The sequence below is a fragment of the Corynebacterium lactis RW2-5 genome (assembly GCF_001274895.1).
GTDB lineage: Bacteria > Actinomycetota > Actinomycetes > Mycobacteriales > Mycobacteriaceae > Corynebacterium > Corynebacterium lactis.
Window position 1 is genome coordinate 691,039 of the sequence record NZ_CP006841.1, and the last position, 57,671, is coordinate 748,709.

Annotated in this window: 46 protein-coding genes and 2 tRNA genes (2 of these 48 only partly in view); 36 read left to right on the forward strand and 12 right to left on the reverse strand. The window is 61.2% G+C overall.

Features of this window, described 5'->3' with window-relative positions:
• From CLAC_RS02905 to CLAC_RS02920, 4 genes are all read left to right on the forward strand, one after another.
• A protein-coding gene (locus CLAC_RS02905; protein WP_245621949.1) for an ATP-dependent DNA helicase crosses the window boundary here: on the forward strand, positions 1-1,638 show its final stretch. 1,683 nt of this gene lie to the left of the window's left edge; the window shows 1,638 of its 3,321 coding nt (coding positions 1,684-3,321); its start codon lies beyond the left edge, outside the window; it ends in the stop codon at positions 1,636-1,638.
• 2 nt (positions 1,639-1,640) lie between these two features.
• A complete protein-coding gene (locus tag CLAC_RS02910; RefSeq protein WP_053411617.1) occupies positions 1,641-5,153 on the forward strand; it encodes an ATP-dependent helicase in 3,513 nt (1,170 codons plus the stop codon).
• Positions 5,154-5,192: 39 nt separating this feature from the next.
• Positions 5,193-6,260, forward strand: a complete 1,068-nt coding sequence (locus tag CLAC_RS02915) for a potassium channel family protein (protein ID WP_053411618.1) — start codon at positions 5,193-5,195, stop codon at positions 6,258-6,260.
• A gap of 87 nt (positions 6,261-6,347) precedes the next feature.
• Entirely contained in the window at positions 6,348-8,459 is a 2,112-nt protein-coding gene (locus CLAC_RS02920; protein WP_053411619.1) for an ATP-dependent DNA helicase UvrD2, read from the forward strand.
• On the opposite strand, the gene CLAC_RS02925 is transcribed toward CLAC_RS02920, so the two are convergent.
• Positions 8,437-9,351, reverse strand: coding sequence for a TOMM precursor leader peptide-binding protein (locus CLAC_RS02925; protein WP_245621950.1), 915 nt, complete (start codon positions 9,349-9,351; stop codon positions 8,437-8,439). The genes CLAC_RS02920 and CLAC_RS02925 overlap by 23 nt on opposite strands.
• A gap of 113 nt (positions 9,352-9,464) precedes the next feature.
• Between CLAC_RS02925 and CLAC_RS02930 the strand changes: the two genes are divergently transcribed.
• Positions 9,465-9,995: a YgjP-like metallopeptidase domain-containing protein gene (locus CLAC_RS02930; RefSeq protein ID WP_053411620.1), complete on the forward strand. Its 531-nt coding sequence runs from the start codon at positions 9,465-9,467 to the stop codon at positions 9,993-9,995.
• Positions 9,996-10,004: 9 nt separating this feature from the next.
• On the opposite strand, the gene CLAC_RS02935 is transcribed toward CLAC_RS02930, so the two are convergent.
• A complete protein-coding gene (locus CLAC_RS02935) occupies positions 10,005-11,534 on the reverse strand; it encodes a zinc-dependent metalloprotease (RefSeq protein ID WP_053413232.1) in 1,530 nt (509 codons plus the stop codon).
• A gap of 141 nt (positions 11,535-11,675) precedes the next feature.
• Here CLAC_RS02935 and CLAC_RS02940 point away from each other — a divergent pair, with 141 nt between their 5' ends.
• Positions 11,676-12,710, forward strand: a complete 1,035-nt coding sequence (locus CLAC_RS02940) for a YlbL family protein (protein ID WP_053411621.1) — start codon at positions 11,676-11,678, stop codon at positions 12,708-12,710.
• An 11-nt stretch (positions 12,711-12,721) separates the two neighbouring features.
• Here CLAC_RS02940 and CLAC_RS02945 read toward each other — a convergent pair whose 3' ends face one another.
• The 3 genes from CLAC_RS02945 to CLAC_RS02955 form a co-directional block, all read right to left on the reverse strand.
• The gene (locus tag CLAC_RS02945) at positions 12,722-14,152 is read right to left on the reverse strand and encodes an alanine/glycine:cation symporter family protein (protein ID WP_053411622.1); all 1,431 of its coding nucleotides are present in this window, start codon (positions 14,150-14,152) and stop codon (positions 12,722-12,724) included.
• Positions 14,153-14,220: 68 nt separating this feature from the next.
• Complete coding sequence (locus CLAC_RS02950) at positions 14,221-14,628, reverse strand: fluoride efflux transporter FluC (RefSeq protein WP_053411623.1); 408 nt, start codon at positions 14,626-14,628, stop codon at positions 14,221-14,223.
• Positions 14,625-15,143: a fluoride efflux transporter FluC gene (locus CLAC_RS02955; RefSeq protein ID WP_342669465.1), complete on the reverse strand. Its 519-nt coding sequence runs from the start codon at positions 15,141-15,143 to the stop codon at positions 14,625-14,627. Before CLAC_RS02955 ends, CLAC_RS02950 begins: the two co-directional genes overlap by 4 nt.
• A 179-nt stretch (positions 15,144-15,322) precedes the next feature.
• On the opposite strand from CLAC_RS02955, the gene pgm reads away from it, so the two are divergent.
• The 6 genes from pgm (at position 15,323) to CLAC_RS02985 (ending at position 19,926) form a co-directional block, all read left to right on the forward strand.
• On the forward strand, positions 15,323-16,978 hold the full coding sequence (pgm, locus tag CLAC_RS02960) for a phosphoglucomutase (alpha-D-glucose-1,6-bisphosphate-dependent) (protein ID WP_053411625.1): 1,656 nt from the start codon (positions 15,323-15,325) through the stop codon (positions 16,976-16,978).
• Positions 16,979-16,989: 11 nt separating this feature from the next.
• Entirely contained in the window at positions 16,990-17,430 is a 441-nt protein-coding gene (locus tag CLAC_RS02965; RefSeq protein ID WP_053411626.1) for a MauE/DoxX family redox-associated membrane protein, read from the forward strand.
• A 158-nt stretch (positions 17,431-17,588) separates the two neighbouring features.
• A complete protein-coding gene (locus CLAC_RS02970; RefSeq protein ID WP_053413233.1) occupies positions 17,589-18,320 on the forward strand; it encodes a DsbA family protein in 732 nt (243 codons plus the stop codon).
• 177 nt (positions 18,321-18,497) lie between these two features.
• Positions 18,498-18,573: transfer RNA gene (locus tag CLAC_RS02975), tRNA-Ala, on the forward strand.
• A gap of 166 nt (positions 18,574-18,739) precedes the next feature.
• Complete coding sequence (locus tag CLAC_RS02980) at positions 18,740-19,168, forward strand: pyridoxamine 5'-phosphate oxidase family protein (RefSeq protein WP_053411627.1); 429 nt, start codon at positions 18,740-18,742, stop codon at positions 19,166-19,168.
• A 143-nt stretch (positions 19,169-19,311) separates the two neighbouring features.
• A complete protein-coding gene (locus CLAC_RS02985) occupies positions 19,312-19,926 on the forward strand; it encodes a TetR/AcrR family transcriptional regulator (RefSeq protein WP_245621951.1) in 615 nt (204 codons plus the stop codon).
• On the opposite strand, the gene nadE is transcribed toward CLAC_RS02985, so the two are convergent.
• Positions 19,923-20,798: an ammonia-dependent NAD(+) synthetase gene (gene nadE, locus CLAC_RS02990; RefSeq protein ID WP_053411629.1), complete on the reverse strand. Its 876-nt coding sequence runs from the start codon at positions 20,796-20,798 to the stop codon at positions 19,923-19,925. The genes CLAC_RS02985 and nadE overlap by 4 nt on opposite strands.
• A 115-nt stretch (positions 20,799-20,913) precedes the next feature.
• On the opposite strand from nadE, the gene CLAC_RS02995 reads away from it, so the two are divergent.
• From CLAC_RS02995 to CLAC_RS03045, 11 genes are all read left to right on the forward strand, one after another.
• Positions 20,914-22,305, forward strand: coding sequence for a sugar porter family MFS transporter (locus CLAC_RS02995; RefSeq protein ID WP_245621952.1), 1,392 nt, complete (start codon positions 20,914-20,916; stop codon positions 22,303-22,305).
• A gap of 169 nt (positions 22,306-22,474) precedes the next feature.
• A complete protein-coding gene (ykgO, locus tag CLAC_RS03000) occupies positions 22,475-22,597 on the forward strand; it encodes a type B 50S ribosomal protein L36 (protein WP_005511141.1) in 123 nt (40 codons plus the stop codon).
• A 499-nt stretch (positions 22,598-23,096) separates the two neighbouring features.
• Positions 23,097-23,321 carry a glutaredoxin-like protein NrdH gene (nrdH, locus tag CLAC_RS03005; RefSeq protein ID WP_053411630.1) on the forward strand — a complete coding sequence of 75 codons (225 nt, stop codon included), beginning with the start codon at positions 23,097-23,099 and terminating at the stop codon, positions 23,319-23,321.
• 79 nt (positions 23,322-23,400) lie between these two features.
• Positions 23,401-23,829 (forward strand): class Ib ribonucleoside-diphosphate reductase assembly flavoprotein NrdI, encoded by a 429-nt coding sequence (nrdI, locus tag CLAC_RS03010; protein WP_053411631.1) that lies wholly within the window; start codon positions 23,401-23,403, stop codon positions 23,827-23,829.
• A gap of 155 nt (positions 23,830-23,984) precedes the next feature.
• Positions 23,985-26,138 carry a class 1b ribonucleoside-diphosphate reductase subunit alpha gene (nrdE, locus tag CLAC_RS03015; RefSeq protein ID WP_053411632.1) on the forward strand — a complete coding sequence of 718 codons (2,154 nt, stop codon included), beginning with the start codon at positions 23,985-23,987 and terminating at the stop codon, positions 26,136-26,138.
• A 313-nt stretch (positions 26,139-26,451) separates the two neighbouring features.
• A complete protein-coding gene (gene deoD, locus CLAC_RS03020; protein ID WP_053411633.1) occupies positions 26,452-27,171 on the forward strand; it encodes a purine-nucleoside phosphorylase in 720 nt (239 codons plus the stop codon).
• A 12-nt stretch (positions 27,172-27,183) separates the two neighbouring features.
• On the forward strand, positions 27,184-28,602 hold the full coding sequence (locus CLAC_RS03025) for an MFS transporter (protein WP_053411634.1): 1,419 nt from the start codon (positions 27,184-27,186) through the stop codon (positions 28,600-28,602).
• Between the two features lie 387 nt (positions 28,603-28,989).
• Entirely contained in the window at positions 28,990-30,006 is a 1,017-nt protein-coding gene (gene nrdF / locus CLAC_RS03030; RefSeq protein ID WP_053413235.1) for a class 1b ribonucleoside-diphosphate reductase subunit beta, read from the forward strand.
• Between the two features lie 317 nt (positions 30,007-30,323).
• Entirely contained in the window at positions 30,324-32,024 is a 1,701-nt protein-coding gene (gene ctaD, locus CLAC_RS03035) for an aa3-type cytochrome oxidase subunit I (protein ID WP_053411635.1), read from the forward strand.
• A gap of 267 nt (positions 32,025-32,291) precedes the next feature.
• The gene (gene serB / locus CLAC_RS03040; protein WP_053411636.1) at positions 32,292-33,584 is read left to right on the forward strand and encodes a phosphoserine phosphatase SerB; all 1,293 of its coding nucleotides are present in this window, start codon (positions 32,292-32,294) and stop codon (positions 33,582-33,584) included.
• Positions 33,585-33,598: 14 nt separating this feature from the next.
• On the forward strand, positions 33,599-34,384 hold the full coding sequence (locus tag CLAC_RS03045; protein ID WP_245621953.1) for a peptidyl-tRNA hydrolase: 786 nt from the start codon (positions 33,599-33,601) through the stop codon (positions 34,382-34,384).
• Here CLAC_RS03045 and CLAC_RS03050 read toward each other — a convergent pair.
• The 3 genes from CLAC_RS03050 to CLAC_RS03060 all read right to left on the reverse strand — a co-directional run bounded on the left by CLAC_RS03050 (position 34,381) and on the right by CLAC_RS03060 (position 39,503).
• On the reverse strand, positions 34,381-35,961 hold the full coding sequence (locus CLAC_RS03050) for an AMP-binding protein (protein WP_053411637.1): 1,581 nt from the start codon (positions 35,959-35,961) through the stop codon (positions 34,381-34,383). The genes CLAC_RS03045 and CLAC_RS03050 overlap by 4 nt on opposite strands.
• A gap of 139 nt (positions 35,962-36,100) precedes the next feature.
• Entirely contained in the window at positions 36,101-38,131 is a 2,031-nt protein-coding gene (locus tag CLAC_RS03055; protein ID WP_245622004.1) for an ATP-dependent DNA helicase, read from the reverse strand.
• A 61-nt stretch (positions 38,132-38,192) separates the two neighbouring features.
• Positions 38,193-39,503, reverse strand: coding sequence for a nicotinate phosphoribosyltransferase (locus CLAC_RS03060; protein WP_053411638.1), 1,311 nt, complete (start codon positions 39,501-39,503; stop codon positions 38,193-38,195).
• A gap of 59 nt (positions 39,504-39,562) precedes the next feature.
• Between CLAC_RS03060 and clpS the strand changes: the two genes are divergently transcribed.
• The 8 genes from clpS to CLAC_RS03100 all read left to right on the forward strand — a co-directional run bounded on the left by clpS (position 39,563) and on the right by CLAC_RS03100 (position 45,502).
• Entirely contained in the window at positions 39,563-39,856 is a 294-nt protein-coding gene (clpS, locus tag CLAC_RS03065; protein ID WP_053411639.1) for an ATP-dependent Clp protease adapter ClpS, read from the forward strand.
• A gap of 25 nt (positions 39,857-39,881) precedes the next feature.
• The gene (locus tag CLAC_RS03070; protein ID WP_053411640.1) at positions 39,882-40,433 is read left to right on the forward strand and encodes a DUF2017 domain-containing protein; all 552 of its coding nucleotides are present in this window, start codon (positions 39,882-39,884) and stop codon (positions 40,431-40,433) included.
• Positions 40,434-40,442: 9 nt separating this feature from the next.
• Positions 40,443-41,540 carry a P1 family peptidase gene (locus CLAC_RS03075; protein WP_082313065.1) on the forward strand — a complete coding sequence of 366 codons (1,098 nt, stop codon included), beginning with the start codon at positions 40,443-40,445 and terminating at the stop codon, positions 41,538-41,540.
• A 46-nt stretch (positions 41,541-41,586) separates the two neighbouring features.
• Positions 41,587-42,276: a rhomboid family intramembrane serine protease gene (locus CLAC_RS03080; RefSeq protein ID WP_245621954.1), complete on the forward strand. Its 690-nt coding sequence runs from the start codon at positions 41,587-41,589 to the stop codon at positions 42,274-42,276.
• A gap of 24 nt (positions 42,277-42,300) precedes the next feature.
• Complete coding sequence (murI, locus tag CLAC_RS03085; protein ID WP_053411641.1) at positions 42,301-43,134, forward strand: glutamate racemase; 834 nt, start codon at positions 42,301-42,303, stop codon at positions 43,132-43,134.
• Between the two features lie 73 nt (positions 43,135-43,207).
• A complete protein-coding gene (locus tag CLAC_RS03090; protein WP_053411642.1) occupies positions 43,208-43,993 on the forward strand; it encodes an MBL fold metallo-hydrolase in 786 nt (261 codons plus the stop codon).
• Positions 43,994-44,042: 49 nt separating this feature from the next.
• Positions 44,043-44,804, forward strand: coding sequence for a ribonuclease PH (rph, locus tag CLAC_RS03095; RefSeq protein WP_053411643.1), 762 nt, complete (start codon positions 44,043-44,045; stop codon positions 44,802-44,804).
• Positions 44,801-45,502 carry a non-canonical purine NTP pyrophosphatase gene (locus CLAC_RS03100; protein ID WP_053411644.1) on the forward strand — a complete coding sequence of 234 codons (702 nt, stop codon included), beginning with the start codon at positions 44,801-44,803 and terminating at the stop codon, positions 45,500-45,502. The genes rph and CLAC_RS03100 overlap by 4 nt, the downstream gene beginning before the upstream one ends.
• Before the next feature lie 39 nt (positions 45,503-45,541).
• Here the strand turns inward: CLAC_RS03100 and CLAC_RS03105 are convergent, their stop codons facing one another.
• A complete protein-coding gene (locus CLAC_RS03105) occupies positions 45,542-45,907 on the reverse strand; it encodes a DUF3817 domain-containing protein (RefSeq protein WP_053411645.1) in 366 nt (121 codons plus the stop codon).
• A 72-nt stretch (positions 45,908-45,979) separates the two neighbouring features.
• Positions 45,980-46,345, reverse strand: a complete 366-nt coding sequence (locus CLAC_RS03110) for a hypothetical protein (protein ID WP_053411646.1) — start codon at positions 46,343-46,345, stop codon at positions 45,980-45,982.
• A 150-nt stretch (positions 46,346-46,495) separates the two neighbouring features.
• Here CLAC_RS03110 and CLAC_RS03115 point away from each other — a divergent pair.
• The 5 genes from CLAC_RS03115 (at position 46,496) to acpS (ending at position 57,594) form a co-directional block, all read left to right on the forward strand.
• Positions 46,496-46,580: transfer RNA gene (locus CLAC_RS03115), tRNA-Leu, on the forward strand.
• A gap of 482 nt (positions 46,581-47,062) precedes the next feature.
• Complete coding sequence (locus tag CLAC_RS03120; RefSeq protein ID WP_053411647.1) at positions 47,063-47,323, forward strand: hypothetical protein; 261 nt, start codon at positions 47,063-47,065, stop codon at positions 47,321-47,323.
• A 79-nt stretch (positions 47,324-47,402) separates the two neighbouring features.
• Positions 47,403-47,636, forward strand: a complete 234-nt coding sequence (locus CLAC_RS03125) for a rhodanese-like domain-containing protein (protein ID WP_053411648.1) — start codon at positions 47,403-47,405, stop codon at positions 47,634-47,636.
• A gap of 406 nt (positions 47,637-48,042) precedes the next feature.
• Complete coding sequence (locus tag CLAC_RS03130; RefSeq protein WP_053411649.1) at positions 48,043-57,177, forward strand: type I polyketide synthase; 9,135 nt, start codon at positions 48,043-48,045, stop codon at positions 57,175-57,177.
• Between the two features lie 12 nt (positions 57,178-57,189).
• On the forward strand, positions 57,190-57,594 hold the full coding sequence (acpS, locus tag CLAC_RS03135) for a holo-ACP synthase AcpS (protein WP_053411650.1): 405 nt from the start codon (positions 57,190-57,192) through the stop codon (positions 57,592-57,594).
• 16 nt (positions 57,595-57,610) lie between these two features.
• On the opposite strand, the gene CLAC_RS03140 is transcribed toward acpS, so the two are convergent.
• A protein-coding gene (locus CLAC_RS03140; RefSeq protein ID WP_053411651.1) for a neocarzinostatin apoprotein domain-containing protein crosses the window boundary here: on the reverse strand, positions 57,611-57,671 show its final stretch. It continues 1,907 nt past the right edge of the window; only the last 61 of its 1,968 coding nucleotides appear in the window; its start codon lies beyond the right edge, outside the window; the stop codon is at positions 57,611-57,613.

Genomic DNA, 57,671 nt, shown 5'->3' on the forward strand with positions numbered 1-57,671 from the left:
GAATCGACACTGTGGGCGCTGTGGAGCGCAACCGGGCTCGCGGAGCACCTCACTGCGGCGTCGCTGCGAGGTGGAGCCGCTGGGGCATCGGCCGATAGGGACCTGGACGCGGTAATGGCGCTATTCGATTTCGCAGGCGACAGTGTGGAGCTGAACCCTAAGCTTTCATTGAGCGGCTTCATCACCTCGGTGGAAGAGCAGGAGCTACCAATCGGGACGCGGGATCGCAGCGGAATCGAGCGGGATGCGGTCCGAATCTTATCGGCTCACGCTGCGCTGGGGAGGCAATGGTCCGTAGTAGTCGTGGCAGGTGTCCAGGAAGGCGTGTGGCCGAATTTCGGGGTCACGGGCTCTGTTATGAAACAGGACCAGTTCATTGGCCTGATGGACCACGGAATCGCCCCCAGCGAGTATGTTGTGGCGATGGCGGATCAGCTCGCGGAAGAACGTCGCCTGATGCACGTCGCGGTATCCCGTGCATCCGACGAGCTGCTCATAACTGCGGTGAATTCTCCGGACGAGGTCGGTGTCCCCAGCCCATTCGTCAACGAGTTGGCAGAGGCCTTCCCCGAAGCGATCGTGAATGTCGAAACCGTCGTGAATACCGCGGTGGGCCAGAACGATGGCGATGCCGAAAGTGACGGTAAGAGCACGGACACGCTATCGGGAAATTCCCATGAGCAGACTCTCCGCGTCCTATCGTTGGAATCCCTGTTGGCCGAGTTGCGAGCGGCGGCAGTGTCTCCTGAAGAAACCGAGACTCGCCGTCGGCAAGCGGCTCGGCAGCTGGCTCGGTTGGCGAAAGAGGAAGTCCCGGGGGCTCACCCGAATTCTTGGTGGGGCTTGCGACCTCCGTCTACAGATGTTGCACTGATTGAGGGCAAGCCGATTGTGGTTAATCCTTCGAAAATTGAAAGTGCGCTCAAGTGCCCGCTGAAGGCGATGATGGACAAATCTTCACCGAGCGAGGCAATGCATCTGGGCTCGGTCTTCCACCTGGCGGCCGAAGCAATTTCCAAGGGCGTATCGGTGCCGGAGGCGACAGAGGAAATTCGCCGAGTGTTTGCAGATTTGTCTGGGGACCCTGAATGGAGACGAAACCAGGAGATAGAGCGCTGGGTGGAAGCCTTGCACGCATGGGATCACTGGATCTCGGCGAAGAACGATATGGGGTCTGAGGTAAAGGTCAAGGTGGCGTTGAATCAAGACGTCACGATTGTTGGCCGGATCGATAGGCTGATTGCAGATTCTGATGGTGCTCTGCAAATCGTCGACATTAAGACGGCGAAGAACCCTGCTTCGAAGGAAGAGGTGCAGGATCACGCACAGCTGGCAACGTATCAACTCGCGCTGTCCTGCGGACAGCTGATCCACAGCGCAAAAGGCACCGAGATTGTCAGCGGCGATGGCGTGGACACCTCCGGGGCGTACTTGGTCTATCCGCGAAAGCCCGCTAAAGGGTCCATTGCCACCCGGGAACAGGCAAAACTGACCGAAGAGCAAGCTAATCAATGGAAGCAAAGGGTGAAAAAGGCGGCAGAATCCGTGGTGGGGCCCAAGGCTTTCGCAATCGCGGGTGACCATTGCAAGTTCTGCTCACTGCGAAAAGCATGCCCAGCTGCAGAGGGACAGCGATAGACATGGAGTCGAAGATGAAGGATATTGATCCGATTACCCTGTCGCGGATGATGGGGCAGGCATTTCCCCCGACAGAGCAGCAAGCGGCAGTCATCGGTGCGCCACTTGAGCCGATGCTCGTGGTCGCGGGCGCCGGCGCCGGAAAGACCGCAACAATGGCGGCGCGAGTCGTATGGCTGGTCGCAAACGGCTACGTTCGTCCGGAGGAAGTACTCGGCCTAACCTTTACCCGCAAGGCAGCCAACGAATTGGGCGTGCGCATCCGGCAACAGCTTCACCAGTTGGCTGGGGCCAGGGACTTTCGCGCGGAAGCCAGCCCGGAAGTTCTGCGAAGGCTGGAAGTAATCGCTCCGTCGACTTCAACTTACGATGCCTACGCCTCGGAGATCGTAAAGAACTACGGCCTATTGCTCCCCACAGAGCCAGGCGTAAGCATTCTTGATGGGGCAACGCAGTGGCAGCTGGCATGGGATATTGCCCTCGCTGCGAAAGCGATTAAATCGGATATAGCGCCGACAACGCTCGCAGAGCGAATCATTTACCTCGGTGCGAATATGGACTCGAACTTGTCCTCGGTGTTGGAAACGAAAGAAGAAACCGAGGCGTTCATCCACAACATTCAGCAGTCCCCAAAAGGCCCGCGGCAGCGGGCGGAGATGCAGACTGATTTACAAAACGTAATCGACGCTCAGAGGCAGCGTCTCGAGTTGCTACCGCTTCTGGAGCAGATGCGAGCGAAATGCGATTCCGAGAACCTGGCGACTTTCGCCACACAAATGGCGCGAGCAGCACAACTGGCCAGTCGATTTGAGGAGGTCGCCCGCGCCGAACGCTCGCGGTTCAAAGTTGTGTTGCTCGACGAATACCAAGACACCTCGCACACGCAGCGTCTCTTCCTCCGAGCTCTGTACTCCGGGGCATGCGTGACCGCAGTGGGTGATCCGATGCAGGCGATTTACGGCTGGCGCGGTGCTACTGCAGAGAACCTCAACCAGTTCGTGAGCGATTTCCCTCGGTCGGACGGCAGTCCAGCGGAGAAGAAGCAACTGACCATTTCGTGGCGAAACCCAGCTACAGTTCTGGACCTCGCCAATTCCCTCTCCGACAGTGCCTTCGCGGGGCAGAAGCGTACGGTAGAGCGCCTTACCGCTGGGCCCAAAGCAGGAGACGGAGAGGTTACTCTGTCCGTGTTGGGTACGGGAGAGGAAGAAGTCGGCTATATCGCAGACTTGTTGGCTGAGGAGATGCGACAGAGGACTGCGGTCGGCCAGAGCCTCAGTGCCGCGGTGCTCGTGCGTACCAACGAGGAATCGCCCGCGTATCTAGATGCTCTCTCAGAACGAGGTGTACCTGCAGTAATTGTGGGTCTTGCGGGACTTCTCAGCCTCCCAGAGGTGATGGATATTACCTCGACGATGAAGGTACTCATTAACCCGAGCAGCGACGAAGATACGCTCCGACTGCTACTCAGCCCCAGGTTCAACATTGGGGCAGCAGACGTGGAACAGCTCCGTGTTCGAGTCCAGCAGCTGGCGAACGTGGGGCAGAGCGAGCGGCATGATTCGTCCGCGGATACGATGCTGCCGAAATCTCCGCTTGAAGAGTTCGCTGCACGGCTAGATGCCCTCGTTGAAGAATCCGAGGAAGCCGGCGAAACTCTCGGCTTGGCCCATGCGATTGCTGACCCCGATATCCGGTTCAGTGACGGCACGCCGCTCGCTCGCGGTCAGGAATCGGAAAATGGTCCTATGGTCAGTGGGCGCCTGCTGAATTACTCCGAAGAAGGCATGCGCCGAATTGCCGAATTGGGAGCAATCCTTCGTAGACTGCGTAGATTCTCCTTGGTCAAAACGTTGCCCGAGCTGGTCGAAGATATCGCTGAGGAGCTGGGGATTCGTGTAGAGGCCGCAGCTGGTCAATTTGGCGAAGCGACTGCGATTACACGTCCCACAGTGGCGCACATTGACCGTTTCGTGGATATCGCCGCACAGTACTCCCAGACCAATTCAGACGATGTTTCGGCGTTTCTCGGATATCTCGATTTCGCTATCGACCACGATGGCGGACTCGACCGCGCTCCGGTTGAGGTTCCACCGAATTGTGTCCACATTCTGACGATGCACAAGTCGAAGGGCCTGGAATGGGATACCGTCGTCGTACCGCGGGTAACTGCAGCTCAGTTTGATAAGCCGAAAGTTTCATCCTGGTTGAGTCGGCCGGATATTGTGCCGCCGGGCGCGGTCGCAGAAGTGGCTCCGCTAGCGAAGGAGAATGCTTCAGAAGAGAAATCTTCGCCTGGCGAAGTGGACGCTGCACTGACGCAAATGGAGGCGTCGGAAAGCACGGTAAACGGGGTACCGGAACTGGACATCTCAGGGGCCGAAAACCAGTCCAAGCTAAAAGAAGCACTCAACGAGTACAAAGACCAGCTCCGCCAGTTGCTAGTTGAGGAGGCGCAACGGCTATTCTACGTCGCAGTGACCCGGGCCGAGCGCAAACTGGTTGTCACGGCGAGTATTCGCCCCAAAGCGAAGAACAAAACATCGACGGAACCGTCGCATGATTTCACAAAGATTGCCAAGAAATTCCCCAATCACATTGACGTGTGGGTGACCAAGGAATCAATCCTGGAAGGAGGCGGAGAAGACTCCGAGACTTCCGCGGATGCAGATAATCCGGCAATCGACGGGGCTTTGTGGCCGGCGGATACGCTCGGTAACCGTCGTGAGCAGGTGGAGGCCGCAGCCCGAAATGTGCGACGTTTTCTCGAGGATGGTTCTGACGAAGCTCCCATCAAGGACGATTTGTCTCAGGTCTGGGAGTCCGAGACAACACTTCTTATCGAGGAACTGCGCAGGAAGAAGGCTGACGATATCGTGTTGCCGATGCCGCAGAGCCTGTCGACCAGCGAGTACCAGGCTTTGGTGAGCGATCCGGAGGGCTTCGCCCGCCGTAAAGTGAGGCCGGTTCCGTTTAAGCCCAATCGATTTGCTCGTCGAGGCACAGCGTTTCACGCGTGGTTGGAAAACCGCTTCCAAGCGCACAGCCTGCTGGATGACGAAGACCTCTACTCTGACCGGCTCGATGTTTTCCTGGAGCAGGAAGAATCGGTGTCAGAGCGGGAGCTGCGTAATCTGCAGGCAAACTTTGAGGCGTCCGAGTGGGCCGACCGTACCCCCGAATACGTCGAGGTGCCCTTCGAAATCTCCATTGGTGCTCGCAGAATCATTGGGCGCATAGATGCGGTTTTCAACCTTGGTGGGCGTTGGACCGTCATCGATTGGAAGACTGGACGGCCGCCGCAGGGGAAAGCTCTCGAGATCGCGGCTCTACAGCTGGCAATATATCGGTTGGCCTGGTCCGACCGGCTGCAAGAAATGGGGCTCGATATCTCACCGACTCAAATCAGCGCAGGGTTTTTCTACGTCGGAGCAGGGAAGACCCTGATGCCGGATGAAGCGCTGTTGCCAAGCAGGATAGAGTTAGACAGGAAAATGAAGGAGCTCCTGAGTTAGGAGCCTCCGTTTCACTAGGAAAGGTGGGAGTGGGGCGCTTTGCGTGAGCCAGTTCGCAACTCCTCGGGGCATGAGGCCGAGCTCGATGATCTGCCCGATCACGCGTTGCTCGGTGTCATTGGACTACCTGAATCGGCGCCCAAGAACCCGTGGCGCCTAATTGTCAGGCGGCTTAATTACGCCGCAGTGTTGCTCCTGATTGCATCCCTGGTTGTTTATTACGACAAGGGCGGATACACAGAGGATCTCACCTTTGTCGATTCCCTATATTATTCGGCGGTCAGCCTTTCTACGACGGGCTACGGCGATATCACCCCTGTGACTCAGCGGGCTCGCATCTTTAACATCCTGATTATCACCCCGTTGCGAGTTGCGTTCCTGGCACTCTTGGTCGGTACGACCTTGACGGTCTTGACACAGGAATCTCGAAAGACACTGCAGATTCAGCGCTGGAGGAGACAGTTGCGCAATCACACCGTTGTTATCGGCTACGGCACTAAGGGCCGTTCCGCCATCGCCGCTCTGCTTGCCGACGGCGTTGATCCCGCCGAAATTGTGGTTATTGACACGAATAAGCAGGCGCTCGAGCACGCTACCAACCAAGGGCTTGTGACGGTTCACGGTTCGGCGACGAAATCAGATGTGCTTAAACTCGCCGGAATTCCAAGGGCTCGTTCGGTAGTCATCGCCCCGAATAAGGACGACACCGCGGTGCTCGTTACTCTCTCCGTACGTGAACTTGCTCCTGGAGCATCCATCGTTGCATCTGTGCGAGAGTCTGAAAACCGCCACTTGCTCACTCAATCTGGAGCAGACCAAGTAGTGATTTCCTCGGAAACCGCCGGCCGAATGCTGGGCCTGGCCACAGTGACCCCGTCCGTTGTGGAGATGATGGAAGATCTACTCAGCCCGGACGAAGGATTCTCTGTTGCGGAGCGCCTGGTTACTGAGGAAGAGATTGGCGCCAGCCCGAGGCACCTCGCTGATATCGCCCTGGGAGTCGTGCGTTCTGGTGAGCTCTACCGGATTGATTCACCCGAGTGCGAGTCGGTGGAACCCGGTGACCGGCTGCTGTACGTGCGTCGCGTCTACAGCAGTGACGAGTAAGTCTCGGCGGGTAACGGCATGCGACTCGAATAATCCACGATTTTTAGAGATACGAGGGGGACTTACTCGGTGACGGAGCGCGATAACATGCCGGAATACCTTTCTGGCCTGGACCCTGATCAGAGGGAAGCAGCGACGGCACCGATGGGGCCAGTATGTATCCTCGCAGGTGCCGGTACGGGTAAAACCCGAACGATTACGCATCGAATCAAATACCTCATCGACCAGGGCTTTGTGCAGCCGCAGAAAATTCTGGCGGTGACCTTCACGTCGCGAGCGGCAGGGGAGATGCGTGATCGACTCGCCGCTATGGGAACCCCGGGCGTACAGGCTAGAACTTTCCACTCAGCGGCACTGCGCCAATTGCGTTACTTCTGGCCACAAGTGGCAGGCGACATGCCTTGGAAGCTGCTGGACGACCAGAAGTTTCGAGTCGTCGCGCAGGCCGTACGTCGCATCGGACTCGACGGCTCCAAGGAAACCATTCGCGATGTCATGGGCGAGATCGAGTGGGCAAAGGCCACACTGGCGGGAGCAGAACAGTACGCGGACGCGTTGAAGAAGCACGGGCGTACAGCTCCAATCGCGGCCAGCAAAGTAATCGACTGCTACCGGGCATATGAGGACATCAAAACGACCCCCGATGGGCTGCTGCTAGATTTCGATGACCTACTAATTCACACCGCGGGTGCGATGGAAAATTCACGTGCCGTGGCGGAGGAATTCCGAAACCAGTACCGATGCTTCGTCGTCGATGAGTACCAGGACGTCACGCCCCTGCAGCAGCGAGTTCTCAACGCGTGGCTGGGCGAGCGCGACAACCTCACGGTAGTCGGCGATGCCAACCAGACGATTTACTCCTTCACCGGAGCGACTCCGCACTATCTGATGAACTTCTCCCGGGACTATCCCGAGGCCACGGTCGTGCGCCTTCAGCGCGACTATCGTTCAACGCCGCAGGTTGTTGAGCTCGCGAATGAAGTTATCGGTCAAGCGAAGGGGCGTATCGCCGGGTCGCGTTTGAAACTGGTTGGGCAGCGCCCGGAAGGGCCTGAGCCCACTTTCAACCAGTACGACGATGAACCGATGGAGGCGCGCGCCACCGCTCGGACTATCAAGCGTCTGATTGATTCGGGTGTGCAGGCATCCGAAATCGCAGTTCTTTACCGAATCAACGCCCAATCTGCTGTCTTCGAGCAGGCGTTGTCGGAGATGGGCGTGCCTTATCAAGTACGCGGCGGCGATGGGTTCTACCAGCGCCCCGAGATTCGCGATGCCATCTCTGCGCTCGTGCGGGTCTCTCGTTCCCCAGCAGTTGTCCGTTTGCAGGGAAAGGATTTGCTTGCTCAGGTTAAGCAGGTATTTGCGGGTCTTGGTCTGACCCCGGAGGAGCCGGAGGGGGCCGGGGCTCGGGAGCGCTGGCAGTCGCTCAGCGCGCTGTTCGATCTTTGTCGAGACCTCGTCCACACGAACCCGGAGCTGAATATCCAGGCTCTCTTGGGGCAGCTGCACACGCGTCAACAGGCAAAACATCCGCCGACGGTGCAGGGGGTGACTCTCGCCAGCCTCCACGCGGCAAAGGGGCTCGAGTGGGACGCCGTGTTCCTAGTCGGGCTTACCGACGGCGCGTTGCCCATCCAACACGCACTGAAGAAGGCCGAGCATTCCCCGCTTCAAGCGACCGAGGCCATCGAAGAGGAACGTCGCCTGTTCTACGTGGGCATCACCCGAGCTCGCGAGCATTTGGAGCTGTCCTGGTCGCTCGCGCGAGCAGAGGGCGGCCGAAAGACTCGTCAACGTAGCCGCTTCCTCGACGGCCTCGAGATTGGTGTGTCTGATCATAGTTCCGCGCAGGCGAATCCGCAGTCTCGGCGAGCGAAACGAAAGACTCGCCAGTGCAAGGGGTGCACGAAGCCGCTGTATACGGATGCCGAGCGCATTTCTGGGCGCTGCGAGGAATGCCCGGTGACTGCGGATCCTCAACTGGTGGAGGCAATTCGGGCGTGGCGCCTGGAGGTTTCCAAGGAGATGTCCGTGCCGGCGTTTGTCGTGTTCTCCGATGCGACCCTTCTAGCAATCGCGGAGCAGCAGCCGACGACTCCGGAGGAGCTCCTGGAGATCCCAGGTATCGGAGAGGCGAAGCTGACACACTACGGTGATGGGATTTTGGCGCTGGTCAACTCATTCGTCGACTCGTAGGGGACCCGCATACCGGGCACTGCGGATGCGCAGTGAAACCTTGACGCGTTATTTCGAGGTTTTCCAGGTCAATACGCAGTTCGTGGCCGCGCAGGCTGCTCAGGTCGCGACGCCTTAGCTGTCCTAAGAGCAACGAAACCGCCGCCGTGGTCCACTCCGAGGATGCGACGGGCACGTAGGTGCGCAACTGCAGCGCCAGAAGATCCCGTGCCGGGTCGCGGTCTCGGCGGTGGGCCTCGAGGCACATTCCGCATGGGGGTTTGGTCCCGGGGATTCCTTCTGCAGCCTGACCGGAACTCCTACGAAGCACGGATACCCCATGCGGTGTTACCAGTGGTCCCAGAATAAGAGCGCCATCGCGGAAGTGCGTGTACAGATGCTCAATACCGCGGTGGTAGAGCACCCTAGTCAGCGGCAGGCTCGGTACCTCCATGCCGGTGAGCACGACGAGACCGATCTCTTCAGCATTCGCCTGGGCTAGCCAACGCGTGGCATTTCTACTGGGTGCCATGGCTTTAGTCAGTGTGGCGCTGCCCGTTCTGCGCAGCCCCTCGTGCAGCCCGGTTCTCAGCCCATCGCGTCCGATGATGGTGTGGCGTCTTCTCCACGGGCCCTGTTGGGTTAACCCGGCCCTAACCAGGTCGTCGTGAAGCGCGGAGACGAAACTCTCCGGCAAAGACGCGGTGGACCTCGCCCGCTCGAGCTCCTCAGCCAGCGGCCGGCCCCGATGGGCCGCGAGTAACGCGGAAAACACGGGGCCGGGTGCGATGCCGTCGTCAAGCGGGAGAATCAGCGAGCGGGCGGACTCTACCCCAAACTGAATTCGAGACCCCGGTCTCATGAGAATCGGCACTTCCGGGCGCAACGCTGGGCCCTGTTCCGGAGCGGACACGGAAACTCCCCCTCATTTCCCTACAATTTCCCCCATGGGCTCTATCAGTACACCGGGGGAGTGTCTCCCGCAATCGGTGCGGGGACACGTCTGCTACGTATACGCTGAAAAGCATGGATAAGAAGCGACCCGATTATGGGCCCGACGTTGAGGTGCGGCGGTCAAGGCGTCGTCGTCGGACGGTGTCCGCTCGTGCTGAGGGCAATCGGATTGTCGTGATGGTTCCTGCTGATATGCCGCCTAAGGCCGAGCAGCAGCAGGTGCTTGAAATCGTCGAGCGCGTGCGCAAGAAGGTCGGAAACGGCCTGGACAATAAGGACCTGGAGCGCCGCGCCCGGACTCTGTCCCGAACCGTGTTGCAGAACAAGCCACGCTTCGAGTCAATCAAGTGGGTCAAAAATATGTCCCGCCGCTGGGCTTCGGTCACCGGGGGCGTGGAGAAGCCAGGCCGGATTCGCATCTCCCATAGGCTTGCCGACGTCCCGGATTACGTTCTCGATGATGTGATTGTGCACGAACTAGTCCACACCTTTGTCGAGGGCGGGCATACCGAGGAGTTTTGGTATTGGGCCTCGCAGGCTCCGCACCATGAGAGGGCGCGCGGCTACCTGGAGGCCTATCAGCGTTGGGGAACGCAGAGCTAGGAGGCTCTACTAGGCGTTGCCTGGCTCGTCGTCCGAGCCGTTGTCCTTCTCGCCGCTCTCGGCCTCGCGGCGGAGCTGCTCTTCCAGCTCGGCGATGGGGTCGAAGTCATCCGACTCGGTGCCACCGAGGACGGAGTCGATGAACGCTGCGGAGTCGTCGAGGTCTTCCGCGACAGGCAGGAAGTCGGGGTGATCCCAGACCTGATCGCGGCGTTCCATACCGACGGCCGTGGTCAGGCGACGCCACAGTTCGGTAGCCTCGCGGACCTTCGGGGAGCCCAGGTCGATGCCGGTGGCCTTCTCCAGAGCCTGCTCGGCGCCCTCGGTGAGGCGACGGCGGCGCCAGGCTTCGTCCAGCTGTGCTGCGCCGGTGAGGCGCTCCCCGAGAGCATCGGTGACAACCATGTCCACCCAGCCTTCGACGAGCGCGAGGAGGGTCTGGAAACGGGAGCGGGCGTGCTCATTGCGGGAGTTGATCTTTGGCGATAGGTCCATGTTCTGGAACTGCTGCATCGCCTCTTGCATCTGCTGGGGATCCTGGAGTCCCTCCAGGTTCAATCCGCGTGCGGCTTCCTCGATAGAGGAGTAGTCAATCTGGATTCCGGCGGCGTATTCCTCGACGGAGGAAATCATGCGCTCTACGAGCCACGGCACCCGCGCGAACAGTCGCTGGTGTGCGGCCTCGCGCGCCACTGCGTAGATGTAGAGGTCTCGCTCGGGGACTTCCAGCTCTTCCGCCAGAGCGGTCAGATGAGTGGGCAGCGCAACCGCAGCGCCGATAGTGTGCAGCGGTAGGCCCAGGTCCGAGCCCGTGAGCGTCGCCTTCGCCAGGCTGGCCAATGCGCCGCCGAGCTGCGTGCCGAAACTCATGGAGTTCATCTGGTTCATGATGCCCATCATCGGGCCCATCATTTCCCGAGCTTCCTCCGGGACGCCTTCCAGCGAAGCGTCGTTCATGCGTTTGGCCACAGGATCGACCAGGCGCTTCCAGGTGTCCATCGTGTTTTCGAGCCACTGCAGGCTGTTCCAGGCCTCGATGCGGTTGGCGCCCGCGGGCAGCGTCGTCGCGTCATCGAGCCAGAGCTCCGCCAGGCGCAGGGAGTCGGTGAGCGCATCGCGGGCCGAGTCTTTGATATCTGTCGGCTGACCAATCCTGGTGCGGGCGACGCGCTCTGCGACATCATGGTTGACCGGTCCGGAATTGGACTGCGCGAACTGCTGGCCCATGCCGGAAAACATCTGGCCAAACTGGTTCAGGATATCGCCGAGGTTCGGCTGTCCGCCGGAGTTACCAGGACCACCGGAGCCGGAGCCGCCCCGACCGTTGCCCGTAGCCGAGTCGTCGGAGCCGCCGGCGCCGTTGCCACCGGGAGCGCCGAACGGGAAGCCGAAGATGCCGAAAGGATTCGACTGGTCACCAAAACCACCGAAGCCACCAAAGCCGCCGAAGCCACCCTGGTTGTTGTCCTTGCGGTCGTCGCGATCGTCGTCGCCGTCGTTGTTGCCGTTCGGACCGAAGCCAAATCCGTTTGAACTCATGTCCCCACCGTACCGGGTGAGGATAGGCATTAGCACGCAAAGGCGCCATATCCGGGCCAATCTTCGCGACCAGCGAACACGGTCGACAATCCGAACGCAACTATCGATTTGAACTACGTCGGGAATGTAGGGTGGATACCCGTGAAACGTCGTACCCAAACCCTCCTCGTCGGCGCTGTACCGATTGTCGCCCTCGCAGGGGTCCTCTCCGCTCCGGCCCTGTCGGTCCCCTTCGCCGCACAGGGGCCGGGGCCGCTTTTCGATGTCCTGAGCGACGTAGAAGGCAAGAGCATCATCGAGGTCTCCGGACCGTCTGTGGACAGCAAACCGTCGACAGGCGAGCTGGATATGACGACCGTGGCGGTGCACCATAACCTCTCCCTGCCACAGACGATTGCGATGTGGCTGGACTCCGACAACGAGATCGTACCCATCGAGGCGGTGTTTCCTCCGGGGCAGAGCCAGGAGGAAGTCGAGGAGGAGAATAAGGCCGCATTCACGGAGTCGGAGGCCAATGCCACCTCGGCTGCACTAGCGCAACTCGGACTGCCGACCGAAGTGTCCGTGGCTTACACGGTCCCGGGCAGCAACGCGGAGGGAAAGCTGCACGAGGGCGACGTGATTATCTCGATCGATGGGATTAAGGCCACAAAGCCCGATGCGGTGAAGGACCACGTGCAGTCGCTGAACCCCGGTGACGCAGTCGAGCTGAAGGTGCGCGGTGAAGACGCGGCCAAGGAGCGCACGGTTGCGATTGAGCTCGGGGAAAACCCGCATGCCAAAGGTGCGGCGCTGCTCGGGATTGGCATGTCGACCCAGTCGGCAGGGCAAACCAAGGTGGAGTATCAGTTAAGCGGTATCGGAGGGCCGTCGGCGGGATTGATGCTGACGCTCGGCGTAATCGACAAGTTGAGTCCCGGCGACTTGACCGAAGGTCATCACATTGCGGGCACAGGCACCATCAATGCGGCGGGGATCGTCGGCGAAATCGGCGGTATTAAACACAAAATCTCGGCTGCCCGGGATTCCGGGGCCGAGCTGTTCTTTGTGCCAGCGGGCAACTGCGTCGAGGCTCTCACCGCGGACGCAGGGGATATGAAGTTGGTCAGGGTGAGGAATGTGGACGATGCCCTAGCCGCGATTAAAAACCCCGGCGCGGCGCCGTCCTGCTCCTAACCTGGGGACTCCTATTTCCCGTCGCTGAACGCGGAGAAGCTCTGGGTTGCCTGCCACTTGTCCACTTCCTCTGCGGTCGCGCGCAGCTGTGGGTCGAAGGACAAGTAGGCCTTGGTCTCGCGAGCAATCAGGCCAGACAGAACAATCAGTCCGATGAGGTTCGGCAGCGCCATCAGGCCGTTGAGTGCGGAGGCGACAGCCCAGACGGTCTCCAGCTGGGTGACTGCGCCGACGAAGACGATGCAGGTGAACAGGCCTCGGTAAAACACTGTGCCGCGTCGGCCCACAAGCGACTCGAATGCGCGCTCGCCGTAGTAGGACCAGCCAAGCATCGTGGAGAAGGCGAAGAACACGATGGACATTGTCACAATCGTGCCGCCCCAGTGGCCGGGCAGGCCGCGAGAGAAGGCCTCGGCGGTTAGAGATCCGGCATCCTCGCCGCCGAGCTCCCATGCGCCGGTGGTGATGATGACCAGGCCGGTGAAGGAGACGACGATAATCGTGTCGATGAAGGTCTGAGTCATAGAAACCAGGCCCTGGCGCACCGGGTGCGAGGTCGACGCAGCGGCAGCGGCGATAGCGCCGGAGCCCAGGCCGGACTCGTTGGAGAACAGGCCTCGAGCGACACCCATCTGAATTGCGGCGATCAGGCCAGCGCCGGCGAAACCACCGACGGCGGCGGTGCCGGTGAACGCGTCGGTGAAGACCAGCGCGAGCGCGCCGGGCAGCGCGGAGATATTGGCAATAAGGACCCAAACCGCGGCGCCGACGTACAGGATGATCATCAGCGGTACGAAGCCCGCGGTGATTCGGCCGATGGACTTGATGCCGCCCATCAGCGCTGCGCCGACCAGGATGAACATGATCATGCCGGTCAGAATCGGGTCGATGCCGAAGGACGCCTGCAGGTTGGTTGCCACGGCATTGCCCTGGGTCAGGTTACCGATACCGAATGCCGCCAGTGCGGCGAATACTGCGAAGAGGATGGCCAGGGTTTTGCCGAAGCCGTTCGGAATCGCCTTCTTCAGGTAGTACTGCGGGCCACCGGACTGCTCGCCGGCAGCGTCCTTCTGGCGGAACTTAACGCCGAGGAAAGCCTCGGAGTACTTCGAAGCCATACCGAGAACGCCGGTGACCCACATCCAGAACAGCGAGCCCGGGCCGCCGAGACCGATGGCTGTTGCAACACCGACGATGTTGCCCACGCCGACCGTTGCGGCCAGGGCAGTCGACAGTGCCTGGTAGTTGGAGATGTCGCCCTCTGCATCGTCGTCATTGTGATCTAGCAAGCCCAGGCGCAGTGCCGCGCTCAGCTTGATCAGATGGATGGCGCCGAGACGGACTGACAGAATAATGCCCGTGCCAATCAGCGCGGGGATGAGGAGGTAGGGACTCCAAATGAAACTATCCGCCGCAGCGGCGAAATCGCTGAAACTTTCCATGTTGTGAAACTTTACTGATAAGTTCCACAAAATCCGCCCCGGCGTTCAGGAAAAGCACAGGAAATAGGCTAAAAGCCGAAAAGTGGAGGTAAAATCACCCCCGTAAAAGCGCAAGCTACTCCGCCAATCAATGTGAGAAACAGGTATCCGAGCGCCCTCCAAAAGTGTTGGGACAGTCGTTCCCCGACCTCACCCGCAAGCGTTGACCATGTCGACATCCCGCCCGCGAAGCCAACCATCACCGCAGCCCAGCTAGCCTCCCGCCACAGTCCCTCGGCCCCTCCGCTTGCCGACGCCGACTCCCGCAGCGTTGCGTACGCCATCCCGGCGATTAGGCAGGCAAACATGTTCGCGGTAAACGTTCCGGCAAGCTTGGTCCCGGTCTTCTTCTGTGCGGCGACAGCTAGGGCGTAGCGGACGATCCCTCCGAGTGCGGCGCCCGCTGCGACCGCGCAGATCAGCAAGGCAGTAGTCATCGCACAGCTCCTAGGTCTTCGCGGCTTTCTCCTTGGTCCGGTGTCTCGATGTGGCGCATCGCCTTTGCCGCGGCTGACCCCGCCAAGTAGGCCAGTGGGCACCCGGCGAGATGCAAAAGCGCCACGACGGTGAGTGCAACGGGGGAGACCGAGGCGCCGTCGGCAAGCAGAAGGGCGAAGGCCGAAAACGTGGTGAATCCGCCGCAGATGCCGGTGCCCGCAAAGGAGAGACATGCCGGTCGATTGGGCAGTGTGACAATCAAGATGCCGAAGATGAGGCAACCCAGCAGGTTAATTAGCGTGGTCGCAGAGAGGTCTGAGCGGACTGCCGAGGAGACGAGGAAACGCGCCACGGCTCCTAACGCAGCACCTGCGCCGACGGTCAGTGCAAGGGGCACCCCGGAAAACCGGGAAACCCGGTTCCGTCGCGATGAGGGAGATTCGAAAGGCTTGGGAGATGGAGGAGACGAGAGAGGCGGGCGAGACGGGGGAGATGTCTCAGGAGTCGGTTTCACCTGCCCAATGCTACTGCTTCAGAACTCAGGCAACGAGCGTCGCCCGGTATCGCGGCCATACCCCTATTGCAGGGCATCGCGGGAGGTGCGAGAGGTCTCATGCTGCAGGGAGGTATCAAAAAAGGGACACTTGAAAGTGAAGCGCATTTCGATATCCAACTAGCAGGAGGAAACGCACAATGGCTCACGAGCGCGCCGGGCAGCTGGCCCAACCATCCGACCTCATCGATATTGCGGAGTTGGTCACTGCGTACTACACGCGCCACCCGGACCCGGAGAACCCGGACCAGCAGGTAGTTTTCGGCACCTCTGGGCACCGCGGATCCTCGCTGGACAGCGCATTTAATGAGGACCATATTCACGCCACCACCCAGGCCATTGTCGACTACCGTAGTGGCCAGGGCATTGAGGGGCCACTGTATATCGGGCGCGATACTCACGGTCTGTCCGAGCCCGCGATGGTCTCCGCGCTGGAGGTTCTCACCGCCAACGGCATCACTGTCATGGTCGATGCGCAGGAGCGCTACACCCCGACTCCGGCAGTCAGCCACGCTATCCTGACGCACAACCGCGATATCGATGGCGGCCCCGCGGGCTCCAACCCCGCGCGTGCCGATGGCATTGTGATTACGCCCTCGCACAACCCGCCGCGCGACGGTGGCTTCAAGTACAATCCGCCGACCGGCGGCCCTGCGGATGCGGACGCGACGGATTGGATTGCCGCTCGGGCCAACGAATACCTCGCTAAGAGGCTGGATGGCGTGAAGCGTCAGGTAGTGGAAAAGGGCGGTGACCTCATCGTTAAACACGACTACCTGCAGGCATACGTTTCTGATCTGCCGAACGTGGTCGACCTCGACGCCATCCGGGACGCGGGTGTGCGCATTGGTGCGGATCCAATGGGTGGTGCTTCGGTTGACTACTGGGGCGCCATCGCGGACATGCACAACCTGAACCTCACCGTGGTGAACCCGCTGGTCGACGCAACTTGGCGTTTCATGACTCTCGACACCGACGGCAAGATTCGCATGGATTGCTCCTCGCCGAACGCCATGGCCTCGCTCATCGGTAACCGCGATAAGTTCAACATCTCCACGGGCAACGATGCTGATTCAGACCGTCACGGCATTGTGACTCCGGATGCGGGTCTGATGAACCCGAACCACTACTTGGCCGTCGCGATTGATTACCTGTTCGCGCACCGTCCGGGTTGGTCGGAGGGTACCGCGGTCGGCAAGACTCTGGTGTCTTCCTCCATGATTGACCGCGTTGTTGCGAACCTGGGGCGCAAGTTGGTCGAGGTCCCGGTCGGATTCAAGTGGTTCGTCCCCGGCTTGATGGAAGGCACCATCGGCTTCGGCGGCGAGGAATCCGCGGGTGCTTCGTTCCTGCGCCACGACGGCACGGTCTGGTCGACCGACAAGGATGGCATCATCCTCGACCTGCTGGCCAGCGAGATCACCGCAGTGACCAAGAAGACCCCGTCCGAGCTCTACGCAGATCTGGCCGACAAGTACGGTGCACCGGCTTACGCGCGCACCGATGCCGATGCCAACCGCGAGCAGAAGGCAATTCTGAAGAAACTCTCCCCGCAGCAGGTCAAGGCGGACACCCTCGCAGGGGAGAAAATCGTCGCGAAGCTTACGGAGGCTCCCGGAAACGGGGCCGCAATCGGCGGCCTGAAGGTTGTGACGGACAGCGCTTGGTTCGCGGCACGTCCGTCGGGTACTGAGGACAAGTACAAGATTTATGCGGAATCCTTCAAGGGCGCCGAGCACTTGGCGCAGGTTCAGGCCGAGGCGCAAGAGGTAGTCTCGGAGGTCCTGAAGGGATAACCTGTTTGTCTATGAAAGACGTTTTGGGCGCGATTGCGCGCTTCGGGCTGGCGATTGTGTGGCTGGTCTCTGGCGGCATCAAACTGATGGATCCGCTGGCATCCCGCCAGGCGGTTCAGGCTTTCGAGATTATCCCGCGGGATTATCTGCAGGCCGTCTCGGTAGGCTTGCCTGCCCTTGAGGTTATTCTCGGCCTGCTGCTGCTCTTCGGTATTTTCCTGCGGCCAACTGCCATTGTGTCGGGCGTGCTCATGGGGATATTCATCGCCGCGATTATCTCCGTGTGGGCCAGGGGACTGCAGATTGACTGCGGCTGTTTCGGCGGTGGCGGGTACAACCCGGAGGTCGGCCCGGCCACCTATCTCACGGAAATCGCCCGTGATGCGGGATTCCTGCTCTTGGCGGTCATCGTCTACTGGCGTCCGTTTAGGCGCCTGGCCATCGCGCCCTAGATGTTCTCGGCGGCGTGTTCCGTCGCTCCCTCATGGGGGTTAGTAGGGTGGACTTTCTCCACCGCTGCTACCCCCATATTTTGTTGATCTAGTCACAATCAGTGATTTCTTAGCATTCCTTGTAGGTCGTGAAAGTATTTCTCACTATCGTTATCCGTGTGAGTCAGAAAATTCAGAACCCCAATCAGAAGGGCAATGGCTTCATTATTGGCCTCGTCGCCCTTGTCGCAGTTGTAGTTGTCGTGATTGGAGCCGTCGTATTCATCGGCCGCAGTCAGCCAATCAAGGGCGTCCCGGATGAGGACGTGAACTTTAGCGTTGCTCTCGACGGCGATGTCATTCGCCTGGGCCAGCTCGACGCCAAGGATGCGAAGACTGCCACTGTGTTCGAGGACTTCTCTTGCCACTACTGCGCTGACATGAGCGGTGGCGGCCATGCAGATGAACTCAAGGCGCTTTCCGACGGCAAGATGATTGTCGAGCAGCGCACTTTGAACTTCCTCGATGGACAGCGCGTAGAGGATCGGGACGGTCATTCCACTCGCACTTATGCAATTGCTCGAATGATTGCGGAGTCCGGCAATGCTAAGGCTTACTGGAACTTCCACAACATGATGATGGAGCAGCAGCAGACTGCGATTAACTGGGATAACAACGATTTTGCTGACCGCCTGGATCAGCTGGGTGTCGATGGCGACATTGTGAAAAAGGTCCGTGCTGGTGTCGATCTAGCTGAGGCACAGGCGAGCGCCACTAAGAATGCGAACGACCTCGAGAAGCGTCTTGGCTCGGTCTCCTCTCCACATGTGTTCGTCGACGGTAAGGATGTTCTCGATAATATTGCCGCCAACGGTGGCCTGGGCGAGTGGGTTAAGCAGGTTCTCGCTTAAACCTTCAATATCGCGACCCTTTACTGTCGTGCCTTGAAACGGCCCCTTTGCGCCACAGCAAATTAGTAGCGTAAAGGGGCTTTCACATGCTGATTTGTAAATAATTCGATGCGGCATGTAACCTGTAACAAGTCCACAGCGACGGGGTCGAAAGGTCCTGGTTGTTGTTGGTTGTCTGGGGCTATGGCGCAGCTGGTAGCGCATCACACTGGCAGTGTGGGGGTCACGGGTTCGAGTCCCGTTAGCTCCACCAGATAAAATCCCGGTTCTCGAAAGAGGCCGGGATTTTTGTATTTTTGTCTAGGGGGCTACTGGGTGTAGGGGCGCTTTGTCTAACGCTGTATTTATGGTCTTATAGGTGCCCTAAATGGGGATTGTAGGCAATAGCAGTTTTCGCCGGTTGGTGGAATACTGGGTGTATGGCATACAACGACGATGTAATTCAGAAGCTGTCCGCTGAGGAGTCCATGGAGCTGATGGCGACACAAACGTTTGGTCGTTTGGTCGTACGCCGTAAAGATGACATGGATTTGTTTCCCGTGAACTACGTGGTTCATGAGGGCAATGTGTACTTCCGCTCGGCTGAAGGTTCGAAGCTCTTCACGGTCGCCTTGAATGATGACGTTCTGTTTGAGGCTGACTTGGTTGAGAGGGATGAGGATGCCGCATGGTCGGTCATTATCAAGGGCAATGCCGAGGTTCTGAAGAGCCGTGCGGAGATTGCTGCTGCTGACGAGCTTCCTTTGAAACCGTGGCTGCCGACTTTGAAGTACAACTACGTTCGGATTGTTCCGAATGAGGTCTCGGGTCGTCGTTTCCACTTAGGGGAAGAGCCGGAGCGCTACTAAACGTTCTGGATATGGCGCTTTGCTAACGGCGGGCGGAGGGTGAGAATCTCTCCCTCCCGCCGTTAGCTACTTTTTTAGAAGTTAATGGATGAAATTTCTTAAAACTGCCTCGTCTTGCAGCCTAGGGCGTTACAGTCGCTGTTGTGACGGGGATCATAGATCAAAACGATGGGGCGCCAGCACTGCCCAATGTGCACGAGCACTCCCCACGGATGCAGAAAATTGTTAACGAAGCGCGGGCGATGCTTCGCGAATCGGGCTGGAGTAGCATCAGTATGCGCCGCCTCGCGGCGAGGCTCGATGTGAAAGCGCCTTCGCTGTATAAGCACATCAGCGGTAAAGAGGAACTCCTCCAAATGCTGCTGGCGGAGAGCCTTTATAGCCTGGGGCAGCGAATTCACGCCGCGATCGACGACGAGCCTACGGCCTCAGCGCTCCTGAATGCCTACCGGCAGGCGGTTCTCGACGATCCGCATGGGTATCGGCTGATGAGCCGCACGAAGTTCGTGAACATGGCCTCGCCGTCAACCCTCGACGCGTGGATTCGAGAGGCCTTCATTAAGGTTGCCGGCGAGGAAGCCAAGGGCCTGGCCATGTGGGCATTTGCTCATGGTCTTGTGACTGCCGAGCTAGTTCAGGACGTCTCTCCGGCGGACGAGGAATCAAGTTCAGAGACTTCCGCCGCGCAGACGATAGATCCGGAGAAGGCTGAGGCCGTCGACGGAATTTGGGCCGCCGGCGCGAAGGCTTTCGATTAGCGCCACCACGTCTCTGCGGGGCCTGGAGGGACGGTGCGCTTGTGTCGGCTGACCGTCCAAAATTTCTCAATTCGAGCAGCGTCCTCGGGTGATACTTCTCGTCCCTCTAGGTAGTCATCGATAGCGGAATAGGTGAGGCCGAGTGCGACCTCGTCTGGAAGCGCGGGCCGATCTTCCTCGAGATCGGCAGTGGGGATCTTCTTCCAGGTGCTATCGGGCGCGCCGAGATGGCGAAGCAGGGCGGCACCCTGGCGCTTGTTTAGCCCCTGGAGGGGGATGAGGTCCACGCCTCCATCGCCATGCTTTGTATAGAAGCCGGTAATTGCTTCGGCTGCGTGGTCTGTTCCTACGACGAGCATGCCGTCGACCCCGGCGATCGCGTATTGCGCGATCATGCGCATGCGCGCCTTGATATTGCCCTTGTTGAAGTCGGAGACGGTGGGGCGTTGGAATCCCACCGGCTTGGATTCCATGCGGTCAAGCGCTTGCTGAACCTGCTCGGTCATCGCAGTAGTGGCGGGCTCTATATCGACCGTGATGGATTCGTCGGGCTGGATGAAGCGGAGGGCAATCTGGGCATCGTCTTCGTCGGCCTGCACACCATGGGGGAGGCGTACTGCGATGAAGCGCGCATCGGTGCCCTCGTCGCGAAGCCTTTCAGCCGCCAACTGACTCAGCTTGCCGGCCAAGGTTGAATCCTGGCCGCCGGAGATGCCGAGGACGAATCCTCTCGCGTGCGCCGCCCTAAAATAATCAACTAGGAAGCTAACGCGGCGATCGACCTCTTCCGAGGGATTAATCTCAGGATAGGTGTGGAGCTGTCGAATAATCTCTGCCTGGAGCGAGCCATTTTCGGGCGGGGTGATTGTCATGTGGCCAACTCTACCGCTGTGGCAGTCGCTGTCGATTAGCAAAAGCCCAGTTCTTTATCGAGCAAGTGCCGCGGGGATAGCGGCCCTTGCCCTGTGCGGTGGCAGAATTTGCAGAGTGAATCTGACCAGAGAATCTCAGCATCAACAGCATCCGCCAGAGGGGGAGACTACCTCTCTGAAGTCTGTGGCGGTGGCGGTAATCGCAGCGCTCGGAGGCCTCCTTTTTGGCTATGACACGGGGGTCATCTCCGGCGCCCTACTGTTCATTCAGCGCTCCTTCGAACTCACCGCGGGGCAGGAGTCGACCGTTACGGCGATGCTCCTTGTCGGCGCGGCAATCGGTGCCTTCCTGGGCGGCCGCGTCGCCGATACCCTGGGCCGACGCGGAACCATCCTTCTCGGCGCCCTGGGGTTCATCATCGGCAGTATCTGGTGCGCTTTCGCGTCTAGTGTATTCGAGCTGGGGGCGGCCCGGACTCTCCTGGGCGTTTGTATCGGCGGTGTTTCCATCGTCGTGCCGATGTACATCTCAGAGATGGCGCCGACCCACGTCCGCGGTCGCCTGGTCAGCCTCAACTCGCTGATGATCGTCATCGGCCAGCTCGTGGCGTTTCTCACGAACTCCGCTCTCGCGGCCTCGGGCTCGTGGCGGCTAATGCTCGGGCTGGGTGCCGTTCCCGCGGTCGTGCTGCTGGTCGGAATGCTCATCTTGCCTGATACGCCTGCCTACCTGATTAGGGAGGGAAAACCCGGGAAGGCTTTGGCGGTCATGCGCCAGATGCACGGCCCCGACGCAGAACTGGACCAGGCCGCGGTGGCGGAGGCGTCGGCAAGCGCGGATCAGAGGGCGGCGGAACGGGCGGCCCTGAAGACCCCGTGGGTGCGGCGCACGGTGGTCATCGCGATGCTGATTGGTGTGACCCAGCAGGTCACCGGCGCGAACGCAATCATGTACTTCGCGCCGACCATGATGAATAAGGTTGGCTTGTCGACGGAGAGCTCGGTCTATACGTCAATCCTCATCGGTACCGCATCGGTGATCTCGTGTGCGGTGGGAATGAGCATTATCGACAAGGTCGGTCGTAGGAGGATGTTGATTATTGGCCTGATCGGTTGTGCGGCGTCGCTGTTGGTGCTGGCTCCGGTCTACGGGCTGTCGAAGGACTCTGCGGTAGGTTCGGTCGCGTCACTTGCGCTGATGACGGTGTTCATTGTGTTCCAGCAAGCGGCCGTATCGGTTGCGACCTGGCTGCTTATTTCGGAGATTGTCCCGAACGAGGCCCGGGGGCTCGGAATGGGGCTGGCTGGACTCGCGCTGTGGGTGGCCAACTGGTTCGTGGCGCAGGCATTTCTCCCAATGGTGGAGGCGGTCGGAGGCGCGTGGTCATTCTTCTTCTTCGCGGTGACCGGCGCGATTGCCCTGGTATTTACTCTGCGCGCCGTGCCGGAGACGTCCGGAAAGACGCTCGCGGAGGTGCGGGAGTACATGATGGCGGCCGCGCGCTAACCCCGAATCCTCTGTCGTTTTTGGAGTTAGCAGATTATTTAGGTAACATGGCCGTTCGTGTCGTGACGCGTGCTGTTGCAGCCTAGGTGCTGCGAGGGTGACAGCGTCACCAGGGAAGGTGCAATACGGTGCCTTTCCTTTTCGGAGCCGAGAAGAAAGGAGCGCCCGAATGAAGGTCCGCAAGTCCCTTCGGTCGCTGAAGAACAAGCCGGGCGCCCAGGTCGTGCGCCGTCGTGGCAAGGTCTACGTGATCAACAAGAAGGAGCCGCGCTTCAAGGCCCGCCAGGGCTAAGCCCTCCAGGCTGGAAGCTAGCCGCTTGTTTTTTCAAGCTTTTTAAAGCCGCCCCGGCTGACCACTTTGATGGTTGGCCAGGGGCGGTTTTCTTTTATGTTGATGGGCTTGGTTGGTACGGCGCCGATGTGGTGCTTGGGGCGGGCCGCGTTTGGACGACATCCGGAGCTGCTGTGCTTATTGGTTTAACCGAAAGGCTTTGATAGCTCTTTTTCGACAATTTTGTGCCAATTTTGCCCCTGAATTACAAGCTTGTTGCCCCGGGCTGTACAACATCTTGTGCGTGAGAATTGGGCGAACTGGGAATTTCAAGCTTGTTACTACTACATCTAGTATAACTAGAGTTTTTCTGCCCCCAAGTGTAGTGTTTTCGGTGTTGCGCCAAGGGGCGTCGGAAAGCGTGGAGCGCTTCCTTTAGGGAAGGTCTCCGGGCGGTGCGGCGCCGGCGATAGTTACGAATTAGTGGTCTTACCTTAAAGCCAGAAAGTTTGTGAGAGACATGGTTACCGTTTACAGCAAGCCCGCCTGCGTCCAGTGCCGCGCGACCACTCGTGCCCTCGATAAGGCCGGTATTGCCTACGACGTCGTTGACATCACCCTCGACGATGAGGCCCGTGACTATGTCATGGCGCTGGGTCACCTTCAGGCTCCGGTCGTCGACACCGGGTCCGAGACTTGGTCTGGTTTCCGCCCGGATCGCATCAAGGCTCTCCAGGCTGCTTAGTTTCTACTTAGTCCCCGCGTTCTTTGCTTTTATCCCTAAGGCAAGGCGCGGGGGTTTGTGATGTAGGGGATGATTTCTCATGTTCGTGGTGTATTTCTCCTCCGCAACGGGGAATACGCACAAGTTCGTAGAGAAGCTGGGGATTAAAAGCGCGCGGATTCCACTGCGGCGCAAGGATCCCGAGCTAATCGTTGACGAGCCCTATGTCCTGATCTGTCCGACGTACGGCGGGGGTGTATCCATCCATGGTGATCATGCCCGACCCGTGCCTCCGCAGGTCATCCGCTTCCTCAATAACGAGCACAACCGCTCATTGATCCGAGGGGTTGTTGCGGCGGGAAATTTGAACTTCGGGACCGACTACTGCAAGGCCGGCGATATCATTGCCGCTAAGTGCAAGGTTCCCTACCTCTATCGCTTCGAGCTCATGGGAAACGATGAGGACGTACGAATCGTGCAGCAGGGGCTTGAGCAGTTCTTCCATGGCAAGGCTCGGGCCAGCGCCTAGGTCTCGCCAGGACGGTGGGGCGGCAAGACCGTTGCGCGAGGCGTCGGGAAGCGCGCAGATTAGAAGCGTGCGTTAATAGTGCGGTGCGGTAATTCGCACCGCGTTGACTAATACCTATTTCAGAATCAATTAGACAGTCCACTGAGGAGTTAGTTGTGAGTGACAAGGGTCGACAGGTTGCCGAGCCGGTAGGCGAGGGGCAGCTCGATTACCACGCGCTGAATGCGCTGCTGAATCTCTACGATGAGAACAACAAGATTCAGTTCGACAAGGATCGTCAGGCGGCTCGCCAATTCTTCCTGCAGCACGTCAACCAGAACACCGTCTTTTTCCACAACCTGAAGGAAAAGCTCGACTACCTGGTTGAGAACAAGTACTACGAGCCGGAAATTCTCGAAAAGTACGATTTCGAGGACGTAAAAGCCCTGTTCAAGCAGGCCTATGCGCACAAGTTCCGCTTCAAATCCTTCCTGGGCGCGTACAAGTACTACACCTCGTACACGCTGAAGACCTTCGACGGAAAGCGCTACCTCGAGCGCTATGAGGACCGCGTCTGCATGGTCGCCCTTACGCTTGCCGACGGAGACCTTGCCCTGGCAAGCCACCTGGTTGACGAAATCATCACAGGTCGCTTCCAACCGGCAACCCCGACGTTTTTGAACTCCGGTAAGGCCCAGCGCGGCGAGCCGGTGTCCTGCTTCCTGCTGCGTATTGAGGACAATATGGAGTCGATCGGCCGCGCCATCAACTCCTCCCTGCAGCTGTCCAAGCGCGGCGGCGGCGTCGCTCTGCTGCTGAGCAACCTGCGTGAACAGGGCGCGCCGATTAAGCACATCGAGAACCAGTCCTCGGGCGTCATCCCGGTCATGAAGCTGCTGGAGGATTCCTTCTCCTACGCAAACCAGCTCGGCGCACGTCAGGGCGCAGGTGCCGTGTACCTGCACGCGCACCACCCGGACATCATGCGATTCCTCGACACCAAGCGTGAGAATGCGGACGAGAAGATTCGTATTAAGTCTCTCTCCCTCGGTGTGGTCATCCCGGATATCACCTTTGAGCTGGCCAAACGCAACGATGATATGTACCTGTTCAGCCCGTACGACGTCGAGCGCGTCTACGGTAAGGCCTTTGCGGATATCAACATCACCGAAAACTACGACGATATGGTCGAAGATCCGCGAATCCGCAAGACCAAGATCAACGCCCGTCAGTTCTTCCAGACCATCGCCGAGATTCAGTTCGAGTCGGGATACCCGTACATCATGTACGAAGACACCGTCAATCGCGCGAATCCGATCGAGGGCCGCGTGAACATGTCGAACCTCTGCTCGGAAATTCTGCAGGTCAACACCCCGTCGAAGTTCAACGACGACCTCTCCTACTCGGAAATCGGCGAGGACATCTCCTGTAACCTGGGCTCTTTGAATATCGCGATGACGATGGACTCTCCGGACTTCTCCCGCACCATCGAGACCGCAATTCGTGGGCTTACCGCGGTGTCGGAGCAGACCTCCATCGATTCGGTCCCGTCGGTACGCAAAGGCAACGACGGCTCCCACGCCATCGGCCTGGGGCAGATGAACCTGCACGGCTACCTCGGGCGCGAGCAGATTCACTACGGATCCGAGGAGGCCCTCGACTTCACGAACGCCTACTTTGCGGCTGTTCTCTTCGAGGCTCTGAAGGCCTCCAACAAGATTGCGCGCGAGCGGGGCCAGAAGTTCGCCAACTTCGAAAACTCCGACTACGCCAGCGGCAAGTACTTCGATAGCTTCGATCCGGCGGACTTCCAGCCGAAGACCGAGCGAGTGAAGGCAATCTTCGGAAACTCGAGCGTCCACGTTCCGAACGCGGAGGACTGGGCTCAGCTGAAGGACGATGTCATGGAGCACGGCCTGTTCAACCGCAACCTTCAGGCCGTCCCGCCGACGGGCTCGATTTCCTACATCAATAACTCGACGTCTTCGATCCACCCGATTGCCTCTCGCATCGAGATTCGCAAGGAGGGCAAGATTGGCCGCGTCTACTACCCGGCGCCGCACATGGACAACGACAACCTCGAGTACTTCGAGGACGCGTACGAGATTGGTTACGAGAAGATTATCGACACCTACGCGGTGGCGACGAAGTACGTCGACCAGGGCCTGTCGCTGACCCTGTTCTTCAAGGACACGGTCAGCACCCGTGACATCAACCGCGCCCAGATTTACGCATGGCGCAAGGGCATCAAGACCCTGTACTACATCCGTCTGCGCCAGGTCGCGCTGGAAGGTACCGAGGTCGAGGGTTGCGTGTCCTGCATGCTGTAGTTTTTAGCGACTAGCTGCTAGCTGTTTTATGGCGGGCGTCGCCGGGAATTTTCCCGGGAGGCGCCCGTTTTCGTTTCCTAGCGCCCTTGGAAAGATCCAGTCGGGCCACCCGTGTTCCAAAAGTTCCGCTTCGCAGTGCGGAACAAATGTAAATATCAGTATTGACGTATGTTTGAGGTGGGTCTACTCTAAAGATTGATAGAAGCGATGGCTCTTCCTCGGCGCCGTCAGTGTGAAAGAACCGCCGAGGGCGGAGGGGCGTCGGAAAGCATAGGAAGGGCTCGCAGGCCCTAAAAGAGGGGAGAGGTGCCCAATGTCCGAGAAGAAGAACACCCCGCATATCAACCCGAAGGGTGCGCCAATTGCGGAAACCATCCTCCTGCCGGGTGACCCGCTGCGCGCAAAGTTCATCGCAGATACTTTCCTGGAGGACGTTGTCCAGTTCAACGATGTCCGCAATATGCTCGGCTTCACAGGTACTTACCAGGGGACTCCGGTCTCGGTTATGGGCTCCGGCATGGGCATGCCGTCAATCGGGATCTACTCCTACGAGCTGATCAATTTCTTCGAGGCCAAGAAGGTCATTCGCGTCGGTTCCATCGGCGCCCTCCAGGCAGATATTCCGCTCTATGACGTCATCGTGGGCGCCTCGGCATCGACCGATTCCAATTTCATGGACCAGTACAACTTGCCCGGCACCTATGCTCCAACCGCATCGTGGAAGCTGCTCAAGGGCGTTGTCGACGAGGCCGAGAGGCAGAATGTTCACGTCCATGTTGGCAACATCCTTAGCTCGGATGTCTTCTACAACGACGACGAGACAGTCAACGAGCGCTGGGCTCGCATGGGCGTCCTCGGCGTAGAGATGGAGTCGGCGGCACTCTACGCAATTGCCGCGAAGGCCGGCGTAGACGCGCTGGGCGTTTTCACCGTGTCCGACAACATCGTCAAGCAGCAGGCCATCAGCCCGGAGGAGCGCCAGACCGCTTTCGCCCAGATGATGGAACTGGCCCTCCCGCTGGCGAAGATCTAACGGCGGTGCGTCATGAGTAATACCTCCACCAGCTCCACCGGAGTCGCGCACAATCCCGCAGCTCCGGCATTGAACCCCAAGGCCGCAGTTCCCGTCCTACTGTTCTCGTTCGTCTTCTGCCTCGTGCTGGATAACGGCTTCAAGTTTATGACCAAGCCGATCGCGGAGTCGCTGGACCTTAGCGTTTCCACGGCCAGCCTGCAGGCAACTCTCGCCGGCATCCTCATCGGTATCGGTGCGGTCGTCTACGCAGCGCTGGCTGACAGCATCAGCATCCGCAAGTTGATGCTGGTCGGCGTCGCCTTCGTTGCGGTTGGCTCCCTGCTCGGTTTCTTCTTCCAGGGAATCTGGGCCATGGTCCTGATCGCCCGCATCATCCAGACTGCCGGCCTGGCCGCCGCGGAGACCCTATATGTGATCTACGTGACGAAGTACCTAGGCGAGGACGATCAAAAGACCTACCTCGGATTCTCCACTGCGGCATTCCAGGGGTCCATGCTGATCGGCACGCTGACCTCCGGTATCGTCGCCACGTACATCTCGTGGCCGGTGATGTTCCTCATCGCGCTGATTCTGCTGCTCAGCGTTCCCTCCCTTATTAAGAAGGTCCCCGAGGAGCAGCAGACGAAGGGCAAGCTCGATATTTTCGGCCTTTTCCTTATCGCCGTGATCGCAACTGCGGTTATGTGGTTCATGCAGGAGTTCAAGCTCTGGTGGCTCCTTGTTGCGATTCTGGGAATCGCGCTTTTCGTCTGGCACATCAGGTCCCACGAAGGAGCGCTGGTCAGCCCCGCGTTCTTCACCAATGCCCGCTACGTCACTTCTCTGGTGATTGTGCTGGTGGTCTACATGGTCCAGCTGGGATATGTCGCAATCGTTCTGCCGTACATGGTCGACGAGCTCTATGGAATCTCTCTCGATGGCGCCGCGTACATTCTCGCCCCTGGTTACCTGTGCGCAGTCATCGTGGGCGTGCTTTCCGGCAAGATCGCGAAATTCCTATCTTCGCGGCAGGCCATTATCGCCGCAATCTGCATCATCGTCGTGGCGCTACTGATTCCCGCGGTGTTCGTCGGAGCTTCCGTGGCCACGGTAGTCATCTCGATGATTCTGTTCCCGTCCGGCTTCGCGCTTATGTACGCGCCGCTGGTCGCGACCGCGCTGGAGAGCATCCCCGCGGAGAAGACCGGTGTCGCCATCGGCTTCTACAACCTGACTATCAACATCGCGGTGCCTGTCGGTATCGCAGTAACCGCGAAACTTGTCGATATGCGCCCGACCTTCCTGTCATCCCTGACGATTGCCTCGAATGAGTCGCAGGGTGTCGCCGCAACGAACCTTTGGTTCCTCGCTGGCATGGCGCTAATCGGCCTTGCCATTTACTTGGTTTCCGATCGCGTTATCACTTCCAAGGCTGCGGCTCGAAACTAGGAAAAGCCGCTACGTTCCCTTTCTTCTCCTTGCTTTAGGACGCCCGCTATGGGGCCGTCGGCAAGCGGGGAGGGGTGAGCCCAGGTGTCGGCCAGTTTAGGTCGGCGGCCTGGGCGTTTTTGTGTGGCGATACTTGTAATAGTGGGGCTGGCCGGATTGGGCTAACTGGGTGTGGCCATTTGGGCTAAACTGCCATAGGTAATGGCTCCGAAGAGAGCCGATTTTGTGAGTCGTCCTTTCGCTGGGCGCCAAACGCCTACTTTCTCTCCGAAATCTCCTATGCCTTATATATAAGGAATAGGGGCGTTGCGGGGCAGGGACGGGGCTGTGGCTGGTCCGGCGGATGCAAGGGGGCGGCTAGGAAAGGAAATGGGAGAGGTCTACAGCATGAATATCGACGATTGCCCACCCTCAACTCCGGCGCACCGCGAAAAGCACCCAGAGGCTCGCGAGTGCCCGATTGCGGCGATTGACTGGAATACCATTCCGGACGATAAGGACCTTGAGGTATGGGATCGGCTGACCGGTAACTTCTGGTTGCCGGAGAAGATTCCGCTATCGAACGACATTAAGAGCTGGAATACCCTCAACGCCCTCGAGCAGCGCACAACCATGCGCGTGTTCACTGGTCTGACCATGCTCGACACGATCCAGGGTACTGTCGGCGCCGTCTCCCTTATTGGCGATGCGCTGACTCCGCACGAGGAAGCCGTTTACACCAACATCGCGTTCATGGAATCCGTGCACGCGAAGAGCTACTCGTCGATTTTCCAGACTCTGGCATCCACACCGGAGATTAACGATGCCTTCCGATGGAGTGAGGAAAACGAGTACCTCCAGAAAAAGGCCAAGATCATCATTGATTACTACGAGGGCGAGAACCCGCAGAAGAAGAAGGTTGCCTCCACGCTGCTGGAGTCCTTCCTGTTCTACTCCGGCTTCTACCTCCCGATGTACTGGTCCAGCCATGCGAAGCTGACCAATACCGCGGACATTATTCGACTGATCATTCGTGATGAGGCCGTTCACGGTTACTACATCGGTTACAAGTATCAGCGAAACCTGGAGAAGCTGACGCAGGCGGAGCGCGACGAGCTGAAGGATTACACTTTCGACTTGCTCTTCGATCTCTACGACAACGAGATTCAGTACACCGAAGAGATGTACGACGAGCTCGGCTGGACTGAAGACGTCAAGCGCTTCCTGCGATACAACGGCAACAAGGCTCTAAACAACCTCGGTTACGAGGGCATGTTCCCGGCCGATGAGACTCGCGTGTCTCCGGCAATTCTCTCGGCGCTGTCTCCAAATGCCGACGAAAACCACGACTTCTTCTCTGGCTCCGGTTCTTCCTACGTCATGGGCAAGGCTGAGGTTACTGAAGACGAAGACTGGGATTTCTAAGAACTTCTTCTCTGTGAGAATTCTTAATGACCACTGCCACACACGGGGGTAGCACTCCTAATGAGAGTGCTCCCAGTGTAGGGGGCATTAGCGCAGGTTAAGACAATTCTCAGGAAAGAAAAACTGGGATTACCGGGGAAAATGACAATTTAAGAAAGCTAGTCGGCCTTAACTTTTTCCCAGGTTCAGGCTAGACTCTGCCACATAGCGATAGGTGGACTCGCGCGTGCGCGTTCGCCTGCACTATTCTCAAAGGACAAAACTTATAAAATCCTGTAGGGGATTACAGGATTTACTTCGCGTAGTAAGGAGGAAGAATGACTGCAGTAGCGCCTCGCCCTGATCATGGCGTAGTTGCGCCGGAACGGCCGCAGCCGTTCGGACATGGGCGTAAGGGTAGCTTGGCGTGGGATATGCTGACCACGACCGACCACAAGAAGCTGGGCATCATGTACATCATCATGTCCTTCTCGTTCTTCTTTGTCGGCGGTCTGATGGCCCTGCTTATCCGTGCTGAGCTCTTCCAGCCCGGACTTCAGTTCCTTTCTAACGAGCAGTTCAACCAGATGTTCACCATGCACGGCACGGTGATGCTGCTTCTGTTCGGTACCCCGATCGTCTGGGGTTTTGCTAACTACATCCTTCCGCTGCAGATCGGCGCCCCGGACGTAGCATTCCCGCGTCTGAACTCCTTCGGCTTCTGGCTGACCACCATTGGTGGCATCCTGATGCTGTCGGGCTTCCTCACCCCGGGCGGTGCAGCTGACTTCGGTTGGACCATGTACTCTCCGCTGAGCGACCCGATTCACTCCCCGGGCGTTGGCTCGGACCTGTGGATTGTCGGCGTTGGCGTCGGTGGTGTTGGTACCATCGCCTCGGCCATCAACATGACTACCACCGTGCTGTGCCTCCGCGCACCGGGCCTGACCATGTTCCGTATGCCGATCTTCACCTGGAACATCCTGGTTACCTCGATTCTGGCACTGCTGATCTTCCCGATCCTGACTGCCGCCGCTCTGGGCGTTCTCTACGACCGCAAGCTCGGTGGCCACATCTACGACCCGGCCAACGGTGGCGCCATGCTGTGGCAGCACCTGTTCTGGTTCTTCGGTCACCCGGAGGTCTACGTCCTCCTCCTGCCGTTCGTCGGTATCATCACCGAGGTTATCCCGGTGTTCTCCCGTAAGCCGCTGTTCGGCTACGCAGGTATGGTCTTCGCAACCCTGTCCATCGCTGGCCTGTCCATGGCCGTCTGGGCACACCACATGTTCGTTACCGGTGGCGTTCTGCTTCCGTTCTTCTCGTTCATGACCTTCCTGATTTCGGTCCCGACCGGCGTGAAGTTCTTCAACTGGCTGGGCACCATGTGGCGCGGCCACATGACTTTCGAAACCCCGATGACCTTCGCTCTGGGCTTCATCGTCACCTTCCTGTTCGGTGGTCTGACCGGCATTATGCTGGCTGCCCCGCCGCTGGACTTCCACGTCTCTGACACCTACTTCGTCGTTGCTCACTTCCACTACACCCTGTTCGGCACCCTGGTGTTCGCCTCCTACTCTGGCGTTTACTTCTGGTTCCCGAAGATGACCGGTCGTATGCTCGACGAGAAGCTGGGCAAGGTTCACTTCTGGCTGACCTTCGTCGGCTTCAACCTGACCTTCCTGGTTCAGCACTGGCTCGGTAACGAGGGTATGCCGCGTCGTTACGCTGACTACCTGGAGACCGACGGTTTCACCACCCTCAACATGATCTCCACCGTTGGCGCCTTCCTGCTGGGTCTGTCTGTCATTCCGTTCATCTGGAACGTCTTCAAGTCCTGGCGTTACGGCGAGGTCGTCACCGTCGACGATCCGTGGGGCTACGGCAACTCCCTCGAGTGGGCTACCTCTTGCCCGCCGCCGCGCCACAACTTCACCTCTCTGCCGCGCATCCGCTCCGAGCGCCCGGCGTTCGAGCTGCACTACCCGCACATGGTCGAACGCCAGCGTGCAGAGGCTCACGTTGGTCGCCAGCTCTAAAAGCGAGTCTGACACTCTGAGTAATTAACTACGCGAATCTACGACCCCCTCCTTAAGGCCGAAAAGCCGGGAGGGGGTCGTTTTGCAGTTTTAGCTCCAGCGGAAGCGGGGGGCGCGGGCGGGGGCGGGGCAGCATAAAGGTTTTCGATCGGGCATCAAGGTCAGGTGTCGGGGGAGAGAGGGCCTTCAAGACCAAACGGAGCTAGGTCGATTCAAAAGGCCTGGTGTGGTGTCTGCAAAAAACTCAGCGCATGCAATACTTAGAACGTGCAAGAACAGTCAAATGCCCTCACCAGTCAGCCGTCTAGTTCCCACGAAGAGTCCGTAGCTCTCGCTCCCGGTCTTGTTCCCATTGTGATTACCGCGTTCGGTAAGGACCGCCCGGGCGTATCCGCAACCTTCTTCCGCGTTTTGTCAGCGCATGGCGTCCAGGTACTCGATGTCGAACAATCCGTTTTTCGCTCGATGCTTTCGCTCGGCGCATTGGTCGGTGTCGCCGAGGATAAGGTCGACACTCTCCGCGAAGGACTAGTCGAGTCCCTCAAGGGACACGGCATGTCGGTCAAGTTTGACTCCGCGTCGACGTCGCAGCGTAGCTCCGCGTCGACCCATGCAATCGTTGTTCTCGGCAACCCGGTCAACGCTGAAGACATTTCCCGAATCGGTCAGACGCTGGCGGACTACGGTGCCAATATCGACACCATCAGGGGTATTGCTGATTACCCGGTCACGGGCCTGGAGCTGTTGGTCTCTATCCCTAACCCGAAGCCGGGCGCCGGCATTCCGCTGCGTGCCGCATTGGCCGAGCTGGCTCAGGCCCAGGACATTGATATCGCAATTGAACGAGACGGTCTGCAGCGCCGTTCCAAGCGACTAATTTGCTTCGACGTCGACTCGACTCTGATCACCGGCGAGGTAATCGAGATGCTCGCCGCACATGCCGGCCGCGAAGCGGAGGTCGCCGCTGTCACCGAGCGTGCGATGCGAGGAGAGCTTGACTTCGCCGAGTCCCTGCACGAGCGCGTAAAGGCGCTGGCCGGCTTGCCCGTGAGTGTTCTGGAGGAGGTTAGCAACTCCATCGAGTTAACTCCGGGCGCTCGCACTACAATCCGTACTCTCAAGCGTCTTGGTTACAAGTGCGGCGCGGTCTCGGGTGGCTTCATCCAGATTCTCGAGCCGCTCGCCAAGGAGCTAGGGTTGGACTTCTACAAGGCGAATACCTTGGAGATTGAGGACGGCAAGCTGACTGGCCGCGTTGTCGGTGGAGTCGTCGATAGGCAAGAGAAGGCCCGCAGCCTGAAGGCATTCGCCGAGCAATCGGGGCTCCACATGCACCAGACCGTCGCGGTCGGCGATGGAGCCAACGATATCGACATGCTCTCGGTTGCTGGCCTGGGCATTGCGTTCAACGCCAAGCCGGCGCTGAAGGAGATTGCCGATACGTCGGTGAACGTCCCGTTCATGGATTCGATTCTGTTCATGCTGGGCATCTCCCGCGATGAGATCGATATCGCCGATCGGGAGGACGGCACTTACCGTCGCGTGCCGCTCGAGCAGTAGTGGGTGGTCCAGTAGTGGTCAACCCAAATGACGGCGGTGAGATTTCGGCGCCGAACACTGGGCCAAAGACTGCACCAGATTGGTTCCGAGCCGCGCATTCGCTTCTGCCGCACCCAGAGTATCGAGACCCTGGCGAGGACGAGCCTTGGGCCATGCCCATTGTCCTCGAGATTGCGAAAAAGGATAAGCCATCGCGCACGGCCTTGCTGGAGGCATCGGCCATCGCGGTGGTTGCCTGCTGCCTCGACCCGCGAGCGGCTGACGGCACGTCGGCGTACCGAGAAGGTCTGGTGTCCTGGTACGGGGCTCGAATCCGAAAGCTCTCGCGCCGCGCCCGCAATGTGGGCTGGGACCGCGCGCAACTGGCGCCGGGCGTCACCGCCGAAGTTTCCGGAGCCCGTGCCCGCGCCCTCGTCCCCACACCTGTAGCCGAGGTTTACCCAGAGGTGGCCAAGTTACAAATTTCGGGTACAGATCTGCCTCACGACGAATCTTCCGTCGCCACCGATGCGGGGCAGACGGTAGAGGGCATGGCTCCCACCATTTGGGTCGACCGCGATCTGAACATGTCGGTGGGCAAGGTCGCGGCCCAGGTCGGTCACGGGTCGATGCTCTTCGCCGCGACGCTGTCGGTGCAGCAGGCCTGGGAATGGGCTCAAAACGAGTACGCGCTGCGAGTGCGGGAAGTCCCGAGGGAGCAGTGGCCTGACGCAGAGTCGCGGGCGGTGGAGGTCCGCGACGCCGGCTTCACTGAAATCGCGCCAGGCTCGGTCACCGTTGCGGTGACGCTAGGGTCCTAGCCCCGCGCGGCCTCCATAGCTTTCAGATCTTTGCGCAGGATCTTGCCGGTGGCTGACTTCGGGATGGCATCCATGAACTCCACGGCGCGGACCTTCTTGTAAGGGGCCACGCGCTCGGCAACAAATTCCATGACCTCGTCGGCGGTTAGGGACTTGCCCTCCTGAACCACCACGTAAGCCTTCGGGATTTCCTCACCGTCGGACTGGCGAATCACGCCGCTGCAGGCGGCATCGGCGATGTCAGGGTGGCCGAGGAGAACCGACTCCAGCTCCGCTGGTGGGACCTGGTAGCCCTTGTACTTAATCAGTTCCTTAAAACGGTCGACGATATAGACGTTGCCGTGGCTGTCCAGCTCGGCGATATCGCCGGTGCGTAGCCAGCCGTCGACAAGCGTGGCGGCGGTGGCTTCGGGGTTATTGAGGTAGCCGACCATGACCTGGGGGCCTCGGATCCACAGCTCGCCGGGCTCGGAGCGGCCCTCGCGCGGCGGATCGATTTCGAGGAGCTGCTCGGTTTCTACATCGACTATTTTGTACTCGGTGTTTGGGACGGCGCGACCGATGGAATCCAGGGGGCTGTCGTGGCCGATGCGGATATGCGCGGCGGGGGAGGACTCGGTCATGCCGTACCCTTGCGCCATCACGCAGTCGAGGCGCTTCTCGACCTGCGATGCGAGATCTAGCTGTAGGGACGCAGCGCCGGAGAAGATCGTCTCCAGGGAGGACAAGTCGTAGTTGTCCACCGCAGGATGCTTGGCCAGGCCCACGGCGATTGGCGGAGCGATGAAGGCGAATTTCGCGCGGTGTTCCTGGATAATACCGAGGAAGTCCAGCAGGTCGAATTTCGCCATCGTGTACTGCGTCGCGCGGCGGTAGAGGCAGAGGTTGAGCAGAGCGGTCAGCCCGTAGATATGGAAGAAGGGCAGCACGGTCACCGCGGGGGTGTCCTCGCGGAGCGCTTCCTCGGTGGCGGCGCCCGCCTGGAGTACATTCGCGATGAGGTTGCGGTGGGTCAACTGCACGCCCTTCGGTACTCCAGTGGTGCCGGAGGAAAACGGGATGACGGCGATGTCGTCGCCCAGGACATCGACGTCAGGGGCGGTGTGTCCTTCGGCTAGCATCTCGCCCATGCCGTGCAGACCGGTTAGTCCGATGATGCGCTCGGGCGGAAGCCCCGCGCTTTCCGCACCGCGGGCTCCGGCCCAGCCAATCGACGAGGTCGTCAGCATCATAGTCGCGCCCGATGCCTTAATCTGCTTCTCTACGTCCTCCGCTGTGGCGAGTGATGCGACCGTGGTGCACGTCGCTCCTGCGCGCAGGATTCCGTGAAGGGCGACGGCGAACGTTGTGGAGTTCGGGCAGTGCAGGGCCACGACATCGCCCTGCTTAATTCCGCGGTGAGCCAGCGCCCCGGCGAAGGCCTCGATGTCGGACTTCAGTTCCCGGAAGGTGGCCTGTGAGCCAGAATCTACGATGGCCAGCTTGTTTTCATGACGCTCGTCGAGCTCTCCGAAGAGCAGATCGAAGAGCGAGTAGTCCGGAATCTCCAGTGATGGCAGGTTGCTGGTCAGCGGCATTGCTTAAGGTTCCCTCCGTCGAAAATGGAAAAAGCGCAGGCTTTAGCAGCCTCGGCACAAATAACTGTGTTGCGCATCACATTAGTGGTGGAAAGTAACTGCCGCGGTAGTTTTCCGAAATAGGCCGCGCCAAAAATTATTAAGACTTAAACCGCTTCTGCACCAGACGCTCAAGAGCCCCCGTCGCAACGCTCAAATCAGTCGTGCGCCAGAAGTCCGGCATGGACGCGGCGATCCAGGACCCGTACCGGGCCGTCGCCAAGCGAGAATCCAGCACTGCAACCACGCCGCGGTCGTTGACACTGCGTAGCAGCCGGCCCGCGCCCTGCGCCATCAGCAAGGCGGCGTGAGTTGCGGAGACCTCCATGAAACCGTTGCGGCCGGCGGCCTTCGCGGCGTCGGCACGCGCGGACAGCAGCGGATCGTCGGGGCGGGGGAAGGGGATGCGGTCGATGAGAACGCAGGACAGGGAAGGACCGGGAACGTCGACGCCCTGCCAGAGGGTCAGGGTGCCGAATAGGCAGGTGTTCTCGCTGGCTGCGAACTTGTCTACCAGGGCGCCGATGGAATCATCGCCCTGGCACAGTACGTCGAAGGGCAGGCGCGAGCGCATCTCCTCGGCCGCAGCCTCGGCGCCGCGGCGCGAGGAAAATAGCCCCAGTGTACGGCCACCGGCGGCCCGGATCAGCTTCTCCATGATGTCGAACTGCTCCGGAGTCGCTCCATCACGCCCGGGCTTGGGCAAATCCCGCGCGACATACAGGATCCCGGATTTCTGGGGATCAAAGGGCGTGCCGACGTCCATGCCGTCCCACGCCCCGGAGGGCAGCCCCCACGCGGCCGCCATCGAGTCGAATTTTCCGCCGAGCGCCAGCGTCGCCGAGGTGAGCACCACCGTGGACTCGCCGAAGAGCTTGTTGCGTAGCAGGTCAGCGACGGAAAGCGGGGCCACATAGATGGCGGAGCGCTCGCCGAGCCACACAACGTCGTCGGAGTTAAACTCCAGGATCCTCGCCACAGTGTCGTGCATGTTCTCCACCGCTGCGCGGACGGTCTGGCGCTCGGTCGACTCGGAGCTCTGCGTAGATCCCGGGCCGTCGGAGGCGCTCAGGCTCGACCCGGAGCCGCTGCCATTTGAGCCGCTCGAGCTGCCAGAGCCGCCGGTCTTCGCCAACACGGTCTGCAGCTGCCACAGAGCATCGCGCACCGAGGCCAGGGCCATGCCCAATTCCCCGGGGATTTCCTCCAGGGCGCCCGAGTGGGCGTCGGCAAGCGAGGAGACGATTTCGGAGAGCATGTCCGTCGCATCGGTAAGGGCGGCGATTTCCTCGGCGGCCCCGAATTTCTTGGCGCGGCGGGCCATCATCGCGATGCCGGTAGGCGAGAGCTCGTCCGTGGCGACGGAGGTGATGCGCGCGTCGAGTTCGTGCGCCTCGTCGACGACCACGCACTCGTGCTCGGGGAGGATCATCGCCTCGGAGAGCGCATCAATCGCCAGAAGGGCGTGGTTGGTCACGACGATATCGACGTTTGCGGCCTCGCGCCGGGCGGCCTCGGCGAAGCAGGACTCGCCGAAGGGACAGCTAACCGCGCCGACGCACTCGCGGGCGGTGACGGATACCTGCCGCCAGGCCTCGTTGGAAACGCCCTTGTCCAGGCTGTCGCGGTCGCCGGTGTCGGTCTCTGAGGACCATTCGCGCAGCCTCATCACATCCGCGGCGGTGCGGCTCAGCTGCGCGGGCTCGATGAGTGCGGCGGGCTCGCCGTCGGCGTTCGGATCCTCCGGGTCGGCTGCGACGTTATTGACCTTGTTCTGGCACAGGTAATTCGAGCGGCCCTTCAAAATCGCGAAGGTAGGCGTGCGGTTTAGCAGTGGCTCTAAGGATTTGACCAGGCGCGGCAGGTCGCGTTCGACGAGCTGGCGCTGCAGAGCAATAGTCGCGGTGGAAATAATGACGGATTGCTCCGACTCCATTGCCTGCACAATCGCAGGAATCAGGTATGCCAGTGACTTGCCCGTTCCTGTTCCTGCCTGCACCGCGAGGTGACGCTGCCGATCGAATGCGCTGGCCACAGCGCGGGCCATCTTGACCTGATTCGGGCGCGTGGCACCTCCGAGGCCTTTGACAGCCGCGGCCAAGAGCCCCTCGATGTGGTCGCCGTCGCTGATACTCGTCCCGAGACCTTCGTTTTCCTGCGTCACCTTGTCCGACACTAACTTTCAGGCCGCCTTAGACGCCGTGGAAGCGGACGGAGATGACCGGCTCGTCCTTCGACAGAGCGAGGCCCTCCCATGGCAGCGTGACCAGGACCTTCGCCAAGTGCGCGCGGGATTCCTCCAGCGTGGGCAGACCCTCGACCACCTCTCCGTCGCGCATTAGCGGCACGGTCAGCTCGCGGTGCTTCAAATTGCCGACTTCCGGCTTTTCGCTGCCGAGCGGGTAGGCAATCTCCTCGACCGCAGTTCCGGAGCGGCGGCAGGTGCGAATTGCGGCCTTCGCGCCGCCGTGGCTGTGCTTATCGCGCGAACGCTTTGCGACGGGTACGCCGTCGACCTCCACCATCTTGTAGACCAGACCGGCCGTCGGTGCCCCGGAGCCGGTGACCACGGAAGTGCCAACACCGTAGACATCCACGGGCTCGGCCCGCAGCGCCGCGATGGCGAATTCGTCCAGGTCGGAGGAGACCACGATGTTGGTGTTGTGCGCACCGAGGGAATCGAGCTGCTGGCGGACCTGGCGGGCGAGGACACCCAGGTCACCGGAGTCGATGCGGACGCCGCCCAGCTCGGGGCCTGCGACCTCGATGGCCGTGTTGACACCCTCTGTGATGTCGTAGGTGTCCACCAGGAGCACGGTGTCAATGCCGAGTGTGTCGATCTGGGCTTTAAAAGCCGCGGCCTCATTAGGAGTGCCGTCCGGGTTGGTGTGCAGCAGAGTCCACGCGTGCGCGGCGGTGCCGGAGGCCGGAATCTTGTAACGAGCCGCGGCCTCCAGGTTGCTGGTGGCGCTAAACCCCGCCAGATAGGTGGCACGAGCGGCAGACACCGCGGCCTCTTCATTGGTGCGGCGCGAGCCCATCTCAATAATCGGGCGCCCGCCGGCGGCCGTAACCATGCGGGTCGCTGCGGAGGCAATTGCGGAGTCCGAGTTGAGGATGGACAGGATAACGGTCTCCAGAATCACGCACTCCGCAAAAGTGCCGCGAACTACAAGAATCGGCGAGGCGGGAAAGTAGAGCTCGCCCTCTCGGTAGCCGTCAATCTGTCCCGTGAACTTGTAATTGCGCAGGTAGTCCAGTGTGTGCTCATCCAAAAAGTCGAGCGACGCCAGCTGCTCTTCGGTGAAGCGGAAGTTACGTACGGCCTCCAATACACGCGCGGTGCCCGCCACGACTCCGTAGCGACGCTCGTTCGGGAGTCTGCGCCCGAATACCTCGAAGGCGCACTGGCGGTGCGCAGAGCCGTCGGCGAGCGACGCCTGCAGCATGGTCAGCTCGTACTTGTCGGTCAGCAGGGCGGTGGAGGTGTACGTATCAGTCACGCGCCCAAGTCTAGTCGGGGCGGCGGATTACACGGAAGAAACGTACTATCCTGGGGCGTATGAGCATGCCAGCAGCAACACCGATGCCCACGATGGACGCCGATGTCGTCACCGAATCGAACCGACCCTGGCAGTGCATCGTGTGGGATGACCAGGTCAATTCCATGAGCTACGTCACCTACGTGTTCCAGATGCTCTTCGGCATGGACCGCAAGAAGGCCCACGCGCTAATGATGACGGTCCATACCGAGGGCAAGGCTATCGTTTCCTCAGGCGAACGCGACAAGGTCGAAGCTGACGTGAAGAAGCTGCACAAGGCCGGGCTCTGGGCCACCATGCAGCAGGCGGACTAGACAAGATAAGCGGGAGAATTTAGCTATGCGTCCATGGAAGCGTAAGAAGTCGATTCTCGGCGGCGGCGCCAAGTATGTCACCACCTTCGAGCCTGCCGAGCGGGATCTGCTGCTGAATCTCGCCTCCACCGTTGCTGATGCTTTCATGGAGCGTGCCCGCACCGCGCCGAAGGACGAGCTAGCGGAGCTCACCGGCATGCCGGTGGGGCACTCCGAGGCGCCCGAAGATCCTCGCATGGCGCGCCTGCTGCCGGACTTTTCCAAGCCGGGCGAGGAATCCGTCGAAGGCGAAAACGCCCTCATGCGCCAGCTTCACGAATCGGACATTGTTACGGACAAGCTGCACGCGCTGCGCTCCATCATTGACGCAATTGAGTCCAATGAATCCGGGCAGGTAACGATCACCGAAAATGATGCTCACGCATGGGTTGCCGGCATCAACGATCTGCGCATTTACCTTCATGTCTCCATGGAGGGCCTGCACGGCTCACTCGAGCAGGTTGAACAGACTGATGCCATGTACCAGTGGCTTTCCTACAACCAGGAATCCCTGCTCGATCAGCTCATGGGCGAGTAGCCTCGACGTATGACCGAGTCTCTTCCCGAGCCTGCGAACGCTCTCAATCCCGACCTCCAATCGCTCCTTCCTCGACACGCCTCGAGCACGCCCTTCGGCAGCTGTTTCGAGATTGGCCCGGGCTCTCTGTCCGGCATTGACGGAATTTCGCTGGGGCATGCGAGCGCGGGGGACACCGGCGTGACTGTGATCGCTGCCCCCAGCGGTGCGGTTGCCGCCGTCGACGTCCGCGGCGGCGGTCCCGGTACCCGCGAGACTGACCTTCTGGCTCCCGAGAACACCGTCGAGCGCGCCCACGCCATCGTCCTATCCGGCGGATCTGCCTTTGGCCTGGCCACCGCTGATGGCGTCATGCGCGCGCTCCGCGAGCGCGGCCTGGGATTCGAGGTCACCCCGTCCCGCCCCGACGTCATCGTGCCAATCGTCCCCGGCGCCGTCATCTTCGACCTTCTTCTCGGCGAGCCCACCGTCCCCACCGCCGACCTAGGCCGCGAGGCCCTAAATCGCGCGCTTTCCGACGGCCCGGACACGGCCTCGGGCAGCATCGGCGGAGGGACAGGGGCAATGGCCGGTGCAATCAAGGGTGGTTTCGGCCAGGCTAGAGTCACATCTGCAGACGGGAAGTACTGGGTGGCCGCAGGTATGGTCGTCAACTCCTTCGGCGCAGTCATTGATGCCGAGGGCCGACTGTTCGGGCTACCGGAGGGGCCCCAAGTGTCGCCTCAGTCGCTTCAGTCGCTGGATAAGGTATTCGTCGGGCGAAGCAAGGTTTTGGTCGAGCCCGCCTCGGCGGGGCAGACGTCGGCAAGCGTGCGAAACACAACAATCGGCTGCGTAATCACAAACGCGCCGCTGTCGGCGCCTCAGCTAAAACGGCTGGCGATGACGGGACATGACGGGCTGGCCAGGGCGATTCGTCCCGCGCACGCCCCGATGGACGGCGACACCCTCTTCGCGCTAAGCACGGCTGAGCCCGAGGGAGCGACCCCAGAGGTAGTTGCGCTGCTGTCCGCGATGACCGCCGATGCGGTGCAATTCGCTATCGTCGATGCTGTTGCCAGCGCCACCGGGCGTGGCGGCGTTGCATCGATGGGCGAACTAGAATAAGCCGAACTTGAGCGAAAAACTTAAGCGAAGAAGGTGAGTGACGGCGATGACCGATTACTTCAGCCGGAATGCCGGATACCGCAGCCCGGGAAGCTCGCCGTATAACGGGGCGATGGGCTCGCCCTCGGGTGGCCAGCTTTCGCGGCGCCAATCGGGGCAGCTGATGCCTCGCGATCGTGATGGCGGAATCGGGTCGGCTTTGGGTACCGCGATAGGCTTCCTCGTCCTCATTTGGGTCGTATTCTTCGTGGACCAGTACGTTTTCTTCGGTGAGCTGCGCAATTTTGGCGTCCAGCCGAGGGACACCTCCACGTGGTGGGGCATCTTCTTTGCGCCTCTGTTGCACGCGAATTTGTCGCACCTGATGGCCAACTCGCTGCCAGGAGCGTTGTTTGCCGGGCTGATTGCGCTGTCGTCTAAACGCCTCTTCTGGCAGGTAACGCTTCTGGTTACGGTTGTCGGAGGCGGTCTTACATGGCTGCTCGGTGGCATCAACACGGTGCACATCGGAGCGTCGGGACTAATTTACGGTTGGCTCGCGTTTCTCATCGTGCGTGGCTTTGTGAACCGGCGAGCGTGGCAGATTCTTCTCGGAATCGTGTTGGCCTCGACCTACTCGGGCCTGATTTGGGGTGTTTTGCCCACGCAGATGGCCGTCAGCTGGCAGATGCACCTGTTTGGCGGACTCGCCGGTATCTGGGCCGCGGTGATGTTTAAGAGGGGCAGGCAGAATTAAAGTGAGGCCAGGAGGCGCCGAAAAATGACCGAAAGTGCAGGCCACGAGGTACCCGATCGTACCGCTCCAATCGGAGTTTTTGACTCTGGGGTCGGCGGGCTGACCGTAGCTCGAGCGATCATGGATCAGCTACCGCACGAGTCGATGATTTACATCGGCGATACCGCGAATGGCCCCTACGGACCCCTGAAGATCGCCCAGGTACGCAAGCACGCGGAAGCCATCGCCGACGATCTTGTCGAACGCGGCTGCAAAATGATTGTGATCGCCTGCAATACCGCCTCGGCAGCCTTCCTGCGGGATGCTCGCGAACGATACCCGGTCCCCGTCGCCGAGGTAATTCTGCCCGCAGTGCGCCGCGCCGTATCGACGACGCGAAACGGCAAGGTGGGGGTCATCGGAACGAGCGCCACGATACGTTCCCGTGCCTATCAGGACCTGTTCGACGCGGTTCCCGGGGTAGATGTTTCGGCCGTGGATTGCCCGCGATTCGTGGACTTCGTCGAGCGGGGAATAACCTCGGGGCGCCAGATCCTGGGACTGACGGAGGGGTATCTGGCTCCTCTTCAGGCGGATGGCGTCGACACCTTGGTACTCGGATGTACCCACTATCCGCTGCTGTCCGGTGTGATTCAGCTGGCGATGGGGGACAACGTGACGCTGGTCTCCTCGGCAGAGGAGACCTCCAAGGACGTCCTTCGAATCCTCACTGAGGCGGATATGTTGGCGGACCCGGAGGAGGACCCGGCGCCGGTGCGGAGTTTCGAGTCCACGGGCGATCCGCAGACGTTTGCTGCGCTCGCACACCGCTTTCTGGGCCCAGGTATTAACCAGGTCACTATGCACGGCAGAGTGTGAGCTTTCTTATTTATCAGTAGCGCTGAACCAGTTTCCCTCTACTTTTTGACTCCGAACGTGGCAAGCTTGAACTATGCGAGTGAAGGTACTGGGATGCACGGGCAGCATGGGAGGCCCGTTGGCGCCAGCGTCTGGCTACTTTGTACAGCTGGATAACGGCAGCTCCTTCGTGATGGACATGGGGCCCGGCGTCCTCGCCGAGCTGCAGAAGATTGCCGACCCGGCCGCCTGTGACCTCGTTCTTTCGCATGTGCACCCTGACCACACGGCAGACATCCCCGGCTTGCTGGTCTGGCGTCGCTTCCATCCCACCGCTCCCGCGAAGTCCAAGAACCTTTTCGTCGGTCCGGACGATATCTGGGAGCGCATCGGTGCCCTCTGTGCGGCCACGGGAGATGAAGGGGACCGCGACTTGTCCGACACCTTCGACAACGTCGTCGCACGCCCCGGCCAACCCCTGATGATCGGCGGTTCCGAAGTAGACGGTGGGGCCGTCGTCACGCCCTATCCGATGGTGCACCCGGTGCCGACCGTGGGCTACCGCGTGGAGGCAGACGGGTTTGTCGTCGCGTACTCGGGAGATACCGCGTGGACCGATGCGCTAGTAGACCTGGCCCGAGATGCCGATGTCTTCATCTGCGAGGCCACATGGTGTAAAAAGACCGACGGCGTGCCTCCGAACATGCACATGTCGGGCTACGAAGCCGGCCAGGCGGCGAGTCTCGCCGGGGTCAAGAAGCTCGTGCTCACCCATATCCCTCCGTATGCGGATGGGCAAGAGGCGCTCGAGGCCGCCCGCACCACCTTCGACGGCGAGATTGAGCTGGCCTACCTGGGCCAGGAGTTCGGCAGCGACTAGCCGTAAACCCTCTGCTCGCGAGTACCCTTGCGCCGGTAGGGTAGTGGGCATGACTGAATTTAATTCCGATTTCCGCCGCGCAGACGGTCGCGCACTCGACGAGATGCGCAAAGTGACCATCACCCGCGGCTTCACCGATAACCCGGCGGGCTCCGTGCTGGTTACTTTCGGCAACACCCGAGTGATGTGTACCGCCTCCGTGGAGCAGTCCGTACCACGCTTCAAGCGCGATTCCGGCGAGGGTTGGCTGACCGCCGAGTACTCGATGCTGCCGGCATCTACTCATGAGCGCATGCCGCGCGAGTCCATGAAGGGCAAGGTCAAGGGCCGCACCCACGAGATTTCCCGCCTAATCGGACGCTCGCTGCGCGCCGCCGTGGATTTGAAGGAACTCGGCGAGAACACCATCAACATCGACTGTGACGTGTTGCAGGCCGATGGTGGTACCCGCACCGCCTCCATCACCGGCGCCTACGTCGCGCTTGCCGACGCCCTGACGTACTTGCACGCAGCCGGCGCCGTGCCGGGAACGCCGCTGAAGGCCCCAGTTGCCGCAGTATCCGTCGGAATTATCGACGGCCGCGTCTGCCTGGACCTCCCCTATGAGGAGGACTCCCGCGCAGAGGTTGACCTGAACGTGGTCATGACCGCCGAGGGCAAGTTCGTCGAGATTCAGGGCACTGGCGAGGAAGGCACCTTCGACCGTGTCCAGCTGAACCAGATGCTCGACTCCGCGGAGAAGGGCCTGCGTGAGCTGATTGCTGTCCAGCAGGAAGTCCTGCGCGCTCCCTACCCGGGGAAGCTGCCGTGAAGCTCCTCGTAGCAAGCCGAAACGCCAAGAAGCTGGCCGAGCTGGACCGAATCCTGCGTGCCGAGGGCATCGAGTCGGTGGAACTGCTCTCGCTCGCCGATGTCGATGAGTACCCTGAGCGCCCCGAGGATGGCCGCACTTTCGCCGATAATGCTTTCATCAAGGCCATCGACGGTGCCGCCTATACCGGTCTTGCATGCTTGGCTGATGATTCGGGTCTGAGCGTCGACGAGCTAAACGGGATGCCGGGTGTGCTCTCCGCGCGTTGGGCCGGCGGGCACGGAGATGATGTCGCAAACTATGAGCTGCTTCTTGCGCAGATCTCTGACACTCCGGATGAGCGTCGCACCGGCGCGTTCCGCTCCACCTGCGCGCTTGTAGTGCCCTCACTTGGCGATGTCGCCGGGGCACAGAAGGCGCTTGCCGACGCAGGTTTCCCGGCGGTCATCGATGATTCCGGTAACCTCCTGCTGGTAGTCGAGGGCCGCTGGCCCGGCACTATTCTGCGTCAGCCGGTAGGGGACAACGGGTTCGGTTACGATCCGATTTTCGCTCCGCTTCCCGAAGAAGGCGGCAGTGACGATGGAACTCTATCCGCGGCACAGCTAAGCGCCGAAGCCAAGGACGAGTACAGCCACAGGGGGCGTGCGCTGCGTGCCTTGGCGCCGGCGCTGAAAATTCTCGCTGAGTTGGCCTAAAAAGGAGGTCTAGCCGCGGTGCGTTTTTTTGGGGGGGCTTTACTTCAGCTTGAAAGCAACCTCGACCTCATCGCGGCGCTTGCGCTCCACGATGAAAGACAGGAAGGGTACGACGCCTCCGAGCGCGGTGACCATCCACTTTGATGGCTCCCACCGAGCCCTGGTTCCAAGATTCACTACAGCGATCAGAAAAGCCATATAACCGTAGCCATGGATGATTGCGATTATTGTAAACCAACGAGGTTTAGCGGTATCTAGCCCGAAATCCAGCCCGATTATGCCGTAAATGGTAATCATAGCCGCGACTAGAAGTAGCAGCATGACACCGGTGAAGTAAGCGGTGATGGAGAAAAACGTCAGGGCCTTCTTCACACGCTCGCGACGGTTTGGATTGATGGTGTTCACTAAAAGTCCTTTGCTTTGAGTTTGTGCCTAGTTCTTGATACCTGGGGGGGAGTTCAGGCTGGGCCCGAACAACTAGTTGGTGGAGGGGCGAGGATGCTTGCGCGTCCCGTCCGGGTTGGTCGGAAGGAAATCGTCCGGAATCTCAGTCATTACGGCTGGATCTTCTGAGATGGCAGCTTCCTCATTGCCCTCAAGCCGTTCCTTTTCGTAGGCCATGTACTTTCTATAGGCCCAGATGAAGAAAAGGCCGAACGCCGGCCATTGCAGTGCGTAACCCAAGTTTTGGAAGGAACTAGTGGTGTTCCACCTGCTGAACTGCCAATATGCCAGTGCGATGGTCGCCCCGACCAAAATGATTAGGAATGTCAGCTGCACCGCACGAGTGCGAGCGGGAATTTTTACCGGTTGCTGATTGGCTTCAGACTGCTGTGTGGACACAACTCCACCATAGCTAGTGTGCCGATTATGAGCGCATCACTGGGGGCGCTAGTAGTTTCCGCTATTAGGAAATCTGCGACCGAGACGTTAAAGTATGAAAAGCCTAGACTGGGATAGGGATTGAATCAGTATCCTGGCTAGAGCGAATAAGCGCCTGTGGCGGAATTGGCAGACGCGCTGGATTTAGGTTCCAGTGTCTTATGACGTGGGAGTTCAAGTCTCCCCAGGCGCACCAATTCTAGAAAACCTCCTGGACGATAAGCCCAGGAGGTTTTGTTTTTGGGCGGAAAACGCCCGATACACGCTGTTGTGAAATCCTAATGATTTCCGTATGAAAACTAGGGTCCGCTACGAAACGCCTGGCGCGTCGAGTTGCGAGTATTCGCCGTGACATAGCCGCGTTGCCGTGTCGGAAGCCTTCGGTCTGCACCGCATGTTGCTCGCGGCGGTGCAATCGTCGGCGCGCGCATAGTCTCGACTTCGACGGCAGCGTAGTCCGTTCCCTGGCTTTGGGGGCTGGCGCTGGTTGGTTTCGGCGTATCGGTGACGGCTCCGATGTGTTTTTCCACCTTGGCTCTTAGTGCTCATGGCTCGCGCCTGGACGATATGGTCGCGCGGGTGATTCTCTTCAACTATGGCGGTTGAGGCTGTCGGCGGGTCCTAGTGATACTGGATTGAGGACGTTATAAAAATCGACCAAGCCCTAGGGGTAAGAAAATGAAGAAACCTCTGGCACTCGCTGCGTCCGCACTGTTCCTGACCGCTGCGGCGTGTTCCGGTGGAAGCTCGACGGAGGCGGCCAAGACCGTGACGTTCGCCGATGACGATCGCATTCAGGCCGGCTACCTGGGTGCGAATATCAAGGGTGAGGGCACGGTCACCTGCAAGATTGAGCACGAGGGACGGGTAGTCGCGGAGTCCAACCAGACTGGCAACTACGCCTACGTCAATTGCCCGATTGAGCGCGACCTCGACTAGCGTTGCAGGTATTCTGAGGCGGTCGAGGCCCTAGCGGGCCTGTCGTAAGCCACTTATCTGCAGGAAGGAGCAGGGGGGAATGAGTATTTCGATGCATCTGGACGAGTACATGGAGAGTCGGGGTATTACGCCGGACGATACCGTGGTCGTCGATGACCCCTGCTCGGTTTTTGACGGCAGGGTGGAGCGCTCGGAGAAGCTGGACAATCCGGCATCTCAATTACCACTTCCTGTGTCGGGGGATAGCGCGGACGAGGAGTCGGAGCGGCGCCTTGCCGCGGCGGAGGACTCGCTGAAGAAGCTTATGGACTGACCCGAGGCCGAGGCTCTCGCATATGAGGGCTCGGCGTGGCGCTACCGGAGTGATATTTGTCACTAAAACTACTTCTGGTAGCGCTATTTTTATGCGCTTTTTCTTCGGGGTGTGCGTCGGCTGTGGATCCTTGTTTGGGGATGGTCGACGGAATTGTATTGCCTTAAAAATTAATTCTCGCCAGCGCTGTTCTAATTCTTGAACTGACTGGGGTGCCGCTTCTGGCGGTCGTTCTGCCTTGGGCTTGTCTTGTATGTGTAAAAACATACACAAGGCAAACACTGTTCCCTGTGGGATGGAAAACATGATGGAATCCTCATGATTTTGTGGCATATTGTTCTGACGAATATTCGGACACAAAACTTTGTCCGGAGTCCACACTTCGTCAGCAAAGGACATAACCCACGTGAAATTCGAGCAGATTGCCGCCCAGTCCCGTAGCGATGCCTCCGAGATTGCACCCTTCGCCGTAACCTTTGCAGGTCAGTCCCTGCCCTGGTTGGACACCTTGGCCGAGTCCATCGCCGCGGGCGCCGACACCGGAATCCGAGCATCTCTCGCCGAGTCTGACAATCGCCTCTTGCCGCTTGCCGACGAAATGGCGGGCCAGCTCCCGGACGGCTTCGACCCCTTTGGCTGGGCCAGCCCCGCAGAGGGCGAAACCCCGTTTTCGGGCGATGCCCTGACCCCGGCGACCAGTGTGCCGGGCATTTTCCTGGCGCAGCTTGGAGTCATCGAGCAGCTGGCAGCCCAGGGGATCTACCTCGCCGACGCAGTCGCCGCTGTCGGACATTCCCAGGGCGTGCTGGCGGCAGAGGTATTCGACGCCCCGGAGCGCGTCGAAGAGCTCATTTCCCTGTCCCGCCTGATTGGCGTGGCTTGCTCGCGCTTTACCCGTGCCGCGGGATTCGGTCGCGCGCCGATGCTCAGCGTCTCCGGCCTGACCACGCAGGAGCTGGAGCCGCTGCTGGATTCCGGATGCGTCATCGGCCTGCGCAATACCCGCACCACGAACGTCGTAATCGGTCCCGACAAAGAACTGGAGACCCTGCAGCAGAAGCTGGAGAGAGTGGGCTCCGCGGCCGGTTCCGAGCCTGGCAAGGGAAATGTTGAGGTCTCGTGGGAGCGCCTGAATGTCGCAGGAGCCTTCCACCACCCGGCGCTCGAGCCAGCTGCCCAGTGGGTTGCTGCGCGCGCGACAGCCGTAGGCATCGACTTCGAGTTCGCCAACCGCATCGCGCGTACTATTCTCGTCGATCCGATCGATTGGTCCGCCGATGTCCGGGGCCTGATTGATGCCGGCGCCACCACGCTGCTGGACCTGGGACCTGCTGCCGGCGTCGCAAAGCTGACCCGAGACAACGCCCGCGGCTACGGTGCTGTGGTGATCTCCGCGGCGACCGCGCAGGGGCAGCGGCAGCTATTCGAAAGCTCATCGGCAATCGCGCATCCGAAGCCATGGAGCGAGTTCGCGCCGCGGCTGGTCTCGGGGACCGCGCAAGGGGCGGGGGCTCCGCGTGTGGAGACGAAGTTCACCAAGCTGACCGGGCGCTCGCCAATCATCCTCGGCGGCATGACTCCGACGACCGTCGACCCGCAGATTGTCGCAGCGGCGGCGAACGCGGGCTACTGGGCCGAGCTTGCCGGTGGCGGCCAGGTCACCCCTGAGATCTTCGAAGCCAACATTTCGCGACTGGCGGAGCTGTTGGACGAGGGGCGCAGCGCACAGTTCAACACCATGTTCCTCGACCCCTACCTGTGGGGCATGCACATCGGTCAGCGACGCCTGGTTCCGCGCGCGGTCGCCGCAGGCCGTCCGATTGACGGGGTGACCATCTCCGCAGGCATCCCCGAGGTCGAAGAGGCGGTGAAGCTGGTCGCGGAGCTGCGCGCCGGAGGCATCCCGCACATCGCTTTCAAGCCGGGAACGGTAGGCCAGATCCGCTCGGTGCTCGCCATCGCGGACGCGCTGGAGGACGAGGGAACCGAGTACCCAATCATCATCCAGGTCGAAGGAGGTCGCGCCGGCGGTCACCACTCCTGGGAAGAGCTCGACGAACTGCTGATTCGCACCTACGCGGAGATCCGCGAGCGCGACGTGGTCCTCGCAGTGGGAGGCGGAATCGGCAAGCCGGAGCAGGCTAGCGATTACCTGCTGGGCACCTGGTCCAAGACCTACGGGCTGGCACCGATGCCGGTTGACGCGATTATCATCGGCACCGCCGCGATGGCCGCGAAGGAATCCACCGCGTCTGCGGGTGTTAAGCAGCTGCTGGTCGATACTGTCGGCACCGACAAGTGGGTTGCCTCTGGTACTGCCACCGAGGGAATGGCCTCCGGTCGCAGCCAGCTTGGCGCGGACATCCACGAGATCGACAATTCCGCGGCGCGCGCCGGGCGCCTCCTCGATGAGGTCGCCGGCGATGCAGAGGCCGTCTCGGCGCGACGGGACGAGATCATTGCCGCCATCGACGCGACTGCGAAGCCGTACTTCGGCGACGTGGAGAACATGACCTACGCCGCGCTCCTGGATCGCTACCTCGAGCTGTGTGCGCCGGACGACGAGTTCATCGACCCGACCTGGGCGAGCCGCTTCGTCGGCCTGGTCGACCACGTGGAGGCACGCCTGAGCGAGGTCGACGAGGGCTCCTTCACCGCTATGGCTGACGAGGACGCTCTGCGGGGCGCTCCCCGCGCGGAAATTGCAAGGCTGTCGGGCCACCTCGCCCTCGACTCCCGTCTGCACCCGGCCGACGTGGCCTTCTTCATCAACGAGTCCTGCCGCACCCCGGGCAAACCGGTCCCATTCGTGCCGGTCATCGGCGCCGATGTCCGCCGCTGGTGGCGCTCCGACTCCCTGTGGCAGGCCCATGACTCCCGTTACGACGCCGACGGCGTCTGCATCATCCCCGGCCCTGCTGCGGTCGCCGGAATCACGCGTGCCGACGAGCCCGTTGCTGAGATTCTGGGGCGCTTCGAGCAGGCTGCGGCGAAGGCGCTAGCCGACGCGGGCAATCTGCCTGGCGCCCTCGATGATCTTCTCACTCGCATCTTGAATGCCCCCGCGGTCTGGTGGGCCGGGCGACAGCAGGCCAACCCTGCGTTGGCGCTGGGCCCCGAGTCCGAGTGGATCTGCGTTTCCGTAAACGCAGATGGCGCCGAGCGCCTCGAACACCCTGGCACTGGTGCAGTGCTGGAGAACGCCAACGAGCAGCAGCCGGGCAATGACACTGCAGGCATTGCTGACACTGCGATTCTGACCGTCCCACTGAAGGACTCCGCGCCCGCCGAGCAGCAGCTCCGCCTGGTCATGCGACTGTCCGAGGACAAAGGGGCCCTCCCCGTCGTCACGCGAAGCGACGCGGCGGGAGCCATGCGCGAGCTGACGAAGATTGCGGCTGGCGGCGAACTGGCCGAGGTCACGGATGGAGTGGCGACCTGGCAATCGCAGTGGAACCCGCTGGATGCAGCCGATTATGACGCGGTGACTTCCGCGCCGGGGACCAAGGGGGAGACGGCTCCCGACATCCTGGTGGGGCATGCGTGGCCCGCGATTTTCTCTGCGGTCTCAGATGCGACGACCGATGCCGGTGAGGACGTCGTTGAGGGCATGCTGGCCCTGGTCCACCTTGAGCACCACATCCGGATGCTCGGCGACTTGCCGGAGCAGCAGACGACCCTGACCGTCACTGTGCACGTGGATGAGGTCGTCGACACTGACCTGGGGCGCGTCGTCGTCATACGCGCCGAGATCGCCGACGGCGAGCGCGAGGTGGCAACACTGTCCGAGCGGTTCGCCATCCGGGGCCGCAACGGCTCCGAGACCGCCAAGACCAACACCGTTCCTTTCCCGACTGTGCAGGACACCCCGCGTAGCCATCGCGGCACCCTGACCGTGACCGCGCCGACCACAATGAAGCCCTTTGCTGTCGTCACCGGTGACCGCAACCCGATCCACGTCGACGACCGCGCGGCTGCCCTGGCGGGCTTGCCGGGTGTCATCGTCCACGGCATGTGGCTTTCCGCCATGGCCGAGCACGCGGCTGTGGCGGCATCGGACGCCGGTATCGGCAACCGAGTCATCGAGTTCACCGCGACGATGATGAGCCCGGTCCTGCCGGGGCAGAAGGTGCTCTTTAACGTTGAGCGCCGGGGCTTCGACACTCGCCCGGGCGCGGGCGAGGTTCGCGAGATCACCGCTACTGTAAGCGGCGAGCTAGTCCTTACCGCTACCGCAGTAATCGCGGCGCCGACCAGCGTGTACGCCTTCCCCGGGCAGGGTATTCAGACGCGCGGTATGGGCCTTGCCGCCCGCACCCGCAGCGCCGCGGCCCGCAAGGTCTGGGATAACGCCGACCGTGTTACCCGGCAGAAACTGGGCTTCTCCGTGCTCGCAATCGTGCGCGATAATCCCACCGAGGTCACTGTCGACGGTGTGCGCTACTTCCACCCGGAGGGCGTGCTCAACCTGACCCAGTTCACCCAGGTGTCCATGGCAACCCTGGGGCTGGCCCAGGCCGCTGAGCTGCGCGAGGCCGGACTGTTGGACGAGGCCGCATACTTCGCCGGTCACTCCGTCGGCGAGTACAACGCCCTGGCGGCGTTCGCAGGCGCGCTGGACGCTGATGCCGTGCTGGAGGTCGTCTACCGCCGAGGTCTGACCATGCACTCGTTGGTTCCGCGCGACGAAAACGGCCGTTCCAACTACGGACTGTCTGCGCTACGCCCGGACAAGATCGGCGTCGCCGAAAACGAAGTTATCGACTTCGTCGCCGCAGTCGCGGAGGAAACCGGCGAGTTCCTTGAGGTCGTGAACCTGAACCTGGCCGGCAAGCAGTACGCCGTCGCAGGCACGGTCAAGGGCCTGGCCGCTCTCGCCGACGAGGCCGCCCGCCGCAGCCCCGACGGCAAGGGCTACGTGCGCATCCCGGGCATCGACGTGCCCTTCCACTCCCGCGTCCTTCGCGACGGTGTGGACTCCTTCCGCGCCCATCTCGACCGCCTGCTGCCCGCCGAAATCGACCCGGATCGCCTCGTTGGCCGCTACATCCCGAACCTGACCGCCACCTGCTTCGAGCTCACCGAGGCTTTTGTTCGCCAGATGGCCGAGGTCGCCGAGTCGGAAATCCTCGACGATATCCTCGCCGACTTCGCCGCCGCGGCCGCCAACCCGGCGCGCCTGGCCCGTACGCTGCTCGTCGAGCTTCTGGCCTGGCAGTTCTGCTCGCCCGTGCGCTGGATTGAGACCCAGGATCTGCTTTTCGACGCTCTCGGCGTCACCCGCTTTATCGAGGTGGGCGTGGGCACAGCGCCGACCCTGGCGAACCTGGCGGCCCGAACTGCAGGCCTGCCACGTCACGCCAGCCGCGATATCAGCGTTCTCAACGTCGAGCGAGACGCCGATGCGGTGTTCATGCGCGACGAGGTCCAGCCTGAACCGAAGGAAGCAGACGAGGACTCTGCAGTGGACTCTGATGCGGCAGCCTCAGCTGCTGTGACCAAGACCCTGCCTGAGGCACCCGAGCGCACCCAGGAGATTCCCGAGGCTCCGGCACCGGCCGCACCGGCAGCACCGGCGGGAGCGGCCGGCTCGCCGAATCAGGCAGCCGCAGGAACCGTGCGCCCGGACGACATCACCGTCACCCCGGCGCAGGCACTGGAGGTCCTAATTTGCCAGTGGACGAAGGTCCGCCCAGACCAGCTGGGTGCCGCAGATTCCATTGAGACCCTGGTCGATGGCGTGTCTTCGCGCCGCAATCAGCTGTTGCTGGACCTCGGCGTCGAGTTCGGACTTGGCTCGATCGAGGGCGCCGCCGATGCGGAGCTGCCCGACCTGAAGGCCAAGATAGACGGCATGGCTCGCGGATACTCCGCCTTCGGCCCGGTTCTGTCCGAGGCGATTGCGGACGGCCTGCGCCGCGTCACAGGCCCCGCGGGTGCCCGCCCAAACCACATCGCAGATCGCGTCCGCGACACCTGGGAGCTCGGCGAGGGCTGGGCCACCGCCACCGCAGCAGAGGTCATGCTCGCCTCTCGCGATGGGGCGTCTCTGCGCGGCGGCGACCTGGCGCACCTAAGCCCTGCCGCGCCGACCTCCACCGCTGAGCTCGACCAGCTTATCGATGCCGCTGTCGTCTCCGTTGGTGCAGCCCGCGGTATCGCCGTGGCGAAACCGCAGGCCGGCGGCGGGGCAGCGGGAGTTGTAGATTCTGCGGCTCTGGACGCCTTCGCCGAGCAGGTCACCGGCTCCACCGGCGTTCTGGCCGTGGCTGCCCGCACCATCCTGGAGCAGCTTGGCCACGAGTTGACCGGCGCGATTGACTTCGATTCCGACGACGCTGACGAGACCCTCGTCGACCTGGTGGCCGCCGAGCTGGGCTCTGACTGGCCGAAGCTGGTCACGCCGCACTTTGACGCGAACAAGGCCGTCGTAATTGATGACCGCTGGGCATCGTCCCGAGAGGATCTGGCTCGCATGTGGGCTTCCACCCCCGCAGGCCTGGAGTCCGTACGACCAGCCAGCATCGACGCTTCCGCCATCGCGCAGGCCGGTTGGTGGGCACGCCGCGCAGATGCCGCCGGCCGCTCCGAGTTGGCAGCGGCCTACCGCGCGCTCGCCGAGGACGCCTCCACCGCAACAAAGGATGCGCAGGGCCTCCAGTTTGCCAGCGACGTCGCGGTCGTCACCGGCGGTTCGCCGAATTCGATTGCTGCAGCAGTGGCCGCGAAACTGCTGGAGGGAGGCGCGACCGTTATCGCGACAACCTCCAACCTCAACCACTCGCGCCTTAGCTTCTACAAGGAGCTCTACCGCACTCACGCCCGCGGCAACGCTGCGCTGTGGGTAGTGCCCGCCAACCTGTCCAGCTACCAGGATTTGGACGCCGTCATCGAGTGGATAGGCGCCGAGCAGACCACCACAATCGGCGCTGACATCGTGGTCACCAAGCCCGCGCTGGCCCCGACGCTGCTGTTTCCCTTCGCCGCGCCGCGCGTGTCCGGTTCGCTTGCCGACGCAGGCCCGGCCGCCGAAACCCAGATGCGTCTGCTGCTGTGGTCGGTGGAGCGCCTCATCGCCGGGCTCGGCAACCTGGGCGGTGACACCAACGTGGCGCACAGGCTGCATGTCGTCCTGCCGGGCTCCCCGAACCGCGGTCGCTTCGGCGGCGACGGCGCCTATGGTGAGGCCAAGGCTGCACTGGATGCGGTAGCTACCCGCTGGGGAGCGGAGGACGTCTGGGGCTCGCGGACTACGCTGGCCCACGCCCACATTGGCTGGGTGCGGGGCACCGGTCTGATGGGCGGTAACGACCCGCTGGTCGAGGCCGTCGAGGCCAAGGGTGTGCGCACGTTCTCCACCGAGGAGATGGCCGACCGTCTAATCGAGCTTGCCGGTGCGCAGACCCGCAGCCAGGCGCTTGACGCACCCGTGGTCGCTGACCTGACCGGTGGTCTCGGCGAGGCGGACCTCGATTTGTCCCGCCTGGCAGCCGACGCCGCTGCGGCTGGCAGCGGCGCTGGGAAGCAGGAGTCGTCGGAAAGCGGGGAGCGAAAGCTAAGTGCTCTGCCGAGCCTGCGCACCCCGGTGGCCCAGACTGCGCCGGACTTTGGCGGTGTCACGGTTGCGCCGGAGGACATGGTGGTCATCGTCGGTGCGGGCGAGCTGGGGCCGTATGGTTCCTCCCGTACGCGCTTCGAGGCGGAGCTCGGCGATATCTCCGCGGCGGGAATCGTGGAGCTGGCCTGGTCGATGGGACTGATTTCCTACGACAACGGTTGGCTGGACGCAGACGGTAACCCGCTGGCAGAGGCGGAGATTGCCGAGAGATACCGCGATGAGGTGCTCGGTAAGGTGGGCGTGCGCCGCTACGGCGACGACGGGGACCTGGTCAACAACACCATGACCGAGCTGACCACTGTCTACCTGGATCGCGCGCTTAGCTTCCCCGTCCGCGACCGCGCGGCGGCTGCGACCTTCGTGGACTCCGATCCGGAGCACACCACCGCGCGTCCCGACGAGGAGACCGGAGAGTGGATTGTCACCCGCGCCGCCGGAACCCCGGTACAGGTGCCGCGCCGCATGGCGATGAGCCGCTATGTCGGTGGCCAGATCCCAGAAGGCTTCGATCCGTCGCGCTACGGAATCCCGGCCGACATGATGGACAACCTGGACCGGGTGAGCTTGTGGAATATCGTCTGCACTGTTGACGCGTTCCTGGCCTCTGGTTTCGACCCGGCAGAGCTGCTCGCTGCGGTCCCCCCAAGCCGAGTGTCCTCCACGCAGGGCACCGGTATCGGTGCGATGGAATCACTGCGCAGCCTCTACATTGACGGCCTGCTCGGCCTGCCGCGGGCCAACGACGTGCTGCAGGAGGCACTGCCAAACGTAATTGCGGCACACGTCATGCAGGCCTACGTCGGCGGTTACGGTCAGATGATCCACCCGGTCGCCGCGTGTGCGACGGCCGCGGTGTCGGTGGAAGAGGGCGCCGACAAGATTGCGCTCGGCAAGGCCGACTTCGTCGTGGCCGGTGGCTTCGACGACCTGTCCACCGAGGGCATCACGGGATTCGGCGACATGGCCGCCACTGCGGACTCCGCGACAATGGACGGCAAAGGCATCGAGCGGAAGTTCTTCTCCCGCCCGAACGACCTTCGCCGCGGTGGCTTCGTGGAATCCCAGGGCGGCGGTACGGTGCTGCTGGCCCGAGGCAGCGTCGCCCGGGACATGGGCCTGCCGGTCCTCGGTGTGGTGGCCTACGCTCAGTCCTTTGCGGACGGCGCGCACACCTCGATTCCAGCGCCGGGACTGGGGGCGCTGGGCGCGGCGTGCGGCGGGGCAAGCTCTCGCCTGGCGGACTCCTTGGCAGCCCACGGAGTCTCCCCGGACGAGGTCGCAGTGCTGTCCAAGCACGACACTTCCACCAATGCCAACGACCCGAACGAGTCGGAGCTGCATGAGCGGATCGCCGATGCGCTCGGCCGCGATAAGTCCAACCCGCTGTTTGTCGTCTCGCAGAAGTCCCTGACCGGACACGCTAAGGGCGGCGCCGCGGCCTTCCAGATGATTGGCCTGACCCAGGTGCTGCGCAGCGGCATCATCCCGGCTAATCGCTCGCTGGACTGCGTCGACCCGAAGCTGGGCGTCCACGGCCGCCTGGTGTGGCCGACCGCGCCGCTGCGCTTCGGCCAGGCCCTGCCTCTGAAGGCGGGCTTCGTGACCTCGCTCGGCTTCGGACACGTCTCCGCTCTGATCGCAATCGTTCACCCGGAGGCGTTCTACCAGGCTATTTCCATCTGCAACGGCGAGCAGGCCGCAGAGCGCTGGCGTAAGGCCGCGTCCACCCGCGAGGCCGCTGGCCTGCGTCGCATCGACGACGCCATCTACGGCGGTGAGGTGCTCTTCGAGCGCCCGGAGGCACGCCGCCTCGGCGACGGCGGCGAGTTCGGCTCGCCGGAAGCACTGGAGAAGGCAGTTTTGCTTGCCGACGATGCCCGTCTCGTCGACGGTGTCCTGACCGTTGCGCCGGGCCAGCGATGATTGGAACCGACAATGATTGGGACTGATTTAGTCTACGTTCCGGTGTTCGGAGAGCAGCTCCGCGCGCCGGGCACGCGGTTCGCCCAGCAGGTCTTCGCGCCCTCAGAACTCCTGGTGGCACGTCGGCGCGGGCTGGAGGACGCGGCGTATGAGCGCCACCTGGCCGGGCGCTGGGCTGCCAAGGAGGCTCTAGTCAAGGCTTGGTCGCAGGCTGTTTTTGGAATGCAACCGCCCCTTGACCGCGACAGTCTGGACTGGCGTGAGATCGAAGTCGTCCCAGATGCGTGGGGACGAATCAGCCTGCGCGTGACGGGCCGCGCCGGTGCGGCCTTCGCGGCGCAGTTTGGTGACGAGCCCGTGACGTCGGCAAGCATCTCCCACGATGGCGACTACGCCATCGCGGTGGTGCAGCTCTAAGACAGGGGAGGGGCGCCTAGCTGCGGTCGGCGGAGTTATCGCCGGCGGGGCGCTTGCGCCCGAACCACATTCCGGCT

Excerpts from the sequence above, each read along its gene's own strand:
- CLAC_RS02910 (WP_053411617.1), top strand. The coding sequence starts at position 1,641 with ATGGAGTCGAAGATGAAGGATATTGATCCGATTACCCTGTCGCGGATG.
- CLAC_RS02920 (WP_053411619.1), top strand. The coding sequence starts at position 6,348 with ATGCCGGAATACCTTTCTGGCCTGGACCCTGATCAGAGGGAAGCAGCG.
- CLAC_RS02930 (WP_053411620.1), top strand. The coding sequence starts at position 9,465 with ATGGATAAGAAGCGACCCGATTATGGGCCCGACGTTGAGGTGCGGCGG.
- CLAC_RS02935 (WP_053413232.1), bottom strand. The coding sequence starts at position 11,534 with ATGAGTTCAAACGGATTTGGCTTCGGTCCGAACGGCAACAACGACGGC.
- CLAC_RS02945 (WP_053411622.1), bottom strand. The coding sequence starts at position 14,152 with ATGGAAAGTTTCAGCGATTTCGCCGCTGCGGCGGATAGTTTCATTTGG.
- CLAC_RS02950 (WP_053411623.1), bottom strand. The coding sequence starts at position 14,628 with ATGACTACTGCCTTGCTGATCTGCGCGGTCGCAGCGGGCGCCGCACTC.
- pgm (WP_053411625.1), top strand. The coding sequence starts at position 15,323 with ATGGCTCACGAGCGCGCCGGGCAGCTGGCCCAACCATCCGACCTCATC.
- CLAC_RS02965 (WP_053411626.1), top strand. The coding sequence starts at position 16,990 with ATGAAAGACGTTTTGGGCGCGATTGCGCGCTTCGGGCTGGCGATTGTG.
- CLAC_RS02980 (WP_053411627.1), top strand. The coding sequence starts at position 18,740 with ATGGCATACAACGACGATGTAATTCAGAAGCTGTCCGCTGAGGAGTCC.
- nadE (WP_053411629.1), bottom strand. The coding sequence starts at position 20,798 with ATGACAATCACCCCGCCCGAAAATGGCTCGCTCCAGGCAGAGATTATT.
- ykgO (WP_005511141.1), top strand. The coding sequence starts at position 22,475 with ATGAAGGTCCGCAAGTCCCTTCGGTCGCTGAAGAACAAGCCGGGCGCC.
- nrdH (WP_053411630.1), top strand. The coding sequence starts at position 23,097 with ATGGTTACCGTTTACAGCAAGCCCGCCTGCGTCCAGTGCCGCGCGACC.
- nrdI (WP_053411631.1), top strand. The coding sequence starts at position 23,401 with ATGTTCGTGGTGTATTTCTCCTCCGCAACGGGGAATACGCACAAGTTC.
- deoD (WP_053411633.1), top strand. The coding sequence starts at position 26,452 with ATGTCCGAGAAGAAGAACACCCCGCATATCAACCCGAAGGGTGCGCCA.
- CLAC_RS03025 (WP_053411634.1), top strand. The coding sequence starts at position 27,184 with ATGAGTAATACCTCCACCAGCTCCACCGGAGTCGCGCACAATCCCGCA.
- nrdF (WP_053413235.1), top strand. The coding sequence starts at position 28,990 with ATGAATATCGACGATTGCCCACCCTCAACTCCGGCGCACCGCGAAAAG.
- ctaD (WP_053411635.1), top strand. The coding sequence starts at position 30,324 with ATGACTGCAGTAGCGCCTCGCCCTGATCATGGCGTAGTTGCGCCGGAA.
- CLAC_RS03050 (WP_053411637.1), bottom strand. The coding sequence starts at position 35,961 with ATGCCGCTGACCAGCAACCTGCCATCACTGGAGATTCCGGACTACTCG.
- clpS (WP_053411639.1), top strand. The coding sequence starts at position 39,563 with ATGAGCATGCCAGCAGCAACACCGATGCCCACGATGGACGCCGATGTC.
- CLAC_RS03070 (WP_053411640.1), top strand. The coding sequence starts at position 39,882 with ATGCGTCCATGGAAGCGTAAGAAGTCGATTCTCGGCGGCGGCGCCAAG.
- CLAC_RS03075 (WP_082313065.1), top strand. The coding sequence starts at position 40,443 with ATGACCGAGTCTCTTCCCGAGCCTGCGAACGCTCTCAATCCCGACCTC.
- CLAC_RS03080 (WP_245621954.1), top strand. The coding sequence starts at position 41,587 with ATGACCGATTACTTCAGCCGGAATGCCGGATACCGCAGCCCGGGAAGC.
- murI (WP_053411641.1), top strand. The coding sequence starts at position 42,301 with ATGACCGAAAGTGCAGGCCACGAGGTACCCGATCGTACCGCTCCAATC.
- CLAC_RS03090 (WP_053411642.1), top strand. The coding sequence starts at position 43,208 with ATGCGAGTGAAGGTACTGGGATGCACGGGCAGCATGGGAGGCCCGTTG.
- rph (WP_053411643.1), top strand. The coding sequence starts at position 44,043 with ATGACTGAATTTAATTCCGATTTCCGCCGCGCAGACGGTCGCGCACTC.
- CLAC_RS03120 (WP_053411647.1), top strand. The coding sequence starts at position 47,063 with ATGAAGAAACCTCTGGCACTCGCTGCGTCCGCACTGTTCCTGACCGCT.
- CLAC_RS03125 (WP_053411648.1), top strand. The coding sequence starts at position 47,403 with ATGAGTATTTCGATGCATCTGGACGAGTACATGGAGAGTCGGGGTATT.
- acpS (WP_053411650.1), top strand. The coding sequence starts at position 57,190 with ATGATTGGGACTGATTTAGTCTACGTTCCGGTGTTCGGAGAGCAGCTC.